The sequence below is a fragment of the Parabacteroides goldsteinii DSM 19448 = WAL 12034 genome, from assembly GCF_000969835.1.
Taxonomy (GTDB): domain Bacteria; phylum Bacteroidota; class Bacteroidia; order Bacteroidales; family Tannerellaceae; genus Parabacteroides; species Parabacteroides goldsteinii.
Map to the genome: position 1 here is coordinate 311,252 of NZ_KQ033914.1, position 57,671 is coordinate 368,922.

Sequence of the window (57,671 nt, forward strand, 5' to 3'; positions counted from 1 at the left end):
GCGGAAAGGAGTGTTATAGTTCAAGGGTGAAAAGTATATTTCGTCCATGCGTGTGAGTGATGAACCCCATGCAAAGGTGTTCGTGCTGTTGTCTTCTTTCCAATAATTCCAATAACTTTTATAGCTGTCGAGCAGTTTTCGGGAGACGGTGCCGGGTGTAGCCCTTTCCGCCAATGTGACGAACGTTTGGGTTGAACCGAAGTTATCCATCCAGGAATAAGTCTTTTCCACCAATTTGATAGGGACCAGGAGGTCAACCGGCTTCAACAGTTCTGTCGGATCGAAAGTCGGGAGAATCCCGACGACCCGTAGCGGTGTCTGGTTCAGGTACATGATTGTGCGTCCGATAGGATCTTCATTGCCGAATACTTTACGGGCGAACGGTTCGGAGATGATGGCCTCGTCTGTTCCGTTCAGCACCTTGTCGCGTTCACATCCGATGAGCGGATAGTCCATCAGTCGGAAGAAGTTGGAATCGACGGCAAGGCTGTTCACCTGGTAGTAGTTGTTGTCTATGGTCAAGTCTGTCAGCTCGTTGTTGATGAGGCGTGTCCATTCTTTTATTTCCGGAATGGAAGGGAATAATTCCGGGGCGGTACCGACCGTCATACCGATGCCATCGCCGTAGCCGATGGCATACAATTGGTGGGAGTATGGCTGTCTGTTACCGATATTGAATTCGGTTTTAGCGTATAACGTTAAGAGGAGTACGACTCCCAATGCGATGGCCAGTCCGAAGAACTGGATAGCCGTGTAGAGCTTGTTGCGGCTGAGAAAAGTGAAGTACGATTTCATCTTTGTTCATTGTTTTATTTGTTGCAAATGTATAAGGTTGCCGGCATTCGGCAATGGATGTAAAGCGCGGTTAGAGCAGTTTGTATGAAAATCATACACCTGTTTGTATGATATTCATACAGCCTTTTTCCGTACCTTTGCCTCTGATAAATGAAGGTAATCTAAACGAATCGGATATGGCGAATTACAGGACGATATTGGTGGTGGATGATAATCCGGCGATTCTTACGGCAGTCAGGATCTGTTTGGCCGGTGAGTTTGATAAAGTATTGACGCTTGTTTCTCCCGACACGCTTCTTACGGTATTGGCACAAGAGGAGGTGGATGTGATTTTGCTCGACATGAACTTCACGCAAGGGGGAAACTCCGGACAAGACGGCTTGCTTTGGCTTCGGGCAATCCATAAGAAACATCCGGCCATTCCGGTGGTGCTGGTGACGGCATACGCTGATATCAAATTGGCGGTGCGCGGGTTGAAGATGGGAGCGGCAGACTTTGTTACCAAGCCTTGGGACAACCAGGAGTTGATCCGTGTCCTGAAAGATGCGATTGATGCCGGCCGGAAAGTGGTTTCGTTGGAACAAGTCGAGGCGGAACATGTGCATAAGGTCGTGGAGCGTTGCCACGGCAACATCAGCCGGGCTGCCGAACTGTTGGGGATTACCCGGCAGACGTTGTATGCTAAAATGAAAAAACTATGATTCTGATAGTCTCTTTTTTGGTGGTCGTTGTTGTCTTCTTCGGATGGTTTTATCGTCATCAGGTGTTGCTGAGAGACCGGGCACATCTGATGCGTGAGGCGATTCGCAACGAAGAGTTCACGTTCCGTCTTCCTGTAAAAGGTCTGTTCTTCGGAGAACGGGCGTTGCAGGAAGCCCTTAACGAAACAGGTAAGGATATAGGCGTGCTGCTTGCCCGCAACGAAGTGGAATCGTGGCAGCGTCTGACTCGTGTGCTTACCCATGAAATCATGAATGCTACGACACCGATTGCCAGCATCAGCCAGGCCTATTTGGATAATCCTGCGATTGCGGGGACAGTTTACGAGGAGGGAGTCCGTGCCATTCATGAGACCAGCCGGGGGCTTGCCTTGTTTGTGGACAGTTACCGGAAACTGGCAGAGTTGCAGGAGCCGGTTCTTGTGGAGATCCCATTGGCCGCTTTCGTGGAAAGAATTCGGACGCTTTATCCGGATTTGGAGTGGCATATTTCCATCCCTTTGGCTGTCACGATGTTTACGGATGAGAATATGTTGCGCCAGGTGTTGATCAATCTGGTCAAGAATGCCTGCGAAGCCGGGGCGACGACTATGGATGTGCGTTGGTATAAGGAGTTGTGGATCAGCAATAACGGTGCGCCTATTCCGGCAGATGTCGAGCGGGAGATTTTTGTTCCGTTCTTTACAACCAAAAAGAATGGTTCGGGTATCGGCTTGTCACTTTCCCGGCAGATGATGGTTCGGCAAGGCCGGGACCTTTGTTTGGCTGAACGGCCTGTGCCCGGTTTCCAGGTGACGTTTATTGTGTCTTAGTTTGAAAAATCGAAGTGTTGTTATTAACATAAACGGCAATAGAAGATAAAAATATAGGATAAACTATTGTATGTCTCCTTATATTTTATACCTTTAGTCCTGACTTAGTAATATCATCCTGTACACCCTGGCTGATTATCCTGTACACCCTGGTCGGCCAGCCTGTACACCTTATTCGATTATCCTGTACAGCCTGGTATTACTGACTAGTAATCAGTGATATAAAAGGTAGTAACCTTTGAAGTAACTAGTAGTAATATTAAATCTAAAAGAAAGGGAACCGCATGGCAGTAAGGTACAAACTCACAAAAATCAATGATAATATTACCGGCAAAGAGCAGGTAAAGTATTCGGTTACCACCGTAAGTTATGGTAATGTCAACCTCGATACGCTGGCAGAACAAATGGCCGATGCCAGCACCTTCACATATGGGGATGTTAAAGGGATGATCGAAAATCTGACTCTTTTGATATCGGAAGCCTTGAAAGAAGGCAATACGGTGACGATCGACGGTCTGGGTACCTTCTCGGTGACCGCCCAGCCGAATCGCGATGTGGAAGAACCGTCTAAAATCCGCGCTGAATCCATTAAACTGAAGGGGATAGGCTTCAAACCTAGTCCGAAGCTGAAAGACCGGCTGAGCGATATTGAGTTTACGAGGCTGAAATAAGGTTGTACATAAAGTTTCAGGAAAGTATTTGCCATTTGCAATATTGTCCTGCAATATATTGTATAATAGAAATTTAAACCATTGCAAATACCTTTTTTATTTGCAATGGCGTTTGCCATTTGTCATATCATAAGAGGGGTGAAAATAAAATATACTATGTACATTACACAAACAAAGAATGGGGGTAAAACCTTTAAAAATATGGCGTTGCACGTTGTTTTATGCGGTATGCGTAGCGGCGAGTACCGGAAGGTGGTGAATGAATACAGGGAGCTCCTGGCTTGTTCGATGCCTGGTGATAAAAGTATACATGCAACAAATCTTCCGGCGTTGTGTTTTTCCGCATTATTCGGAAAAAGAGATAAAAAGGTCGAGTTCCGGTCGTATAACGGACTGGTTCTGGTGGAGGTCAGAAATCTGGCGAATAAGGAAGAGGTGGCGAGAATAAGAGAATTGGCATCGCAAGCCCCTCAAACACTGGCTGCTTTTACCGGTTCCAGCGGAAAAAGTGTAAAAATATTGGTACCGTTTGTTTTGCCAGACAGAACATTGCCACGGGACAGGGAGCAGGCGGAATTGTTTCATGCGGTAGCCTACCGGCGCGCTGTTGCCTATTATCAGGCTCAGCTGCAATGTGATATAGAGATAAAGACTCCCTCTTTGGAGCGGGGATGCCGCCATTCCTTCGATCCTGATTTATATTATAATTTTTCGGCTGTTGCGTTGGTTCAGGAACAACCGACACAGATGCCGGACGAACCGATATACCGGGAAATCGTATCGAAAGAAGAAGATCCGCTTTTACGTATGATGCCCGGATTCGACCGCAGTCGTATCATTTCCCGTTTTTATAATGCCTGTATGCTGGATGCATTGGAGAAAACGGGAGGTTTGGATGACGGAAAAGAGGTCAGACCTTTCCTGACAAAGCTGGCTGAAAATTGTTTCCAGTCCGGGATACCGGAGGAGGATGCGGTTCGCTGGACAAGGATATACCAGCATCTGGAACTGTTTGAAGAGGAGATCCGGGAGACCATTCATACGGTGTACCAGCTTTCGAAGAATTTTGGAAAGAAACCGGTGATGCCTCCCGAGCAATTATTGTCTGTAAAGACGGATGAGTTTATGAAACGGCGTTATGAGTTCAGGCGGAATATGCTGGCCGGCGAAGTGGAGTTTCGGGCAAGAGGTTCATATTATATCCGTTTTGCTCCTGTGACGGAGACGGTTCTGAACAGTATCGGACTGAATGCACAGGCTGAAGGATTGGCACTTTGGGATCGTGATGTGAAGCGGTATGTGTATTCCGACAGGGTACCGGTTTTCTATCCGTTGGAAGATTATCTGGAACATTTGCCGGCATGGGATGGGAGAGACCATATCCGTACGTTGGCCGATACGTTGCCGACAGATAATACTGCCTGGCGCGACTTGTTTTATATCTGGTTCCTGAGCATGGTCGCTCATTGGTACCGGCGGGATCATTTGCATGCCAATAGTTCGCTACCTTTACTGGTCGGCCCTCAGGGATGCGGTAAATCGACCTGGTGTCGGAATCTGTTGCCCCCTTCGCTACGTATGTATTATACGGATAGTATCGATTTCAGCAATAAGCGGGATGCAGAGTTGTTGCTTACCCGTTTTGCATTGATCAATATCGATGAGTTCGATTCGGTAAGTGCTGCGTATCAGAGTTTTTTGAAGAATGTTCTTCAAAAGCCGGTGGTCAATGCCCGGCAACCCTATAAAAGAAGTATCCGGGCGTTGCATCGGTATGCTTCTTTCATTGCCACTTGTAATAATTATGATTTGCTGACCGATCCGACCGGTAGCCGCCGTTTTATATGTATTGGGATAACCGGGACAGCATATAATTCCGTATCGGTTAATTATGAACAGCTTTATGCGCAGGCAGTCTCGGCTTTAAAGGCTGGCGAACGCTATTGGTTTACGTCCGAAGAAGAATCTTCTACCACCCGCAACAATGATGTGTTCCAGCAGATACCGATAGAGGAACAATTGTTCCTGCAAAACTTCCGCGCACCCTTGCCGGGTGAGGAATATGAGGAACTTTTTGCTCTCGAAATACTTCAATACCTGCAAGATAAAAGTGGTATAAAGTTGGGAACTAAACGGTTGACATACTTCGGACGCTTGCTTCAAAAGAATAAGATCCCGTCGCGCCGTACGATGAGAGGTACGTGTTATTTGGTTGTTAGGAATAAATGATGTATGGCAAATGGCAAACGGCATTGCAAATGAAATCGGTATTTGCAATAGTTTAATTGGTTGTTATACAATGTGCTGTGTGGAAATATTGCAAATGGCAAATAAATTAGTGAAAACTTTTATGTAAGATGAAAAATGAGCAGGATTTTATAGCGCATGTCAAGGTGGAGGATGACGCTTTTCAGATACAAACAGTTAAGGAACATGCTGTCGGTACAGCTGGTTTAAGCGAATCGTTCGCATCTGTTTTCGGTGCTGCGGCCTGGGGAAAGCAGAATGGCTGGTGGCATGATATGGGAAAATATACGAAGGATAGTTTTCAACCTTATATCCGTAGTGCATCCGGTATGACGGCAGAGCAGAAAGTGGTGAATAAACCCGATCATTCCTCAGCCGGAGCTATGCTGGCGAAAGAGAAATTACCGGGTTATTATCAGCCGTTGGCCTATTGTATAGCCGGACATCATTCGGGATTGCTGGACTGGACTTCTTCTGGGGAGGCTAATTTGAGTAAACGTTTGTCTAAAACAGACTGTTACCAGGAGATGTTGAATGATGCGCCGGAAGAGATGCGGGAAGCGGTCGTTTTGCTGAATGCGCCTATGATTAGTGATTTTCAGAAAGAAATGCACCAATGGATTCGCATGTTGTTTTCATGTCTGGTAGATGCCGACTATCTGGATACGGAGCGGTTTATGCAGCCGGAGCAGGCTGCTCGTCGCGGGCAATATGATGCTATGGAATTATTGAAAGAGCGGTTCGATACACATATGGAATCGCTCACGGCAGGTGCTCCTGCCTCTTTCATCAATGAGAAGCGCGCTGCTATCTTATCCCGTTGCTGTGAGATGGCGGAAAAGCTTCCCGGCTTTTTCAGCCTGACAGTGCCGACGGGCGGGGGAAAGACATTGGCTTCGATGGCCTGGGCGCTCCTCCATGCTGTTCGTTATAAAAAAGATCGGATTATCATTGTGATTCCCTATACGAGTATTATTGTACAGACGGCTGCCGTGCTCCGGGATATTTTCGGTGCGGAGAATGTGGTGGAGCATCATAGTAATTTGCAGCCGGATAGTAATGACGAACGGTCTCCTTCCCAGTTGGCAACGGAAAACTGGGATGCTCCGATTATTGTGACTACGAATGTACAGTTCTTCGAGTCGCTGTATGCTTGCCGGACTTCACGGTGCCGGAAGTTACATAATATCTGTAATTCGGTTGTTATTCTGGATGAGGCGCAAATGTTGCCGGTTGAATTTTTGCAGCCGATATTGGATATCTTGCAGAGCCTGCAATCGTCTTTTAAAACCAGTATTTTGTTTACCACAGCTACATTGCCTGTTTTTGCCGGTCGTATCGGAACGGGGCAGAAGGCTTTTAGTGGGCTGAAGAGTCCCGTCACAGAAATTACTTCCATGCATGATCATTTGTTTGAGGCTTTTAAACGGGTAGAATTGCATTGGCTGGAATCGACCACGACTTTCGATGACCTTGCCGACGAACTGTCCGGATATGATTGTGTATTATGTATTGTAAATACCCGAAAAGAGGCGCGGGAGCTTTATCAGCGGATGCCTGAAGGAACTTTGCATCTATCGCGTATGATGTGTTCCGTACATATCATGGAAGTGATAAAATTGATCAAGCAGAAATTGAAGGACAATGAACCGGTTCGTGTGATAAGCACGCAGTTGGTTGAAGCCGGGGTAGATATTGATTTCCCGGTAGTGTACCGTGCATTTGCCGGTCTGGATTCAATCATACAGGCTGCCGGAAGATGTAACCGGGAAGGCAAGTTAAATAAGAAGGGTGAGTTGGGGCAGGTCTTTGTCTTCAAACCGGAGAATAGTACTTTACGTGGTTTGATGGGAAAGGGGGCGGCTGCTTTACGGGAGATGTTGTCTATTTCCGATGGAAGTGACTTGTTTTCCCCGGATTGTATGGCTCAATATTTCCGGTTATTCTATAGCAATTGTAACACCTTTGATAAGGCAGAGATCAAAGACTCTTTATATAAAGGTGCCGGAGAAATGAATTTCCTTTTTGCTACGGCGGCCGATCAATTCCGGTTGATAGACGATAAAGACTCGGTATCCATCTTAGTCGGCTATGGTGATGGCGCAACCTTGTTGGAAGAACTGAAGCGGATTGGTCCGGAATTCTGGTTATTGCGTAAGCTGCAACAGTATAGCGTATCCGTCAGAAAATGGGATTTCGAACAGTTCCGTAAACAGGGCACTGTGGGAGAGTATGCCGGAATATTTATATTGGAGGATGGAAGGTGTTATGATGAACATGCCGGGTTGGTTTTGGATGGCGCTTGGGTGGAGGAGTTGCTGTTGGTGTGATAGGTGTTACAGATTGAGTTGGTTATAATAAGTGCGTGGATTGAAACGTGTCTGAATTGAAATTGCAACAATAACACTACCGTCGCATCCTTTACGGGTGCGACGGTTATGTCCGTGTATCAACTCCCGATCAATGTTTGTTTCAATCCACGTATCTCTGTAAGATACGACCTACGCTTGCTCATAATTATCTAAGTTTAGTTCGTTTCAATCCACGCACCCGTAAAGGATGCGACTCCATGTTTATGGAAAGCTTTATTGATAACATTTTCAGCATATAATTTTGCGAATAATAAAGTGTACAAATAATAGGTATTTGTATAGTTATTAATAATATTGTAAATATCAGAATAACAGGGAGTGCGAACATCCTGTGTTTTTACAACCACTTTGGGTTCGCGTTTTATCTGTTATTGAAACATTGTTGCGTTATAATGTTATATATAAAGTAATCCGTAACTTTGCTTACAAATTTAAGAATAAGCTTTTGGTATATACAATAACATGAACAAAAAAATTCTTCAATTAGCAATACCTTCTATTGTTTCAAATATAACCGTTCCGTTATTGGGACTGATTGATGTCGCTATTGTCGGTCATTTAGGATCGGCGGCTTATATCGGGGCGATCGCCGTAGGAGGGATGCTGTTCAATATTATTTACTGGCTGTTTGGTTTTCTGCGGATGGGGACGAGTGGTATGACTTCGCAGGCTTTTGGGCAGCGTGACCTGAAAGAGGTGACACGTGTTTTGTTACGGGCAGTGGGAGTGGGGCTGTTTATTGCTTTATGTCTGTTGCTGCTTCAATATCCGATCCGGAAAATAGCTTTTCTTTTGATAGATGCTACTCCGGAGGTGCGCGAACTGGCTACGGTTTATTTCAATATTTGTGTATGGGGGGCACCTGCCGTATTGGGACTTTATGGCTTTGCTGGGTGGTTTATCGGCATGCAAAATTCACGTTTCCCGATGTTTATAGCGATTACACAGAATGTGGTGAATATTGTTGCCAGCCTTTCTTTCGTGTATTTGCTGGATATGAAGATAGAAGGAGTGGCGTTGGGAACGTTGATTGCTCAGTATGCCGGACTTTTTATGGCTTCGTTGCTTTGGCTTCGTTATTACGGGCGGTTGAAAATTGCTTTTCGTTGGCGGGAGATAATCGGCAAGACAGCTATGAAGCGTTTCTTTCAGGTGAATAGCGATATCTTTTTCCGTACATTATGTTTGGTGGCCGTCACTACCTTTTTTACATCGACAGGTGCACGGCAGGGAGATGTCGTATTGGCTGTTAATACGTTGTTGATGCAGCTGTTTACACTATTTTCCTATATAATGGACGGCTTTGCCTATGCCGGCGAAGCGATGACCGGACGTTATATCGGCGCACGAAACAATACTGGATTACAAAGGATGATTCGTCTGCTATTCCGTTGGGGATGGGGATTGTCGTTGTCTTTTACGATTCTATATATGATAGGTGGACAAGATTTTCTGGGATTGTTGACGAATGATACAACAGTCATTAATGCTGCCGGAAGTTATTGTTATTGGGTTTTGGCTATTCCTTTGGCCGGCTTTGCCGCTTTCCTTTGGGACGGTATCCTGATTGGTGCAACAGCTACCCGGTTGATGCTTTATTCGATGCTGGTGGCTTCGGGAATGTTCTTCCTGATCTATTATATCTTTTATGCCTTAATGGGAAACCATGCCTTATGGATGGCATTCCTGATCTATTTATCATTAAGAGGGATTATGCAATGGATATTATGGCATTCTTCTCATCGGTAATATCTGAAAAAAGCCGGATATCATCTTTATTCTGATATCCGGCTTTTTTATGGAGAGACAATATTATTATTGTCTGTAGTTTACTAATTCGTCAGCGTTGAACTTTTCGATGAAGCTGTTGTGTTTTTCTACTTCAGCTTCTGCATAGTTCAAGTATACAATGGCTGATTTGTTGAATAATTCGGGTGCTTTGGTTGCATCCTGGATCAACAGGTGAGCCATGACGCAGTCGGCAGCCATTTCATAAAGGCGGCGGGCAACGAAGTCCAGTAATTCCTGATTTTGTGCTTCCTTCACTTTGTTCATGCATGCTTCGAGCCTGTTGGCCATTTCTACCAGTCGTGCTTTCAGCGGTTCCATTTCCGCAGAACATGGGATGGCTTCGAATTCGCGGATGGTTGCCAGATAAGAACCGTTTGTTACATAACGGATAGCGGCAACTGTCTGCAACTGGGTCGTACCTTCGTAGATTGAAGTGATACGGGCATCACGATAAATACGCTGGCAAGCATATTCCAACATGAAACCTGATCCGCCGTGAATCTGGATACAGTCGTACGCATTCTGGTTGGCGTATTCAGAGTTCATACCTTTTGCCAACGGGGTGAATGAATCAGCCAGTTTTGCATATTTCTTCTGTTCCTGACGTTCTTCCGGAGTCAGTTTGCGTTCGTGTGAAATATCATCCAGCGCTTTGTAGATATCCACATAGCGTGAAGTCTGATACAACAGTGCACGACCGGCATCCAGCTTCGCTTTCATAATAGACAGCATATCGTAAACTGCCGGGAAGTCAATGATTGCTTTGCCGAACTGTTTACGTTCTTTGGCATAAGCCATTCCTTCATTGTAGGCAGCCTGGCTCAAACCGACAGACTGTGCTGCGATACCCAGGCGGGCACCGTTCATCAACGCCATAACATATTTGATCAAACCTAATTTGCGGTCGCCGCAAAGTTCGGCTTTTGCATTCTTGTAAACCAATTCGCAAGTAGGAGAGCCGTGGATACCTAACTTGTTTTCAATGCGGCGAACGTCTACACCACCCTGCTTCTTGTCGTAGATGAACATAGACAAACCACGTCCGTCTTTCGTTCCTTCTTCCGAACGGGCCAGTACCAGGTGAAGGTCTGCATCACCATTGGTGATAAATCGTTTTACACCATTCAGGCGCCAGCAGTTTTCTTTTTCGTCGAAGGTAGCTTTCAGCATGACGGATTGTAAATCAGAACCGGCATCCGGCTCGGTCAGGTCCATAGACATGGTTTCTCCGGCGCAGATACGCGGGATGAAACGGTTATGCTGGTCTTCGTTTCCGAATTCATATAATGTTTCGATACAATCCTGTAGAGACCAGATGTTTCCGAATCCGGCATCGGCGGCGGCAACGATTTCGGCACACATGGTGTACGGAGTGATCGGGAAGTTCAAACCACCGAAACGACGCGGCATGGTCATTCCGTTCAGGCCGGCTTTCACCATGGCATCCAGGTTCTGTTTTGTTCCGGAAGCATATTCCACACGTCCGTTAGCGCAGTGAGGACCTTCTTCGTCAACACCTTCGGCGTTGGGAGCAATGATCTCTCCGGTGATTTCCCCGGTGATTTCAAGCACTTTATCGAATGAATCCATTGCATCGGCATAATCCTGCGGTGCGTAATCGAACTCTTCTTTATCTCTGTAATTGCGTTCTTTCAGTTCGCAAATACGTTCCATCATCGGATTGTTCAAGTGATACTTGAGTTCCGGTATGTCTGTATAATAATTTGCCATCTCTTTACTTGCTGTTCTGTTTGTAATATTTAATCATCTTCGGGATCACTTCTTCGACTGTGCCGTTGATAACATAGTCGGCGATCGTGTTGATCGGAGCGTTCTCGTCGTTGTTGATAGAGATGATGATACCTGCATCCTGCATACCTGCAATGTGCTGTATCTGTCCGGAGATACCGCAAGCGATATATAATTTCGGACGAACTGTTACACCTGTCTGGCCGATCTGACGGTCATGATCGCAGAAACCGGCATCGACGGCTGCACGGCTGGCACCTACTTCGGCGTGAAGTTCTTTAGCCAGTTCGAACAATTTGTCGAATCCTTCCCTCGAACCCATTCCGTAACCGCCGGCTATGACGATCGGAGAGCCTTTCAGGTTGTGTTTTGCCTTTTCTACGTGGCGGTCGATCACCTTTACTACATAATCCGTTTCCGGAACGAATTTAGCTACGTCGTGCCGGATCACTTCGCCTTTATAATTTGCGTCCAGGATTTCTTTCTTCATCACACCTTCGCGAACGGTAGCCATCTGGGGACGGTGTTCGGGGTTGATGATGGTGGCAACGATATTACCGCCAAATGCCGGACGGATCTGGTACAGCAGATTTTCGTAAGTGATACCTGCTCTTTTATCTTCGTGAGGACCGATTTCCAATGAAGTACAGTCGGCAGTCAGACCACTGGTCAGTGCGGATGATACACGCGGACCGAGGTCGCGGCCAATAACAGTAGCGCCCATCAGGCAGATCTGGGGTTTTTCTTCCTTGAACAGGTTGATCAGTACGGAAGAGTGGGGCAGGGATGTGTAAGGGAACAAGCCCGGTGCATCGAACACATGCAGTTTGTCGACACCGTAAGGCAACACCTGGCTTTCTACGCCTTCGAGGCCGCTACCGGCAACAATTGCTTCCAGCTGGCAACCTAACTGATTCGCTAACTTGCGACCTTTGGTCAGAAGTTCGAGACTTACATCGGCAACGGTTGTGCCTTCAATCTCACAATATACAAATACGTTATTCATAATCTTATCCGATGGTATGGTTAGCTAACAGTTCAACAATCATATCTTCTATATCTTTGTCCGAGCCGGTCAGTGTTTTACTTTCCTTTGCCTGGAACACGATATTTTGTATAGTCTTTACTTTTGTCGGCGAGCCGGATAATCCGCATTGAGACAGGTCGCCGTTCACATCAGCCACACTCCATTCGGGGATGTTCAGATACGGGCGTGTTTCGTATAGTTCAGGATACTGAATAGCTTGCGGGCCATTGGGGTGGCAGGCTGTCGGTTGAGCCGCTTTTTCCTGTGCTCCCATGGCACGTTTGTATTTCTGTACCAGTTTGGCGTTACGCGGACGACAGGGAGCTGCCGAGCCGTTTACTGTGATTACGATAGGCAGCGGGCCTTCTACGGTTTCCACGCCTCCGTCGATATGACGTTTTACGGTGATACGGCGTGCTGCTTCATCCACGTTCAGGATTTCTTCAGCATAGGTGATTTGTGTCAATCCCAGCTTTTCAGCTACCTGGGGACCTACCTGTGCAGTATCTCCGTCGATAGCCTGACGGCCACCGATGATAATATCGTACTCGTTAATTTTTTTGATAGCCGTAGCCAGGGCGTATGATGTTGCCAGTGTATCGGCTCCTGCAAAGGCACGGTCGGTTAACAAAAAGCCGCCGTCTGCTCCGCGGTATAAACCTTCACGGATGATTTCGGCGGCACGTCCCGGTCCCATAGTCAGTAATGTAACAGTCGATCCGGGGTAGGCATCTTTCAGGCGCAGTGCCTGCTCCAATGCGTTCAGGTCTTCCGGGTTAAAGATGGCGGGAAGGGCGGCACGGTTTACCGTTCCGTCTTCTTTCATCGCATCCTTTCCCACGTTGCGTGTGTCCGGAACCTGTTTCGCTAAAACAATAATTCTTAAACTCATATTAATAGGAATATTAGATTTCTATTGTCTGAAAATTAATTGGTAATTAGTAAAAAAATTACCGATTGCAAAAGTAGTCAAACATTCTTTATCTCAAAGAACTTTAACCTGAAATCTGCACACTTTAGGGTTTTTTGAGCACCCAGACTGCACCTTTGTTGTTTTTGACATAAGCTGTTCATTCGCTATTTTAAGGGAAAAGTTCAATAGTTATGTAATATCCGATTTTTACAAATATTTAAAATGTAAGTTTAAAGAATGCTGAGGTATGGCAAATCGAAAGATTGTACATCTAATCGAAAGATTGTGCAAATAATTAAAAGCTGGTTACATATATAATATATGATGAAATAACTTGATGTTTAGTTGATTTTTTTGATGTGTGCTAAAGTTTTAGTTTTTTATATTTAGATAATTTCGGGAGAAACTATCATACCTGTATGGAAGATTATATAACCATATTTTTTCATCTGAGTTACTGTAGTCTTAGCAGAACTATGGTATTGTTTTAGGTTATTTAATTAACAATGCAAAAATACAGAGCTTTCTAAGAAGAGAAAATAGACTTTCATTCTTTGATGATGGATTATCTTTCGAAACAGCTGATAAAGTACAAATAAATATAAACTTTCAAAATCTGTATTTCAAAATATTTAATTTGAGATTGTAATGTTTATTCAGTTGTTTGATGTGTTTATTTTCAAAGAATGAGTTGAGATATCCAATCTGAGTTTTATTGTCATAATATACGACTTCTATTGAATAAACTTCCAGAATATGTAGATGGATACCATAGTTCTGCTAAGACTATTGCTTTTTTTAGGTTGTAGGATTTACAATATTTAATACAAACCAGAAAGATTAGTCTTTCACAATTTGAGCTATTATGCAAAACAAATTAAAAGGATGGATCGTACCCAATAGTGTGACGAAAGATCCCAATGACAAGATTCTGATTCTTGATGCTGCCGGAAATGTTGGTCTTGAACAGGTGTACAAAGAAATGCGGGAAGAGGATACCGGTTTAAGACAAGAAACACTGGTACACGTTGTTAGCCTTTACGAACGTATCATAGCCCGTTTTCTGATGAATGGTTACAATGTTAATACCGGATTGTTTTATGCGGTTCCACGTTTTACCGGTCTGATAGAAGGAGGACGTTGGAATCCTGAAAAGAACAGTATTTATGTATCCTTCAATCAGGATAAAGTATTGCGGGAAGAAATGGCCAAAACCCAGGTGGTTATACAAGGTGAGAAAAATGATGTCATGTATATCCTGGAAACAGAAGACAAGAAAACCAAATTGAAAGATGGTAGTATGACTCCCGGACGGAATTTTGTGATTCGCGGTGCATATTTGAAGGTTGTAGGTGATGATGCTTCCGTGGGTATCGTTATTCGTAATAAGGAGAACGATACTGTGACAAAAGTGACTGAGGATATGTTTGCTACTAATAACCCTTCGGAGCTGATCTTTTTAGTCCCTACTGAACTGACCGACGGCGAATATGAACTGACCGTAACCACACAATATACAAAAGGTACAGGAATAACCTTGAAAACCCCTCGTTCTGTCTCGATTCCGGTACATGTAGGAACGGGAGGAGGAAGCGACCGTCCGGAGATTGAATAATTTTATCGCAATAGAATATTTTACTGTCTTTTATCTGGAGATACCGTTATCGCCATGCCGGAGACAGTATTGCCTCCATACAGGAGATAGTACTGTCTCTTCACGGAAGTAAGACTTAGAGAAAGAGAAGATAACCTAATTTATATTTATCCTAAAAATTATACATTATGAAGCAAAAAGTACTCTTAGGACTTTTTGTCTCCCTGCCATTTGTTTGTACAATTCCGGTATTTGCTGCCGGAAATATACCTGCAACAGAGAAGAGAGACATTCAAATTAGTCGCTATGATGAGGAAAAAAACAGGATGGAACCGTTAGTCGGCCTTGTTTTACAGAACTCGAAAAAAGTAAAAGGTAAGATTTCTGACACCGGTGGTGATCCGCTACCTGGTGCTACTGTGCAAATCAAAGGAAGTACGAAAGGTGTGATTGCTGACGTAGATGGAAATTTCGAGTTCGATGGAGTTAATACCAATGCGGTACTGGTTGTTTCCTTCATTGGTATGGAAACGAAAGAATTGACTTATAAGGGAGAGGGGTTCCTGAATATCGTGATGGAGCCGAAAGCAGATGAGTTGGAAGAAGTAACGGTTGTTGCTTTTGCCAAGCAGAAAAAAGAAAGCGTGGTTTCTGCCATCACAACGGTAAAACCGGCAGAACTGAAAATTCCGAGTAGTAACTTGACCACAGCCTTTGCCGGTCGTGTAGCAGGTTTGATTTCTTATCAGACAAGTGGTGAACCAGGGCAGGATAATGCCAACTTCTTTATTCGCGGTATCACGACTTTTGGAGCAGATGCGAAAAAAGATCCTTTGATTCTGATTGACGGAATCGAATTGAGTACCGATGACCTGGCTCGTTTGAACACCGATGACATCGCCAGCTTTACAATCATGAAAGATGCAACGGCTACAGCATTGTATGGTGCGCGTGGTGCAAATGGTGTTATCTCCGTAACAACAAAAGAAGGACGTGAAGGTAAGGTCGCAGTGAATGTCCGTATTGAAAATTCATTTTCTACTCCTACCAGCCGGGTCGATCAAGCGGATCCGGTTACCTACATGCGGATGCAGAATGAGGCAATTAAAACACGTGATCCGTTGGGGTTAGCTTTATATTCTCAGGAAAAGATAACCATGACTGAACGTGGGTTATATCCGGATATTTTCCCTTCGACAGACTGGTATAGCACCATGTTCAAAGATTTGACTATGAATCAGCGTGCAAATATCAGTGTGAGTGGTGGCGGTACGGTTGCTCGTTATTATGTGGCGGCCAATATGACACGGGATAATGGAAATGTGAAGGTTGATAAACGTAATAATTTCAACTCGAATATCAATTTGATGAAATATACGATTCGTTCGAATGTGAATGTGAACCTGACTAAAACGACGGAGCTGGTTTTGCGAATGAGTGCTGCGTTTGATGATTATTCAGGGCCTATTGGCGGTGGTAGTGGTATGTATACTCATGTGATGCAGGCTAATCCTGTTTTGTTTAAACCATATTATGAACCGGATGAAAAATATGCCCATGCTAATCATATTTTATTTGGTAATTATGGAAGTGCTAACTATGTTAATCCTTATGCGCAGGCTTTAAGAGGTTATAATGAGTACAGTAAGAATACGATGCTGACACAATTTGTGTTGAATCAGGATTTGAAAATGATAACAGAGGGTTTGACGGCTAGTGTGCTTGTCAATATGGATCGTTATTCAGAATATTCTGTAAATCGTGCATATAAACCATTTTATTATAGCATAGGATCTTATGATTTGCAGGCAAATTCTTATAAGTTGAATCGTTTAAATCCTAACGATGGTACGGAATGGATTAATTACGAACCAGGGCAGCGCTATATAAACAGTAGTATCTATTTGGAAGGAAAAGCAGAATATACCCGTTTATTTAATGATAAACATAATGTGAATGCTCTGTTGGTTTATACGATGCGCAATCAGAAATCCGGTATTGCGGATAATCTTCAATTGTCATTACCTTATAGAAATATAGGTTTAGCCGGTCGTTTGGCTTATAACTTCGATTCTCGTTATTTCGGAGAGTTTACTTTTGGTTATAATGGATCGGAACGTTTTTCGAAGAATAACCGTTGGGGATTCTTCCCATCAGGGGCATTGGGATGGATGGTCTCTAATGAAGCGTTTTTTGAACCGTTAAAGGATGTATTTTCTCAATTTAAATTTAAGGGTTCTTATGGTATGTCCGGTCAGGACCAGATAGGAAGTGGAAATGATCGTTTTTATTACTTGTCGGATGTAAATATGAATGCAGACCGTAAAGTTAACTGGGGTACACAGATGAATTATAATCCCGGTGCTATTAGCTTCAATCGTTATGCCAATGATCAGATCGGTTGGGAGACTTCTTATAAAATGAATGTCGGATTAGAGGCTACGACAACTTTCGGTTTATCTGCTAATGTGGAGTATTTTACGGAACGTCGTGAGAATATATTGTTGGATCGTGTGATTCCTGCTACAATGGGTATCCTTCCGGCTGTAAAGGCTAACCTGGGAAAGGCAAAAGGGCATGGTGTCGATATGGAATTGAATTATGAGAAGAGTTTCAACAAAGACTGGTGGATGACAGGACGCGGTACTTTTACCTATGCCACGAGTGAAGCGGTAGAGTGGGAAGAACCGGATTATAGCTCTACTCCCTGGTTGTCAAAGATCGGAAAGTCTTTAGGACAGGAATGGGGATATATTGCAGAACGATTGTTTATTGACGATGAGGAAGTAAAAAACTCTCCGACACAGTTCGGTAACTATATGGCGGGAGATATCAAATATCGTGATGTGAATGGAGATGGTAAAATTTCAGAGTTGGATAAGGTTCCCATCGGTTATCCTACGACACCGGAGATCAATTATGGCTTTGGACTTTCTGTCGGCTATAAAGGACTGGATGCCTCTTTCTTTTTTCAAGGATCAGCCCGTCAGTCTTTCTGGCTTGACCAAAAGAAAATCACTCCGTTTATGGACGCTAATTCCGGTCAAAGTGATGACGATGGTTTGAAAGGTGAAAACCAGGTTTTGCAAGTAATTGCCGATAGTTATTGGTCGGAGAACAACCGTAATCCGTATGCATTCTGGCCCAGATTGTCGAATCAGTCTGTTGAAAACAACAACCAAAAGAGTACGTGGTTCATGCAGGATGCGACGTTCCTTCGTTTGAAATCTGTAGAAGTAGGTTATACTGTACCACAGATGTTAACAAAGAAAGTTAAGGTACAAAACTTACGTGTGTACGTAAGTGGAACAAACTTATTATGCTGGAGTAAATTCAAACTGTGGGATCCGGAAATGGCAGGAAACGGTTTGGGATATCCGATACAACGCGTCATTAATGTAGGTATTAATTTAGGATTCTAAAACAAGAAAAATAGTACAATATGAAATCAATTTATAAATATATCGTATGTGTTTGTACTGCATTGGCTGCAACATCCTGTGATTTTCTGGATGTGGTTCCTGACAATGTGGCTACCGAAGAGCATGCTTTTGCTGATCGCTACACTGTAGAAAAATATCTGGCTTCTTGTTATTGGAGAGTACCAAAGGCTGCGAGTATGAGCGAGAATCCGGGGATTCATGGAGCTATGGAGATGATTTTAAATACTGAGTATAGTGGTGATACTGGTATGAAATTAGGGTTAGGACAAGACAGTCCGACCAGTGCACTTATGAATTATTGGGCAAGTAGTTATTCGCTGTATGCCGGTATTCGTGATTGTAATACTTTTATGATGGGGATAGGTGATGTAAAGGATTTAGATGAATATGAAAAAAAGCGTATGATAGCTGAAGTCAAAATGCTTAAAGCTTATTTTCATTTTTATTTATTGTCTTATTACGGACCTATCTGTCCGTTACGTGAAAGTCCGGCTGTAAACGAATCTACTCAAGCTGTACGTGTTTACCGCGAAAAAGTGGATGATTGTTTTTCGTATGTTCTTGATCTGATGGATGAAGTGATAGAAAGTGAAGCTTTACCGTTGATTCTTTCAAATCCGACAACAGAGTTAGGACGTTTTACGCAGCCGGCAGCTTATATGTTGAAGGCTAAGATACTTTTGTATTGGGCCAGCCCTTTGTTTAATGGAAATACTGACTATAATAGTTTCAGGGATCATAACGGAGAACCATTTTTTAATCAGACTTATGATGCTTCACGTTGGACAACTGCGGCAGAAGCATGTAAAAAAGCTGTAGATATTTGTGAAACTGCAGGAATTCGTTTGTACCGAACTTCTGATTATATATCGGCAAAGAAATTATCAGATCAAATTTTGCAGGTTCAAACACTGAGAGGTGTTATTAGTCACAGATGGAATGCTGAACTAATTTGGAGTAACACGTCTTATCCTGTTGATGGAGGGTTCCAGTCAGACTGTTTTACTTATTTTGAGTCTGCTTTAACTTTGGGTACTAAACAAAGGTTGAGCGTTCCTTTGTCGACTGTTGAATGGTTTTATTCGAAAAATGGGGTTCCCATTGAAGAAGATATAATGTATGATTATACGAACCGTTATAGTCTGCGTACAGGGGATGAAGGAAATCGTTATTATATTCAGAAAGGGGAACAAACTGCAGGATTGAACTTTGACCGTGAACCACGTTTTTATTCAACATTAGGTTTCGATCGTGGTAAATGGTATGGAAATTCTTACAAAAATATACCGGATGATGATGCAGAGTGTCTGTACCCTAAAAATCGTTTTGGAGAATATTCTTCTGCGGCAGATCCTGGAAATTATAATGCAACTGGTTATTGGCCTAAAAAATTAGTTTCAATAAATTCGTCTTATCGTGATGCTAACAGTGTGACCTGGGAGTCATATCCTTTTCCGGATATGCGTTTTGCAGATTTATTGCTGATGTGTGCCGAGGCATTGAACGAATCGAAAAATGTACCTGATGCAGAGGTTTATAAATATATAGATATGGTACGTGAGCGTGCCGGATTGGACGGTGTATTGCAAAGCTGGCGTAAATATTCGAATCATCCGGAAAAACCGACAACAAAAGAAGGTATGCGCGAAATCATTCAGCGTGAACGTAAGATTGAATTAGCCTGCGAAGGAAGTTATTATTGGGATAGTCGCCGTTGGAAAACTGCATTGCAAGAACAAAATCGTTTGATTCAAGGGTGGAACATAAATGCTTCTGATGCGGAAAATTATTATACGGTGACTCCTGTTTATGAACAGTCTTTCTCATTTAAAAAATATTTAGCCCCTATACCTGAATCGGATATTGTAAAGAATCCGCAATTGATTCAGAATCCGGGGTGGTAATTGTTTATTTTTAATAATAGTATAAGTGTATGAAAACGAAATATTTGAGTTTTTTATTGTTACTGTTGGTCTTTTCTTCTTGTTCGGAGAAAGAACTGGCTCCTATTAGTGGCAGTTTAGGTAAGCCGGGAATTGTTACAGATGTTACGGTGGAGCCGTCTGCCGGTGGAGCTACAATTTCTTATAAGATTCCCAATTCGGAAGATTTATTGGCAGTGAAGTGTGTATATACTCTATCAGATGGTAAAGAAAATGAAGTAATGGCATCGTATTATGAAAACAAACTATTACTTCAAGGATACAATGATACTTTAGAACATACTGCAGTGCTTTATGCTGTAAATCGTGCTCAAGAACTGTCTGATCCTGTGGAAGTAAAGTTTTATCCTTTAGAGTCCCCTTTAAGTAAAGCTATAAAAACAGTAAGAATTAAAGCAGATTTTGGAGGTGCTAATTTTAGTTGGGGAAATTCGGACAAGGTTCCTCTAAATGTTGAATTGTTAGGACCTGATTCTTTAGGTCGGATGTCTACATTAAATATTTTGACTAGTGATATTGATAAAAATACGTATAGCGTACGTGGATATGCTCCAGAGTTATCCAAATTCTCAATGATTTTAGGAGATAATTTCAACAATTACTCAGATACGATTTCAGCTGAAGTTACGCCTTTGTTTGAAGAAAAGTTGGATAAGAAAAAAATGCGAGTTATGCGTTTGGATAACGATGCTTCTTTTGCAGAATGGGGATGTTTGGATGCTTATATGATTGATGATGATCCTTTAACTTTTGGACATACCCCTAATAATGCTTTACCGGCAGCTTTGACAATAGATCTGGGTTGTATGGCTAAACTTAGTCGTTTTGTTATGCATCAACGAAAGTTAAATGGTTCTACAAATATTTATTATGATCATGGTAACCCTCAAAGAATGGAAGTGTATACTTGTGATCACGAGCCTGGTAAAGATGGAGATTGGAGTGAATGGGTTAAAATTATGGATTGTGAAATTGTTAAGCCTTCTGGTTCTCCAGGTAATACTGTTACTGATCTTGATAAGGAAATGGCAGATAAAGGACATGAGTTTTCATTTGATTTATCGCAGCCTCCGATGAGATATGTGCGTATACTTCTTACTTCAGCTTGGAAGGGTACTTCTTATGTTTCTCCAGCAGAAATATCTTTTTATGGAGAAAATGAAGAGTAATGATTGGTTCAATGAATTAATAAAGAATGATTATGAAAAGAATATATGGTATAGTTGCATTTGTAGTATCTGTTTTATCTTTCGTTTCTTGCGATGATTTTATGGACGTACATAAAGAATATATTGAAGATGGTGAGATCATTTATGCTCCTAAACCGGATACGATAGGTTTTATTGCAGGTAAAAATCGGATTTTGTTTAACTGTCGTACTTATAATGCTCCAAATGTCCGGTCTATTGATGTATATTGGAATGACGGACTTGATTCTCTGATTGTTCCTGTTGAATTGAAGACTGGTTATGATAGTATTTCCATTATATTGGAAAATATGGAAGAAAAGTCTTATACATTTGATGTTCGCACTACAGATAATTTTGGACATAAATCTTTATATCTGACGGATTTTGGAACTTCTTATGGTGAAATTTACCAATCAAGATTGAGTGATCGTCGCATTAAAACTGTATCACTGTCGGATAAGGGAGGTATAGTTACTTGGTATTTTGCCCCGAGTGACCTTGTTTGTAGTGAAATACGGTATACGAAGAATGACGGTTCGCTGTCAGTTACTGAAACTTCTTCAATAAAGGATGTTACTGAGCTTCCGGATATAAAGCCTGGTTCTACTATTGAGTACAGATCTTTGTTTATTCCGGAAGTAGAAGCTATCGATACGTTTGCAACTGCATGGAAAACATTTGCAACTGTTATTCCTGAAGAATATAAGTATGATAGCAGTTCATGGACAGTGTTGTCTGCTTCGGACGAGTCCTCAGATCATGGAGGAAGAATCGCTTTGCTTGATGGAAATTTAAACACTTTCTGGCATTCTGCCTGGGAGGATGAAAGTGCGCCTCTGCCGCACTGGGCAGTAATCGATATGCAATCTCAGAAAAAAATCTCAAGGATCGAAATCTATCGCAGAGCCGGTAATACGGATACGAAGAGCGTGGAATTATATGTTTCTGATCAATCGAACGGAAATGTCGATGGATGGAAAAAAATAGGAAATGCAGTGTTTGTTGATGGTGATAGTCTTTCTATATCAATACCTGAATCGGCAGAACAGGGACGTTATTTGAAATTGTTGCTTCCGGATAGTAATAATGAACCGTCTACAAGTGTTGCCGAGATTTATGTGTATGGAAAATAGATAATAGGTAAAGTTTTTTAGAGTGTTAAGGTTAAGTATCAGGTATGGATTTTAGCTTCGATTTAGCTTAAATCTATACCTGATTTCTTAAGATAGTCCATCTCGGTTAAATATAGTCTATTTTTTATTGAGAGGATTTGATATTTCTTTGTTGCGTGATAATTAAAAACAAGATGAGAAAAACTGTAGTATTATTGTTGTTATGCTTTGTGGCATATTTAATGCAGGCGAAAACAGATTCGCTAAAGATTGATTTGTCCGGTATGTGGCGTTTTCAATTGGATCCTATGGGATTTGGTAAAACCCCCGGATCGGAACTCTATCTGGATAAATTAGTAGAGACTATTGTATTACCCGGATCTACGGATCAGGGAGGGAAAGGTATTAAAAATAATGCTCGTTATGTGGACCGTCTCAGTCGTAAATTCGAGTATCAGGGAGCTGCCTGGTACCAACGTGAAGTTGTTATTCCTGAAGAATGGAAGAATAAAGATATAGTTTTGAATCTGGAACGTTGTCATTGGGAGACGACAGTTTTTGTAGATGAGCAATTGGTTGGTATGGATGAACGTTTGAGTACACCCAATATTTTCCACTTAACAAAATATTTAACACCGGGAGTGCATACCCTGACCCTTTGTGTGGACAATCGTTTGAAATATCCAATGGATCAATGGAACCACGGAACTACCGAATACACACAAACAAATTGGAATGGAATAATAGGTGATATATCTATACAGGTCAAAGAAAAGGTTCATATTCGCCGTGTAAATGTGTATCCTGATATAGAGAATAAGTCTGTTTTAGCGAAAGTCGAGTTATCTTCTTTAACTACATTTCAAAAAGGATCATTAGAGTTGCATGTTCGTGAAAAAGGAGGTAAACTTGTTGCAACCCATCAAATTGGGATAGATAGTCTCGTTGCACAAGAGGGCATTGAGCAAACGATCAACTTAGGTAAACAGATAAAGTTATGGGATGAGTTCAATCCTTTTTTGTATGAACTTGAAACAACATTGCATGTAGACGGAAAGCAGGACACCCGGACGATTACGTTTGGTATGCGAAATGTAGAACAAGGTAAGCATCATGTCCGTTTGAACGGTCACGATATCCATTTGCGTGGGGTACTCGACTGTGCAGTGTTTCCTCTGACCGGTTATCCTTCTACCTGTGTGGAAGATTGGAAACGTATATTTTCTACAGTTAAGGAATATGGTATGAATCATGTCCGTTTTCATTCATGGTGTCCTCCCGAAGCGGCATTTATGGCAGGAGATGAATTGGGAATGTATCTGCAAGCCGAACTACCCATGTGGATTAAGGATGTTGGCAAATATCCTGCCAGGCGCGATTTTTTTGAAAAAGAGATGTATGCTATTCTGGATGCCTACGGTAATCATCCTTCTTTTATTTTAATGTGTAATGGTAATGAAAATGAAGGTGATTTTGCTGTTTTGGAAGATTTGGTCAAGAAAGCGCAGACTTATGATAACCGTCGTCTTTATTCTGCATCTACGGCTCGTACTCATACCGCTTCCGATCAATACTATGTGTCACATGTTACTTCCAAAGGATGGATCACTGTTTATGAAGGGACTCCGTCTACCGATTGGGATCGCAACAAAGAGTCAGACATTGATGTACCTGTTATAGCACATGAAACCGGGCAGCGTTGTATGTATCCCAATTTTGATGAGATCAGGAAATATACGGGTGTACTCGAAGCGCGTAATTTTGAAGTGTTTAGAGAAAGGTTAACCAAAAATGGAATGTTACATCAGGCAAATGATTTCTTCAAAGCTACAGGTGCACATACCGTATTACAGTATAAAGAAGTGAATGAATCTTTACTTCGTACCCGTACTTCGGGAGGTTTTCAATTGTTAGGTCTTGCTGATTTTCCGGGGCAAGGGAGTGCTTTTGTAGGAATCCTGGATGCTTTTTGGGAAAGTAAAGGTTTAGTTTCTCCCGAGAAATTTCGTGAGTCATGTGCACCGACTGTTTTGCTGGCCCGTTTACAGAAACGAACTTTTCTTTCAGGTGAACAATTGAAAGTAAAAATGGATATATATCATTTTGGTAAAGATGTTCTTAAAAAGGAAAAGCTAAACTGGAGCCTGATAGATGAAGATGGGAAAATAATAAGCAAAGGCACTTTGGACAATAAAAATATCCAGCCTTATACGGTTGACTCTTTAGGTACGATTGATATTGATTTGGATGGAATAACTCATGCTTGTCAACTAACATTGAAAGCAGGAATGGGAGGAGTAAAAAATGAATGGAATATTTGGGTATATCCGCAACAAACGGAAAAACAAACGAATTTTGTCTATACACGTAAATGGAATGAAGAAACTTTGAAGATGCTTGAAGATGGAAATAATGTATTACTGATTCCGGAAAAGTGCGAAGGTCGTAAAACTCATTTTGCCAGTCATTTTTGGAACCCGATCATGTTTAATTGGAATCCGATGATTGTGGGTACTTTGATTAATGCCCAACATCCGGTTTTTAGGTGTTTTCCCACAAAATCATATGCCGACTGGCAATGGTGGGATATTCTGAATCATGCAACGGCTATGGATTTGACTGCTTTGAATAATATAACTCCTATCATTCAAAGTATAGATTCGTATGAAACAAATCAGAAACTGGGTATTGCTTTCGAGGCAAGGGTTAGGAAGGGTAAGCTGTTCGTTCTTTGTGTAGATCCGGAAAAGGATATAGATAATCGTTTAGCGACGAAGCAATTAATAACTTCGGTTGAAAAATATGTGGCTTCAGATCGTTTTGATCCGAGAGATACTTTGCAATCATATGAAATAGAAGCACTTTTTCCTACAATCCCTATATCAACAAAGCAGAAAGGATCTCAAACAGCAATTCAGCAATTACTGAATAAATAGAAAGTAGATAACCTAATAAAAAAGAAGGAAATTATTCTCTGAAAATGAGAAAATCTCCTTCTTTTTTGCTCTATACTAGGTTTTTAACAGCGGGTTGCATTCAGTTTCTTTACTACCAGCCCATATATAATCAGGGCAACGGCCGAAACTAGCGCGATCGCCCCGAAATAATACCATATATAATGGGCATGTGCACTGGCGGCTACCCACTCTTCATGTGTGGCGAACAGTGTTGGTTCCGGACAGTATTTGCTTAATAGGAAGCCTGATAAGCCGAATCCGAGTATAGATGACAGGAAGGAGTGAAGGTGGCTGAAACCGAGGTATAATCCTTCTTCGCCTTTGGGGGCCTGCAATGAGAAATATTCAAGAAAACGGGGAGAGATAAATGTTTCCGCTAGTCCCTGGAAGACAATCCCGACTACCATCATGAAAGCTACCGGATGCATACCGAGGATAGTTGTGTTGCTATCCAGCATATTTCCCGATGCCATGCAAAGAGCGGAGATCGGCATGATGAACATACCGAATGTCATAGAGGTAAGTGCGGTTTTCTTACGCATTAACTGGGTAACTAAGTTTACGGTCAATACTACAACCAGCGGATTCACGTTGGCATACCAGGAAGGAGAAGCTCCTTCGCCAGCCAAACGTAAAACATATTTAGGCATGGTTGCATACAGCTGGTGCTGAACCATCCAGAAACCGGAAATAATAAAAATCAATATGATCAGGCGACCGTTTGTACAGACTTTGATCAGTGCCGTCCATATTTGTCCGAAAGTTTTTCCTTCACTGGAATGTTGGCTGCTTTTATAGAAAAACCAGATCGCAATAAGAGCCAGGAATGTCATTGAAGCGGAAAAATAGTTGAGAGTGATCAACCCCTCGTTCCCTAATGCTTCGCGCAACGGTTTTACAATAGTTTTGCCGGAGAAGGCTCCTATATTTACCATTGCATAGAAAATGGAGAAACCTTTGGCACGGGTTTCGGGAGTTGTTTCTTTGGCTACAGTTCCGGAAATTACACTTTTGATGAATGATCCTCCGATAACGATCAGTATCATGATCGGGATAATTCCATAACGGAGATTACTTTCGAGCAATCCGGTAAATGTTGTTGTTGTCCCGTATTCAACCAGTCCGGCTGACTGGAGCCAGGTAGGATAAAGCCCCAACCCGGCATAACCGATGGTCAGCAAAGAGAAGGCCAATAGCATGGAATTGCGGAATCCGATCTTATCGGCCAGTGCACCGGCAAAAGTCGGGAGGAAGTAGAGGAATGCGGAGAATGTTCCGGCGATAGTTGCCGCTTGTATGTCGTTGAATCCGAGGATGCGGCTGAGGTAGAGTGTTATTACGATAAATACGCCATAGTAGGCGGCACGTTCAAATAGTTCGACGGTATTGGCTACCCAAAACGCTTTACTGAATTTGATTTTCTCTTTCTTTGTCGTTGTGTTCATGCGATAGTTATTTGTTTTTAGAATTAGAATATGAAATGTAAAAACGCAGGTATATGCAGATGAGAAAATTAGAGCTGCGTATACCTGCGTTTATTTACATCTTGTGTAAGTCTTTTATTTCTTTACAGTGTAAGTTTGATGAATCGCTTTGTCGAAAGCTTTCCAATGTTCGTCGGTCATGTTACCGGGGGTGAACAGGGCAACACCGGCTGCACCGCTTTCCATCGATCCGCGTACTGCTTCTTCTATTTCAGAAGGGATCAGACCGTGTCCTTCCGGATCTTTGATGTTAGCTTTGTTTTGCCAATCGTGGCAGATGAATAAACCACTGAAAACGGGTTTTTCTCCGTTCACAGAGTTTACTTCTTCCTTCGTCACCTCGCCTACCCAGGCAGCGTCTTCCAGGTAGAAGTCGTTGTAGTTCATCGGGAAGAATGCGTCGATATTCCATTTATTCCATTCCTGGCGAACCATCCATTTGGCGTGTGAGTCAGGACCGGGGAATACGGCTGCACTGATCTTTTTACCTTTAGCATGGACTGTATCTGCAATGCGATCTACCAGCTTAGTGATCAGGTCACAACGGAACTGAGCCCATTCTTTGCATTTGGAAGGATCTTCAACAGATTTAATATCGATACCGGTAGCAGCCTTGAAATCGGCTACACATTTGTCGCAATAGCAATAATCGGCAGTCGGATATTCTTCGTTCATAACCAGACCGTATTTTTCCCAAAGACCTTTGGCGAGGATAACGTCTACATAACGGATATAATCCAGATGAACGTAATCTACTTCAGGAATATCGGCTACTTTGCCGTATAGATCGGTCAGGAATTCGGCAGTCCCTTCATGGTTTGGGCAAAGGCATTTGTAATAAGGAACATACGCTTGTACTTCGTAAGCCGGTTCGCCTTTGCGGTTTACAGCATACAGGGTGGAGTCCATGCCTCCCTGTAACATGGCCGGTATCCAGGCATGGTATTCCATACCGTTTGCGTGAGCCACTTTAGCGGCACGCTGGATTTTTTGCAAATCATGTCCGGCGTTGTAGCACATACCATCCAGCCCATGCGATTTCCATTTACTAAAATCGGCTTGTAAGGTCTCTTCGGTTGTATTACCGCCTTCACCTTGCCAGCCGTACACTTTGATTTTTGCTTCCGGTGCTTTGTTGCAAGCCGTTGCCAGAAGGACAACGGCTGCTAAAGCTAAAAATACTTTTTTCATTCAGATAGTTTGTTGTTATTAAATTTCACAAGCACAGAGTGTCGGGATCAGATTGCGGTCGCCGTAAGCATTATCTACGCGGGCCACATTGATCCAGAATTTACTGTCATGCAACCATTCCAGTGGGAAGGCTGCTTTACTACGAGGATATTCATGCTTCCATTCATCGGCGGTTACTTCATATTCCGGATGAGGAGCATTTTTGAGCACGTTATCTTCTTTAGAGGCTTTGCCTTCTTCCACTTCCTTGATTTCTTTCCAGATGCAGTCCATCACTTCGGCAAAACGGTCGAGTTCGGCTTTGCTTTCGCTTTCGGTCGGTTCAACCATTAAAGTTCCGTGTACCGGGAATGAAAGCGTAGGTGCATGATACCCGAAGTCCATCAGACGCTTAGCGATATCACCTTCGTCGATGCCTGAACGTTCTTTTACACCGCGGCATTCCAGAATCAATTCGTGGCCAACCCGTCCTGTGGCTCCGGTATAGACGATTCCGTAAGTGTCTTTAAATTTAGAAGCCAGATAGTTTGCATTCAGGATGGCAGTTTTAGTAACAGTTTCCAGTCCTTCCGTACCAAGCATGCGGATATAAGCATAAGTGATCGGAAGGATACCTGCACTACCATAGGGAGCAGCAGAAACCGTATTCAAATCGCTTCCCCAGGCTACCGGATGAGAGGGTAGGAACGGTACCAGATGTTCGGCAACACAGATCGGACCAACGCCCGGACCACCACCACCGTGAGGTGAAGCAAATGTCTTGTGCAGGTTCAGGTGACAAACATCAGCTCCGATAGTTCCCGGATTGGTCAATCCTACCTGAGCGTTCATATTGGCACCGTCCATATATAACTGTCCGCCACAAGCATGAACAATATCACACATTTCTTTGATGTCTACTTCAAAAATACCGTGGGTAGACGGATAAGTGATCATGCTGGCAGCCAGGTTGTCTTTGTTGGCTTCTGCCTTGGCGCGGAAGTCTTCCAGGTCGATATTACCGTTTTCGTCGCATTTAACAGTAACAGTCGTATAACCGCACTGGATAGCACTGGCCGGATTAGTTCCGTGGGCCGATGCCGGAAGCAATACGATATTTCGATGTCCCTGTCCGATGCTTTCGAGATAAGCGCGGATGACACGAAGTCCGGTATATTCGCCGGCGGCACCTGAGTTCGGTTGTAATGTAACACCTTTGAATCCGGTGATCTCTGCCAGGTAGCAGCACAGGTTTTCAATCAACTCCGTATAGCCTTCTACCTGTTCTTCCGGTGCGTACGGGTGAATATTCATAAATTCAGCACGGCTGAGCGGAAGCATTTCAGATGCAGCGTTCAGTTTCATCGTACATGAACCCAGGGAGATCATCGACTGTGCCAATGATACGTCTTTGCGTCCCAGACGGGTGATATAACGCATCAGCTCGGTTTCCGTATGATATTTTTTGAATACATCTTCCTGAAGGAAGTCAGAAGTACGGGCGAATTTCTGATCGAAATAAGTTTTTTCCGGGATGGCTTCTTCCAGCATATAGTCTTTTCCGGCAGCACCGGCGAAGATATACAACAATACGCCTATATCGGTAGGCTGTGTTGTTTCGTCAATACTGATGCCTACCTGGCCACCTTCGAAGTAGCGAAGGTTCACTTTGCATTCCAAAGCGATTTCACGCAGTGCATTTACAGAAACATGAGCCGGCAATTCGATCTTCAACGTATCGAAGTAATCCTTGTTCAGTTGTCTGTAACCTAATTTTTCAAGTTCGGCTGCCAGGAATCCGGCCGAAGCGTGGATGCGTCCGGCAATGTTGCGCAGACCTTCTGCTCCGTGATATACGGCATAGAAACCGGCCATTGTTGCCAGTAAAGCCTGTGCGGTACAGATATTTGAAGTTGCTTTTTCACGTTTGATATGCTGTTCGCGTGTCTGCAAAGCCAAGCGGTAAGCCGGATGTCCATAAGCATCTTTCGAGATACCGATGATACGTCCCGGAATAGCACGTTTGTATTCGTCTTTTGTTGCAAAATAAGCAGCAGAAGGACCACCGTAGAACATCGGAATACCGAAGCGCTGGCTGCTGCCGAACACTACGTCGGCTCCCCATTCGCCCGGAGGTGTCAGTAATACCAAACTCATCAGGTCGGCTGCTACGGCTACACGGGTTTCGTTGGCGTTCGCTTTTGCAATGAATTCTTTATAATCTTCAATCGAACCATCCGCATTCGGGAATTGTACGATAGCTCCGAATACATCCGGTGTAAAGGTGAATGTCTTATAATTTCCGATTACCACGTTGATACCTTGTGGAATCATGCGTGTTTTGATTACGGCCAAAGTTGATTCAAATACATTTTCATCAACAAATAGCGTATTGGCTCCGGCTTTTGCTTGTGCACGGCTCCGGCTTCCGTAGAACATGGTTGCAGCTTCGGCAGCAGCAGTCGCTTCATCCAACAAAGAACAGTTGGTTAGCGGTAGAGCAGTCAGCTCACTGATTACAGTCTGGAAGTTCAACAGTGCTTCCAGGCGTCCCTGCGATACCTCAGCCTGATACGGTGTGTATGAGGTGTACCAAACCGGATTTTCGAAGACATTACGCTGGATAGGAGCAGGACAGATAGTATCATACCATCCCATTCCAATGTAAGACGTAAAAACTTCGTTCTTGGATGCCAGTTCGGCGATATGTTCTGCAAACTCCCGCTCAGTCATTGGCTCTGGAAGATTCAGAGGTTCTTTCAGACGAATATTGGCCGGGATTGTCTGGTCAATCAGTTCGTCAACCGATTTAACACCGATAGCTTCAAGCATAGCCGGGATATCTTCCTCTGCAATGCCGACGTGGCGGTTTACAAATTTATTTGTGTCCATAGTATTTAATGTGTTTATAAATAAGGATTGTTTAATTTTTCGTCGATAACTCTTGTTTCCGGTCCGTGTCCGGGATAAATAACCGTTTCATCCGGCAATGACAGCAATTTGTCGTTGATGGCGGCGATCAGTACTTCCTGATTACCACCCCATAAATCCGTACGGCCGATGCTTCCTGCAAACAACGCGTCTCCAACAATGGCAAAACCGTTCTTTTTATTGTAGAAAGCCACACTGCCGGGAGAATGTCCGGGAACTGTCAGGACCAATAATTCCGAATGTCCGAATTTGACCACTTCATTGCCGACCAGCTGTTTCTGTACCGGGATTTCTTGGAAATGTCCCGGTAGTCCGAATGCCTGTGCCTGTTTGTCGGGTGCAGGGAGTTGTTCCACATCGAGCCGGTGTGCCTGCGGGGATAAACCATACGTTTTATATATAAACGGATTCCCGAAGATATGGTCCAGGTGTAAATGCGTACAAAGCAGATGTTTCACTGTCAGTTTATTCTCTGTAATGAAATCGCTCAGCTCTTTTTCTTCCGACGGGCGAAGACAACCGCAGTCGATGATGACAGCTTCTTTGGTGTCATCATACAACACGAATGTGTTTTCCTGGAAATAATTGAATTCAAAAGCCTTTATTGTAATCATAACGGTACGTATACTACTTTTTTAGTTTGAAAAAATTCTTCTTTGAAGTGATCGCCCAGTTCAACAACGATTGCCTGTTTCTGAAAAGCTTGTATTTCGTGTTGCAACTCACCGCCTTTCAGACATATCAATCCGTTGGGCAATGCGTTCTGCTGTTCTTTCTTTACATTTTTGCGGGATATTTTGACCAGGTCTCCCAATGGCATGACTGCCCGGCTGACAACAAAATCGAAAAGCTGTTTTTCCTCTTCTGCCCGGCAGTGACGGAATGTTACGTTCTTCAAACCGATAGCTTCCGCCACGGCTTGTCCGACCTTGATCTTTTTTCCGATACTGTCAACCAGATGGAATTGTACTTCCGGAAAGAATATAGCCAACGGAATACCGGGAAATCCTCCGCCGGTACCGATATCCATAACAGATGAACCATCCTTAAACTTCATCATTTTTGTTAACCCCAGCGAATGAAGGACATGATGAGGATAAAGATTCTCGATATCTTTGCGTGATATCACGTTGATCTTTGAATTCCAGTCAGTATATAAATCGTACAGAGCTTCGTATTGTGCAAGTTGCGTTTCGTTCAGCTCCGGAAAATAAGTTTTTATCAGTTCCATAGATTATGTTTAAAATGCCAGATGTGCAATCGGACTTTCTTTTTTGAGCAGATATTGTATTTCTTCGTAAGGAAGATGTACATTCGTTGCACCGACTACATAGGCGGCTATCTCATATTCGTTAAATGTATAGGTAATGCCATTGTCGTCAATCAGGAAATTGCCGTTCGGGAAAATCTCGTCGATACTGAAGAACCCTATATTCTCCAGTTCTTTCGGATTTTCCACGGTATTTTGTTTGGCAATCCGGTCTATAAGGATTTGTGCCAGGTCTTCCTGAAAACCTTCGATAAAGATGTCGTCTTCCTTGATCAGGTTACCTGTTTTCATATCTATGACATGATTCGTAAAAGAATGGGCGCCATGAGCACCACCTGTGTAATTTTCAAAGTTGACAGTGTAACTTAGGATGTCATTTTTATTGTAGGCTATATCATCGGACGACATTTCAAAATAGGAGAACCATGCTCCGACCGGAGTTTCGTCGGCTTTTGCTACTTCTGCTTTATATTCGTCTTCCAAATCTTTGTAGTTGTTCAGGTAATCTTCGGTATATTTGGCAGTCGCTTCTTCGGGGGATAAGTTTTCGTAACCATCTCCGAAGTAAGAATACACAAATTGCTGTTGTATCTTTTTCAGGATATCTTTATTGTCGTATTTTGCCGGATAGGTGAAGTTTATCTGAAGATTACAATTCGGATTTTCCGGATTTTCCAGGAGGTGATATGTTTTGTCCACACTGATCGAATCGAATGTCACATCGTTATCCGTCGTCTTTTTTGTCCCGATGTTACAACCGCTGACAAATACACTTATGAGAAAGAGAACTACAAGCTTTTGGCATAATTGCGTCTTCATTGTGATACAGATTTAATTTTATACTTTAAAATGCAAATGTACATGTTTCTCTCCGAATTACCGAATTAGTTTACCGGTTGTTTTAGGTAATCCTATTCTTTTTACCGGTAGTAATCTGTTTTTGGCGTCCTCAAAAACATTTATGAGGCCCTCGAAAACAAAATACTTACTGATCAAATAACAATGGTTACATGTATTTCTATTGCATACATGTATATTTTTAGATGAAAAATTGATTATTTAAATCTTCTGTGTATCTTTGTTCCGCACATGAAATGCAAGGTGTTGCTTCATGAGCATTTTATAAGTTAGACATAAGCGTTTTTTAATATTATTTGACATCGAAATCTCGACAATTTCACCCAACAAGTAATAGTACTGTAAATGCAAATGTTCTTTTCTGTTTATACACAATGAGATAATTGTAAAGTTGTTCGTGTATATAGATAAGAGCGTGGTACTGTTATACATATTGTTGGGGGGCCTGTCGAGAGCCTCAATGTCTATATATTGACAGTATCCACGCTTCTTTGATTTTTCCAGGCTACAGTTTATAAACTTTTTTTCTCCGGTATTCTGCGGAGCGGCATTTGACGGAAGTTTCTTCTTACAAAAATATATGATATTTTTCAGATGTAATTCATCTTATTGATTTTCACTGAACTTTAGAAGTTTTTTAGAGAAATGGCGAAAGCCGTTTTATTGTCCGGTAATATTTGTCCGACACGAGATGTTTTTAGCCTTAAATGAACTAAATCAAGGTTTACTTGTTATAATAATGTAACGGTACTGATTCCGTTTACCACCAGGGTGTAAAAATTAGCATATAAAGTTTATTGTCAAAAAGTTATTCCGGATTCATTATGTGCGTCCGGGTACCAGATTGTACTTGTCTGAAAAAGCAGATCCGGACTATAACCACCGGGCATGAAATCAAAATAATTAGATATATGACGAAGATAGAAATAAAAAACTTATCTATCCTTTTCGGTTCTGAGAAGAACAGGGCGAAAAAGATGATACTGAAAGGTAAAAGTAAACAGGAGATTTTGAAAGAAACCGGATGTACAGTCGCAGTCCGTAACGCAAACCTGGAAATTGAAGAAGGGGAGATGTTTGTTATCATGGGATTGTCCGGTAGTGGAAAGTCTACTTTGTTGCGTTGCATAAACCGGCTGAATGAACCGACAATGGGAGAGATCCGTGTGAACGGGATCGACATAACACGTTCGTCTGATAAGGAATTATTACAGATACGCCGGAAAGAACTGGCAATGGTTTTTCAGCATTTCGGGTTATTACCTCACCGTACGGTATTAAGTAATGTTTCGTTCGGTCTGGAATTGCAAAGTGTTCCTAAAGAAGAGCGGGAGAAGAAAGCACAGGAGAGTATCGAACTGGTCGGTCTGAAAGGTTACGAAAATCAGCGGGTCGATGAACTGTCCGGTGGTATGCAGCAACGTGTCGGCCTGGCCCGTGCACTGGCTAATAATCCGGAAGTCCTTTTGATGGATGAGGCTTTTTCTGCATTGGATCCGTTGATCCGTGAACAGATGCAGGATGAATTACTTCTTTTGCAGGAGAAGATGAAGAGGACGATCGTTTTTATTACGCATGACCTGGACGAGGCGATTAAGCTGGGCGACCGTATTGCCATCATGAAAGATGGCGAAGTCGTGCAGGTCGGTACTCCGGAAGAGATACTGACTGATCCGGCGAATGCTTACGTAACACGTTTTACAGAAAGTGTGGATCGGGGACGCATCGTAACAGCTTCATCGATAATGCTTAAACAACCGATCGTTGTAAGGATTAAAAGAGACGGTCCGGAAGCGATCTTTCGTAAAATGCGTGAAAGACGATTGTATGCACTGCCTGTTATCGGGAATGACGATCAGTTTATCGGTGAGATACAATATAAAGATGTATTGAAATTGCGGAAAGAGGGAAGCAAGGATGTCAGTTCTATCGTACAGACAGAAGTACCTTCTGTCCTTGAAAATACTACGGTGGAAGATATGCTTCCTTTACTTCCGAAAGTGCGGCAGGCTTTACCTGTTGTCAATGAGGAAAATCGGTTGGTGGGTGTTGTCTCTCCTTCCGCTATCATCATTGAGATGACCGGGAAAGATCAGAAAGAAATAGAAGAAATAATTCAAAACGCAATAGATTTATGATTAATATCGGGAAATATATAGAAATCGTCATCAACTGGATGACGGAACACTGGGCACATTTTTTTGATGTCATCAATAATATTATCGGTGGTTTCATCGAGACCTTTCAGCATGGATTGTTATGGATACCTTTTTACATTATGATTCCGGCTTTAGCGGTACTGGCCTGGTATAAAGCCGGTAAAGGGACAGCTGTGCTTACGTTGCTGGGACTTTTCCTGATCTACGGGATGGGATTCTGGGAACAAACGATGCAGACCGTAGCATTGGTTTTATCGTCTACCGTAATTGCCCTCATCCTGGGTGTCCCGCTTGGGATATGGACGGCTCAAAACCGCATTGCCGCCAAAATAATTCGTCCGGTTATGGACCTGATGCAGACAATGCCGGCTTTTGTTTACCTGATCCCGGCTGTCTTGTTCTTCGGGCTGGGACCTGTGCCGGGTGCTTTTGCCACGGTGATATTTGCCATGCCGCCGGTTGTCCGTTTGACGGATTTAGGAATACGGCAGGTTCCGGAGGATATCGTTGAGGCGACACGCTCATTCGGAGCGACTTCCCGCCAGCTACTTTTCAAAGTACAGCTGCCGTTGGCGTTGCCGACGATTATGACGGGAGTGAATCAAACGATTATGATGGCATTGTCTATGGTGGTGATTGCCGCAATGATCTCTGCCGGAGGTTTGGGGGAGATCGTATTGAAAGGTATTACCCAGATGAAGATCGGTCTCGGATTTGAAGGCGGTATTGCCGTTGTGATTCTGGCCATTGTACTGGATCGTATAACTCAGGGGTTTGTTCGTAAGAAATAAACCTGCGTGATTAACTGTAAAAAGAAAAATTGTATGAGAAGATTATTTATACTTATCAACCTGATCCTGCTCCTGGCTGTGCTCATGTTCCTTGCCGGTTGCAGTCGTGCCAAAGACCCGAAGGAGATTTCGATCGGCTATGTGAACTGGTCGGAAGGCATCGCCATGAGTTACCTGGCAAAGGCAATGCTGGAGGAACAGGGATATAGAGTGACTTTGAAGAATGCCGATATCGCTCCGATCTTTACCTCCGTCGCTGCCGGTAAAGTCGATCTGTTTCTGGATGCGTGGCTTCCGGATACGCATGTCGACTATATGAAAAAATATGGCGACCGTCTGGAAACGATTGGTGTTCCGTTTGAAAATGCCCGTTTAGGACTGGCTGTTCCGTCTTATGTAACGATCAATACGATAGAAGAACTGAATGCGCACAAAGAACGTTTTAAAAATGAAATTATCGGAATCGATATCGGTGCCAGTCTGATGAACCTGACGGAAAAGGCTGTTGATGAATACGGATTACAACTGGCTTTGATGCCTTCCAGCGGGCCTACCATGACGGCGTTCCTGCAAAAATCGGTTGAACATAATGACTGGATTGTCGTGACAGGCTGGACGCCTCACTGGATGTTTTCCCGTTATGACCTGAAATTTCTGGAAGACAGTAAAGGTGTGTTCGGTAATGCAGAACATATCGAAGCCGTTGCTACTAAAGGCTTTTCCGAAACTCACCCTTACGTTGCGGCTTTCTTTAAAAACTTCAGGTTTACCAATGAGCAGCTGAGCGAACTGATGGATATAATGGAAGAGTATCCTTTACGTGAATCGGAGGGAGCAAAAGTTTGGCTGCAAAAACATCCCGAAATAGTTGATTTATTTTTACCTTCGCAAACGAATAAATTAACTCAGCTAAACGAATATGAAACAGATCGCGAAAATAGCCTGCCTGTTGTTGGGACTGGTGATGAGCAGTCCTTTTTTGAAGGCGGAAAGTAAAAAGAATATGAACATCGTATTTATAGGAAACAGTATTACCCAGGGAGCGTTAATCGCTACTCCGTCGCATGACGCTCCTCCTGTAAAAGCCGCTTTATACCTGACAAAGCAACCGTCGGTCACTTCTGTCAAATACTCCAATCAGGGAGTAAGCGGCTGTACGACTACCGATTATCTGCCGACAACGGAAACACTTTTCCCGAAGGCAAAGGAGGCTGCCGATAAGTTTGCGGACGAGACTTGGGCGACCCTTGTCTTTTCCATTATGTTGGGGACGAACGATAGCGCGATTACAGGTCCGAACGGTGCACCGGCCTCTCCTGAAAAATATGAAGAAAACATGAAAGCTATTATCAACCAGTTACTAGCGTTGTATCCCAGTTGTAAAATCGTTTTACATCGTCCGGTATGGTACAGTCCGAATACATATAACGGCGCCATGTATCTGAAAGAAGGTTTAAACCGTCTACAAAGTTATTATCCGGTATTGCAATCGTTGGTCGAAGAGTATGCCAAACGTTTTCCCGGCCAGGTGTTTATGGGAGATACGGAGGCATTCGACTATTTCAAGGCCAATTATCTCACGGATTTAATACCGGAAGAAGGTAATGCCGGTACGTTCTATCTCCATCCGAACGAAAAAGGGGCAGCCGTATTGGGGGAATATTGGGGAAAGGCGATAATGAAGGTAGTAGAGTAAATATAGAAATAATTGAACCTACTTTTCCCTTGATGGAAAAGTAGTCAAAAGATCAAGGCTTAACCGGCTTCACTGCTTCGGTGAAAGACTCCGCTGAAAAATCCGAAACTCGCTTCGCTCAGACAACGGATTTTTTTAACCGCTTCGTCTTCCCCCTTCGCGGACGTTCATCCGCTTAGGCCTTTCCTAGGAAGCTGTGCTTCCTCTTAAGATGGCCGATACCGGTACTTATAGAACAAAAACTTTTGGATTTAACAGGTAGTATCGGCAATCTTAGGAGAACGCAAAGCGTTCTATGAAAGGCCTCATCTGGTGAGCGTTAAACGAAGCATCCGCAGTGAGCGCCCGGAGGCTGTGCTGTTTGAGCGCAGCGAGTTCACAGACGACAGCGAACGTAGGAGGCTGAGTAGCGAGGCGGATGCAGCCTTGAACTTTTGGTTACTTTTCTTTCAAGAGAAAAGTAACATTCAAACCTGATAATATCTGAACCAATTATCTCTTACCCAAATGATGATCCATGATTGCCACATGATGTTCACCGTAGAGTTTTAGTTTTTCAACGATGTTTTTGGCGGTTGCCTCTTCTTCTACCTGTTCACGTACAAAACCCCAAAGGAAATCTTGTGTCGCCTTGTCGTTTTCTGCATGTGCAATGTCTACCAGTTTGTCGATCAACTCGGAAACGTGAACCTCATGCTGGTATACATGTTCGAATACTTCCAGCGGTGTGCCGAAAGCTGTCGGAACAACATTGATCTGTTCCAGTTTCACCTGTCCGCCACGTTTTACAGAATAATCAATCATTTTATAGGCATGCTCGAGTTCCTCTTCCGATTGTTTTTTCATCCAATGGGCGCAACCGTCCAAACCTATTTGAGCAAAATGAATGTACATGGACAGATAGAGATTGGAAGACCACATCTCTGCCAGTATCTGTTCGTTCAGAGCATCGGATAATTTTCTACTTAAAGTCATAGCTGTATGTTTTATATTACGTTTATTGATTTTATTAATAAAACAAACAGTTATGGGATTTGTTCTAATATGTGTTTATTTATTTCGTCTCTCATCGCTTTTATGTAATAAGAAGTTCTTATCTTCGTTTCTATCTAATAAACGTTGAATCAATATGAAAAAGAAAATAGAGGTTCTCATAAACAGGTTGAAACTGGCTGTCAGGAAACATCCGGTGGAAGTTGTGTTGTCAGTCGTTTTCAGTCTGGCAGGATGTGTCTATTTCGAGTATGCATTCGGATATTCTTTTTTGGCGGCGCCGCTGGCTTATTTTCCGGTCCTGTTCCTGATAACCTATATGTTGAACGGACTGACCGTACAACACAAACTACGGCCGCTGTATTTCTTATCGGCTTTCTTTTTTATTCCTTTTCTGTGGCTGGACAAGGATGAGATATGGCAACCGACCTATCTGGTTTCATTGATTGTAGTGCAACTTCTCTATCTGGTTAGCGGCTGGAAACGTGATAATGATGAGTTTGTGCGTGTCGGGTTGCGTTATGTGAAGTCTTTGTTGTCTGCCGGATTACTGGCGGGGATTGCTTATTTGCTGGCAATTTCGATCTATACATCCATACAATACATCTTTGAGATATGGGAAAACAGTTACAGGAGTTTCTATACCGACTCGGCTTACCTTCTGTTTATGTGTGGGATGCCTTTGTTGTTCCTCATGTTCAATCAAGAAAGGGAAGAAAAGGAGGAGAGCCGTAACCGGCTGTTTGAAGTGCTGCTGAATTATGTGCTTTCGCCGGCTTTGCTGATCTATGCGGTCATTCTGTATCTTTATTTTATTAAGGTAGCGGTTCTCTGGTCGTTGCCGAAAGGGGCGGTGGCTTATATCGTTGTCAGTTTTGTTTCTGTCACTTTTATTCTGAAAGGTTGCCAGGTCTTTCTGACGAAGAGGTATTATGATTGGTTTTATAAACAGGCCAGTTTTGCCGTATTGCCCGCTTTGGTGATGTATTGGGTGGGTGCTTGTTATCGTATCAACGAGTACGGATTTACAGAGCCGCGTGTGTATCTGGTGGTAGTCGGGTTGATACTGACTTGTCTGGCCGTTTTATTCTTTACCAAACGGTACGGCCGTTATCTGTATGCTTCCTGCCTGGCGATCGTCTTCTTGTCGGTGGTTACTTATATACCCGGAATCACGGCAAAAGATATTGAACGGATTTCGCAAACCGGACGGGATAACTACCCTCCGGAAGATAAGAGATATGACTATCAGGCTTATCTTGAGATTGATAACGGGGAGCCGGTGGATATTTCGGGTTATCAGTTTTTAATGCCGGTTGCCGGATATAAAAATCCCGATAAAATGTGGACAACGACAGAGCGGGATACTTTTTATCTATTCAACCATAAAGGAGATACTATCTACCAGGAGAGCTTGACGACATTCTGGAACAACCAGCTGGCAAAAGCCGGGTTGACTCCTTATGATTCTGTTCCTGAAAAGATGTTCCCTGTTTTACTTGAGTTCGATATGGATTCGGCAAAGTTGGTTTTTAATACGATCAATTTATACCGTAACGCTCCGGACTCTGCTTACCGGATTTCCTACTTTAATCCGAATTATTATCTGAAAAAGAAATAACCGGTCAAGACCTCCAATATCTGCGAGGTCCTGATTATACATAGTTTATTGGCAGAAAAGAATTACCTTTGCAATCTGTTAAGTCATTTCCGGCGCCATATCCGCGGAGAAATGGCAATTGATGGACATATTTCAATTACCCGAATCAAAAGAATCTGATGGAAAAGAAAAACAAACAAAGCTTATTTGCTGCCCCCAATGGAAAATCATATCTCGTTCCATTCATACTTATCACCAGCCTGTTCCTGTTGTGGGGATTTGCGCATGGTTTACTGGACGTACTGAACAAACATTTCCAGGGCGCTTTCACGATGACGAAGGCAGAGAGCGGCCTGGTGCAGTTTTCCACTTATATCGCTTATTTCCTGATGGCGTTGCCTGCCGGAATGTTTATGAAACGTTACGGTTATAAGAAAGGTATTATTCTGGGATTGTTACTTTTTGCTGCCGGGGCTTTCGCTTTTATCCCTGCTGCCTTTTTACATTCTGCGACTCCTTTTCTGGTCGCTTTATTTATCATTGCCTGCGGGTTGTGTATTCTTGAGACGGCAGCCAATCCTTATTCGACTATTCTGGGACCGACGGAGTCGGGTGCGCAGCGTCTGAATTTGTCGCAATCGTTTAACGGGTTGGGCTGGATACTTGGTCCGCTGGTTGGTGGGGCTTTAATCTTCGGAGGTGCGCAGGATGACCCGTTTACCCTGACGAAACCTTATATTCTTGTGGGCGGTATCGTTTTATTGGTAGCTATCCTTTTCTTTTTCACTCGTTTGCCGGAGATAAAGGTAGAGGAACAGGAGGAAAATAGACTTGATACAAAACTCCCCGCCACTTCGATGTGGAGGCATGGGCAGTTTGTACGGGCGGTGATTGCCCAGTTCTGTTATTGTGCGGCGCAAACCGGTATCTTTAGTTTCTTTATTAATTATGTCACGGAACTCGACCCGCAGATGACGAATATCGAAGCCTCGCGGATACTTGCGTTTGGCGGGATGGCTTTATTCATGATTGGCCGCCTTTCCGGAAGTTTTACGATGAAATGGATGGCTCCGGGAAAATTGCTGACCTGGTTTGCTTTGGCTGATGCCATCTGCATGGCGTTGGTAATTGTTTCTGCCGGAACGATATCTTTGTATGCGTTGTATATTTCATTCTTCTTTATGTCCATCATGTTTCCGACAATCTTTGCGTTAGGTCTGGAAGGGATGGGCGCTTATACCAAAAAGGCATCTTCCTATATCGTGATGGGAGTGGCTGGTGGCGCTTTCAGTCCGATGCTGATGGGATATATCGGGGAAAACAATATGGCAATCGGATTCTTTGTGCCGTTGATTGCATTTCTGTATATTCTGTATTTTGCAATAAGATGTAAGAAGTAGAATTATCTTTAATTCTACTATCATACTATCACTGGTTGATATAAATATCTGATTATAAGCATTCTAATCTATGATAGTAGGTGCTTTTAACTATCATTTATCTATCATGCAACCATCATTTTAACTCTATTTTAACTAAGCAGCCATCTTTTTGACCTTAAAAAGATGACTGCCCGGTTACATGCTGTCTCTCATAATTCGTTAGTCTACTACTTTTTTATCCCAAAACAATGACTTAATTTCACCCGAATACAGACTTTTTGTTGCCGGGATGCCCATCTTACCCTGTTTTACACCCCCATCTTGACGATGCGAACACCCGGGTGTCGAAGGTGTCAAGACCCGGGTGTCAAGCAATATATGTTACTATGTTGTTGATTTTTAGCTATATATTTATCCAAAAGAAGACGTTTCCTATCTTACTTTTTAAGCGGGTATGATAGTTGCATGATAGATATATGATAGTTAAAAGCACTTACTGTCATAAGATAGGGTGTTGATAATTATGTATTTATATCAAATAATGATAGTATGATAGTAGATGATAAATATTTAATGATAAATAATATTAGGGGGGAGTCTTTTTTATATTTTATTATCACTGCCTCATACAATAATTTATTGATTATCACTCACGCAATATGAAACAAAGGCTGGCGTTTAATGGATAGAAGTATTTAAAATGTGAGAATGATATGAGAAATCGAATGTTTGTGTTTTATCTATTATTGATGTTGACCTTGATGTCGTGTTCTAAGACTGAGATTGGTTTTAACGGTCAGGTTTATTTGTATTTGTCGGAGCCGGAAGTGAACCGGTATCCTGTAGAGAAAGGGGACAGTATCGTAGTGAAGGGATTTAATAGCTGAACTATCGGGGATGAACATAAAGGTATGCTGCCTGATAGTGTTGTGAAGGATTCGGGATACGATAAATCTTATGTTTATTATATCTGCGCGGTTACTGCTGAATTTAAGATGAATGAGGAGGATTTTATTATTATGTATGCTGATCAAAATACTAAATTGGGATATTCTTTTCCGGATATGGGTTATATTGGGGTTTCCAATACTGTAAAAGATTATGACAGTCTTGATGATTCATTTGTCATGAACACTTATCTAATCTATATTTCCCAGGAAAAGGATGGTAAAAAGATGGATATCTGGTATCCGTGTTCCCCTTTCGATTTGGAGTGGCATTGTTTTTCCTTTAAAGATATAGATGTAAAATCAAAAGAGGATAAATAGTTTGTTTTACGAATGAAAAGACTGGTATTTAATATTAAATTAAGGAATTATGAAGAATCTGTCATTTATTTATAGTCTGTTAGTTGTCTTTGCTTTACTCTCTTGTTCAAAGACAAAGTTCCAGTATGATAAAAAAATCTATTTATCGGAACCGGAGATAACCTGGTTTACATTTGATGATTATGACAGTGTGGCTGTCAAAGGATTTACGCGTTGTGAAGCTCTTGACGTGTGCAAAGGTGCACTTCCAGGAAATGTAGCAAAGGAATCAGGGTTTGATAAATCTTATTTGTATTATATATATGAAGCATCGGTAGAAGTGAAGGATAACGAAGAAAGTTTGGCTTCTTTCAGGGAATATACGAATTTGGGATATTCGACCAGAGAGTTTGAAAACAAAGGGATTGGTCAAGTAAGCGTATTGAAAGAAAATGGAGATAAATACCTAAAAACATCTACCTGTCTCATCCATATTTTTCAGGAAGTAGGGGGAGAGAAACAAGATATCTGGTACCCATGTTCTCCCTTTGATTTGGAGTGGAGCTTTTTTTCGATTAAAAATCCACTATAGGTCAATAGAATAGCAGGACTGCTGCAAAAGTCCGTTTTGTCATGGCGGACTTGATCCGCCAACTTATACTAAATGGTGCATATCAACGTAGTATACGATCCCGGGTTAAGCCCGGGATGACAGACAGGATAGCGACTTTTGACACATTCCCGCTATTATAGGTTATTGTAACATCTGATATAATTTATCCAGCTTCGGTGCCATAATAATCTCTGTCCGGCGGTTCTTGCTGCGGCCTTCAGCCGATTCGTTGTCTGCTACCGGCATATATTCTCCACGTCCGGAAGGCTGTATCTGTAACGGATTCACGCCGTAATCTTTTGTCAGGATGCGGACAACCGAAGTTGCACGGATTACACTCAGATCCCAGTTGTCTTTGAACTGTGCCGTGTTAATCGGTTTGCTGTCGGTATGGCCTTCGATATATACATCTATATCCGACTGCTTGTTGAGGACTTCCGCCAGTTTAGCCAATGCCTCTTTTCCACGTTTATCCACCCGGGCGCTTCCTGATTCGAACAATAACTTATCCGACATGGCGACATATACTTTGCCGTCTTTCTCCGTAACAGTCAGTTCCTCGCTGCTGAAACCTAATAAGGCATCCTTTACGCTGCTTAGCAGCTTTTGAACTTTTTCGTTCTGGGCATTAATCATGTCCTGCAATTCGTTAATTGTCCGTTCCCGCTCGTTCAATTCTTCCATCTTCTGGCTGAGGAGGGAGTTTAACTTTTCCTGTTGTGTCATGTTCGAATTCAGCATCGTCTGATAGTTGCGGATGTTGCTGCCCATCTTTGCCGTGTCTCGCTGGAGGGCGGCGAGGCGCTCGTTCAGTTTGTCACCGGCATCTTTGCAATCGACCAGTTGTTCTTGTAAAGCATTGCCGCGGCCGATGGCTTCGAGCCGCCCATTTTCGGCTTCCAGGTATTTTTTCTTCGTTACACACGAGGTGCAGATCAGCAGTGCGGAGACTGCCATGAATAAAACTTTTCTCATTTGTTGGATAATTTTCGCGCAATGTAATATTTATTACACTTTACCTGTACTCGATTTAAGATATTTGTCAAGAATTAAACTTTAATTAAGGCTGTATGAAGATAAAAGAGATAATAAACGCGATTCTTCCTTCCAGACGATGGAAATTATTTGCCATTGTCGCGAGCGGAGCGATTTGTGGTTTAGGCTTTTATACATTTTATGTATCGAGGGCCTGGAGTTACTTGTCTGATGAGCCGTCGACCTGTGTGAACTGTCATATCATGGGGCCTTATTATGCTACCTGGAGTCACAGTTCGCATAGCCGGAACGCTACTTGTAACGATTGCCATGTGCCGCACGAAAACGCCGCAAAGAAATGGTTTTTCAAAGGAATGGACGGTATGCGACATGCCGCTGTCTTTATGATGCGTGGCGAACCGCAGGTAATACAGGCTATCGACGAAAGCGCTGAAGTAATCATGAACAACTGTGTCCGTTGCCACACGCAACTGAATACCGAATTTGTAAACACCGGACGTATCGACCACAATATGGCGATGGCGGGTGAAGGAAAAGCCTGTTGGGACTGTCACCGCGATGTTCCGCACGGAGGTTCCAACAGCCTCTCGTCCACTCCTTCGGCCATTGTGCCTTATCCGAAAACCAATACGCCGCAATGGCTGAAAGATATGCTTAAATAAAACGAATAAATAAAAATCAACGAATATGGAAAAGAAACTTAAATCATGGCAAGGCTGGTTGTTGTTCGGCGGAACAATGGCCGTTGTTTTCGTATTGGGCGTACTCGCTGCCTCGATCAATGAACGGAGGGCCGAGATTGCCAGTGTGATGAATAACAAGAAAGTCGAGATTACCGGCATTGAGTCGGTAAACGAAAAGTTTGCCCCGAACTATCCGCGGGAATATGAAACCTGGATGCAGACGATGGATACCAGTTTTCAAAGCAAGTATAACGGAAACCAGATGGTCGATGTGCTGGCAGCCCGTCCCGAAATGGTTATTCTTTGGGCCGGATATGCTTTTTCTAAAGATTATTCAACTCCACGCGGTCATATGCATGCGATTGACGATATGCGTCATACCCTGCGTGTCGGCGCTCCGATGACGCCCGATGAAGGTCCGCAGCCGGCAACTTGCTGGACTTGTAAGAGTCCGGACGTTCCCCGTATGATGCAGGCGATAGGAGTAGATAATTTCTATAAGAGCAAATGGGCGGCAATGGGAACGGAGATTGTGAATCCTATCGGTTGTGCCGATTGCCATGAACCGGAGAATATGAATCTGCATATCAGTCGTCCGGCCTTGATTGAAGCATTCCAGCGCCAGGGACGCGACATCACCAAGGCGACCCAGCAGGAAATGCGTTCACTGGTTTGTGCGCAGTGCCATGTGGAATATTATTTCAAGGGTGACGGCAAGTATCTGACTTTCCCCTGGGATAAAGGCTTTACTGTTGAAGACATGGAGGCTTATTATGACGAAGAAGGTTTCGCAGACTATACCCATAAACTGAGCCGTACACCGATTCTGAAAGCGCAGCATCCGGATTATGAATTGTCGATGATGGGTATCCATGCACAGCGTGGCGTATCCTGTGCCGACTGCCATATGCCTTATAAAAGCGAAGGCGGCGTGAAATACAGTGACCACCATATCATGAGCCCGCTGGCTATGATTGACCGTACCTGCCAGGTTTGCCATCGTGAAAGCGAAGAAACTTTGCGTAATAATGTTTACGAACGTCAGAACAAGGCAAACGAAATGCGTAACCGCCTGGAAGCCGAACTGGCAAAAGCACATATCGAAGCAAAGTTTGCCTGGGATAAAGGCGCAACGGAAGACCAGATGGCTCCGGTATTGAAACTGCTCCGTCAGGCACAATGGCGTTGGGATTTCGGTGTTGCTTCCCACGGTGGAGCATTCCATGCACCGCAGGAGATACAGCGTATCCTGGGTAACGGCCTCGACAGGACCATGCAGGCACGTCTGGCTGTATCCAAAGTATTAGCTAAATTGGGTTATACCGATGATGTCCCGATGCCGGATATCTCGACAAAAGAAAAAGCACAGCAATATATCGGTCTGGATATGGCTGTCGAACGTCAGGCAAAGGAGAAATTCCTGAACACTGTCGTTCCGGAATGGATTAAGGAAGCGAAAGCAAACAAACGTTTGGCTGAAAAGATTTGATTATGTGGAAGCAACCCTGGGGATATGCAGAAGGATGGGCGATAAGTATCGGCCTGTTCATTACCGGAGTCATTCTGCAAATGACAACCGGGAAGGTGGACGCGACTCTTTTCCGGTATCCCCTGAACGCTATAGCAGGAGGAGTGTTCCTGTTTTTCTTGATAATGATATATGCCGCGAGCCGTAAAGCTGCTGTCTTGCAGTGGTTTTACAGCCTGACGGCGAGTATTACGTCTTTGACGGCCTGGATGGTTTCGGTTATCATCATGGGACTGACCCGACAAGTGGCTCCCTCCGCAACGGTTACTCACGGAGGACTACTGTCCGGGTTAGGTTTCATGCAAATGACGGTCTCGTGGCCTTTTATGCTGCTGTTCCTTTATTTTCTCTCCGTATTGGGGTTGGTGACGATTCGGAAGATAAGCTGTTTTAAATGGAAAGATGTTCCTTTTATCCTGAATCATGCCGGATTATTCATTACGTTGCTGGCAGCCATTTTAGGAAATGGTGACTTGCAACGTCTGCGGATGACGGTTCCGCAAGGCGAACCGGAATGGCGGGCAACCGACGAAGCCGGAGAAATGCAGGAACTGCCTTTAGCCATCGAACTGAAATCATTTACAATCGACGAATATCCTCCGAAGTTGTTGATTATCGACAATGCGGACGGTAAAGCGTTGCCCGAAAAGAATCCTGAAAACATCTTGGTCGAATCCACTCCTTTGTCCGGCAACCTGCTGGATTGGGAGATAGAAGTAACCGACCTGTTGCCGATGGCCGCCTGCGTCCCCGGAAAGGACACGGTCAACTTTGTCGCCTTTCATTCCGAAGGGGCGACAACCGCCTTATACGTAACTGCCCGCAATAAGGCAAGCGGTGTCGAAAAAAGCGGTTGGGTGAGTTGCGGCAGTTTCATGTTCCCGTACGTATCACTGCAACTGAATGAGGAGGTGAGCCTGGTCATGCCGGAACGCGAACCGAAACGCTTCGCCTCCGAGGTCTTGGTGTATACGAAGGAAAAGGAGCAGGCCGAAGCATTGATTGAAGTGAATAAGCCTTTCAGTATGTCCGGCTGGAAGATTTACCAGCTAAGTTATGACGAAACAAAAGGGAAATGGAGCCGCCTGAGCATCTTCGAGTTGGTGAAAGACCCGTGGCTTCCGTTGGTATATACCGGCATTCTGATGATGTTGCTCGGCTCCGTCTGCCTTTTCATTCTGGCACCCGGGAATAAGCCGGAACAGACGGTGGTTAATGACATAAAAACTGTATAACGTATGGAATGGAATCATTTGATATATTTTGCTTTGCCGGCCGTATTCTGCTGGGGCATGGGAGCAATGGCGGCTTACCGGCCCGGCAAGTCGTTGCAGGTGGTTTTGTGGACGGTTGCCGGCCTGGCTATCTTTATGGCTTTCATCGTCGGGATGTGGGTGTCGTTGGAACGACCGCCGTTGCGGACGATGGGGGAGACGCGCCTGTGGTACTCCTTCTTCCTGCCGGTTGCCGGAATCATTACTTATATCCGCTGGCGCTATAAATGGATCTTGTCTTTCAGTACGGTCATGTCGCTGGTGTTTATTTGTATCAACCTGTTTAAGCCGGAGATACATAATAAGACACTGATGCCTGCCTTGCAAAGTCCCTGGTTTGCACCGCATGTGATTGTTTATATGTTTGCCTATGCGATGCTGGGAGCGGGGGCCGTGGTGGCCGTCTATCTACTGGTCCGGTCGCGAAAGAGGGCGATTGAGCCGGGCGTAATGAATCTCTGCGATAACCTGGTCTATGTGGGAACTGCTTTCCTGACTATCGGGATGCTTTTCGGGGCGCTCTGGGCGAAAGAAGCCTGGGGGCATTACTGGAGCTGGGACCCGAAAGAGACCTGGGCAGCAGCGACCTGGCTGGGCAATCTGCTGTATATACACTTCCGGTTTCAGAAGAACAAACAGTACAGGTCAGCCCTTGGAATACTGGTGTTCGCTTTTATCTTGCTGCAAGTTTGCTGGTTCGGCGTGAATTATCTGCCTTCGGCACAAGGCAACAGCGTACACGTTTACAATATGGAATAACAAATAAAAAGAAATATCAACTTAAAACATAAACGATATGAAGAAACGGGTGATTGTTTTTTCCGGGCTTCTGTTGGTAAGCTCGATGTGGATGAAAGCAGACGAAAATGAAACATCCAAGGATAAAGAGAATACATTCTCGATGAGTGCGCAGATACGTCCGCGTGCAGAGTACAGGAACGGAGTTTTAAATCCCCGTAGCGAAGGGCAGGAGCCGGCCGGCTTCATCAATAACCGTGCCCGCCTCTCCATGAATTACGAGCGGCAGAACCTCTCGATCGGCCTTTCCGCACAGCACGTAGGCGTCTGGGGACAGGACCCGCAGATCGACAAGAACGGCCGTTTCATCCTGAACGAGGCCTGGGCACAACTCGACTTCGGATACGGCCTCTTTGCTAAGCTCGGACGCCAGTCGCTCATCTACGACGACGAACGCATCCTCGGCGGACTGGACTGGAACATCGCCGGCCGTTATCACGACGCCCTGAAACTGGGGTATGAGAACAAACAGAACAAACTTCATCTCATCCTCGCCTTTAACCAGAACGACGAAACTAAAATAGGCGGCACCTTCTACGCCGAGGGCGCGCAGCCTTACAAGAACATGCAAACCCTTTGGTACCAGCATATCGGCAGCAAAGAATTTAAAGCCTCTTTCCTTTTCATGAACCTCGGACTGGAAGGCGGCGACCCGAAAGAAAAGGTTTCCGACACCCAGTTCATGCAAACGATGGGAGCAAACCTGTATTACCAGCCGGGCGACTGGACCTTTGGCGGTACCTTTTATTACCAGTCCGGCAAGAATGCGAAGAAACGTGACGTCTCCGCTTTCCTCTGGGCTTTGAATGCCGCTTATAAAATCAATTCGCAATGGAGCGCTGCCCTCGGCAGCGATTACCTGAGCGGTGCAGACAATACGGACGGCCCGGATGCCAAATACACGGCCTTCGACCCGCTGTACGGAACCCATCACAAGTTCTACGGTGCGATGGATTATTATTATGCCACCCCGTTTTTGCCGGGTTTCAATCCGGGACTTTGGGACAATCAGGTGAAGCTCGCCTTCAAACCGTCGAAAAAAGTCGACCTGTCGCTCGCCTACCATTATTTCTCCACCACAAGCGATGTAACGGTTAAAGGAAAAGACCTCGACCGCGGACTGGGTTCCGAACTCGACCTCCAGGTGGACTGGCAGATTATGAAAGACGTGAAACTCTCCGCCGGTTACTCCACGATGCTCGGAACATCTACGATGGAAGCCGTCAAGGGAGGCAGTAAAGATAGTTGGCAAGACTGGGGATGGTTGTCGATCAACATCAACCCGAGAATATTTATTGCCAAGTGGTAACTTGCAGGTGTCGGAAATGTTCTTATCTTTGTAAGAAACATTTCCGACACTAAATCGATGCTGAATGAATATAACCGATATCTTTCAAATACCGTTGTTCCGGAATTTCACGCAGAAGATGCAGGAAGACTTCCTGGAAAATCTGGAATACACACTAGAGAACCATCCGAAAGGGAAAACGATTATCCATCAGGGTTCGCCGTGCCAGGCCATACACGTTCTGCTCGAAGGCAAACTGAACGTAGACGTAGTCGATGTCTCGGGAGGCGAAGTCAGGGTAGAGGTCATCAAAGCCCCGCGCACCTTTGCCACCCCGCATGTTTTTGCCGAAAAGAACCAGTTCCCCGCCACCTTCTCGGTCGAGGAAGATGTCGTCCTGATGAAGATTTCCAAAGATTCATTCTTTAAGATGATGCATTCGATGCCCGTGCTCCTTCATAACTTCCTTTGCGTCAGCACCAGTTGCAACAAATGCACCATGACCCGCCTGCGTGTCCTCTCTTTCCGCGGCATCCGCAGCCGTTACATTTATTATCTGATAGACCATCTGAAAGAGGGAGAAGACACGGTCGATATGGAGCACAACCAGGTGCAGCTTGCCGAGTATTTCGGCGTCACGCGGCCCGCCCTTTCCAAAGAAATTAATAAGCTCGTAGACAGCGGTTTCATCCGCATCTCGCGTAACAAGGTGAAGATACTGAACAAGCAAGCCCTTATCAGCATGCTATAAAATTCAGCATATTGTCCCGCATCCCCTTGCCGGAAAAAATAATCATCGTACATTTGCCTGCGTTACAGAATTGTTGAAAGTATGGGAAAAGTACTGATTATTGACGACGAAAAGCAGATTTTAGGTTTACTCTCACGTATCATCGGACTTGAAGGTTACGATGTATTCCAGGCGTCCACCTGCCGGGCAGGTCTTAAACAACTGGAACAACACACCCCCGAAGTCATCCTGTGCGACGTCTGCCTGCCCGACGGCAGCGGCGTTGAACTTGTACGCGAACTAAAGAAGCTGCGTCCCCATTCCGAAATCATCCTGCTGACCGCCCACGGTAACATCCCCGACGGCGTGCAAGCCATCAAGAACGGTGCTTTCGATTATATCACCAAAGGCGACGACAACAATAAAATCCTCCCCCTGATCGCCAAAGCTATGGAGAAAGCCTCCGCCGCCTACCGTCAGGAGAAAGCTGCCGTTTCGCCGGTCGGCCGGCAATATTCGTTCGACACCATCGTCGGCAAATCGCCTGCCATACAGGAGGCGATCGCCCTGGCCCGCAAGGTGGCGCAAACCGATGTACCCGTGCTGCTGACAGGCGAGACAGGCACCGGAAAGGAAGTCTTCGCCCAGTCCATCCACCAACACAGTTCGCGCAGCGGAAAAGCCTTTGTGGCTATCAACTGCTCTTCTTTCAGCCGCGACCTGCTGGAGAGCGAGATGTTCGGTCATAAAGCAGGCGCTTTCACGGGTGCTTTGAAGGAGACGAAAGGACTTTTCGAGGAGGCCGACAACGGCACTATCTTCCTTGATGAAATCGGTGAAATGGCTTTCGACCTGCAAGCCAAGCTGTTGCGTATCTTGGAAACCGGCGAGTTCATCAAGATTGGCGATACACGTCCGGTAAAGGTCAACGTCCGTGTCATTGCCGCCACCAACCGCGATCTTTCCAAAGAGATTGCCGAGGGACATTTCCGCGAAGATTTGTTTTACCGCCTTTCCGTTTTCCAGATACATCTGCCGCCGTTACGGGAACGGTCGGAGGATATTCCGTTGCATGTGAAGGCGTTCGTTGCGGCTTTGTCGGCAAAGATGGGCAAGGAAATCCAGACGATTTCGCCTGATTATATCAACCTGCTGAAAAAATACGCCTGGAAAGGAAATGTCCGCGAACTCCGGAATGTGGTGGAACGCAGCCTGATTATTGCGGATGGCGATGTGCTGACACCGGATTCCTTGCCCCTGAACATTCAGCAACCCAATGCCTCGGCAAACGAAGCCTATGCCGGGTTCGACCTGAGCGGCGTTGAAAAAATGCATATACAGAAAGTCCTGAAATATACGAACGGGAATAAAACCGAAACTTCCCGCCTGCTGGGTATCGGGTTGACTACGCTGTATAGGAAGATTGAGGAATACGGGTTGTAGTTAACTATAACCCCCCCTGCCCCCTTCTCGAGAGGGGAGGGGATACTATCCCAAATATTTTTCCACCTTCTGATAGAACGTCGCCAGATGCGCCCCATCCACAAACCCGTGATGCACGTTGATCGCGACGGGGATAACCAGTTTTCCTTCCCTCGTCACCGCCTTCCCCACGTTCAGTAACGGGTAGCTGCTACCGCTTTCGCGCTCCTGCGTATGAGTCATCGATGTAAAATAAAGGTCGGGCGTCGCGCTCACCAGGATAACACTGTACCGGTTTTCTTCGGACGACAGGTTTTCGGCATTATACGGGTCTCCGTCCTCCGGGATAGAGGCGATGATACGTCGCGCCTCCCGATGGAAGTCCTCAAATCCGGTTATCCATGGAATCCTGACCGTAAAGAATTTCCCGTTCTCCTTCATCCGGATGGGGCATAAGACATCGACAGTCTCGAAATATATTATCTGCCCTTCGTCATCTACTCTGAAGCGCAACTCCTTAATCTCGTTTGCCGCCCGCAAGATGGCGTATAAATAATGTATGAAGAAGGACTGCCCGTTCTTTTTCGCTTTCTCTTTTGCCGCAGTACATTCCACTTCGGAGGTAATAGTGATACACGGATTCAGGAAATTCCGGAAGAAATTAAAGTTATCTTTCCGTTCCCACGTTTCAATATCGACGATTTGTCTTTTCGGAAAGGCCGTTTGCTTATCCATTCTCTACTAAGTTTTATTGATTAGATGCAAAGATAGCTATTTCGTTTTGAAGGAATCTATTTTTTGAAAAGGAAGACTGAAAACTTATTGTAAAATCAATCAATACCGAAATCCTCATAAGATTGATTTTTTATTAATAAAAAAATATATATACTAATAGGGGATTTTCACAATTGAAACATGTTAAATCCTAAATGAATAACCTACTTGTATCCATTGAAAAACAATCGTGAAAAGTGTTAAGTGCGAATGACTAAATTAATCGTTCCTTTTTTCCTGTCATTGCAAAGGAAGGAAAAATAATTAAATAAACAAATATTATTTCAAAAAAAATCAAAGAGAATGATTGATTTTCTTATCATAATGAGCGTTATTTAATCGGATATGATTATTTCTAAAGAAAAACTTAAACGTGACTAGAAAAAAGGAACGTTTTTTCTAGTCATTTTGCTGTTAATAAATATAAACGTAAATATAATTTGACCCCTTGACGGGCCATAACTTAAATCTAATAAAAATGAAACAAAGACAATCTGAACATCCTCCGGATGTTGATAAACAAAAGGAGGAAGCGAGAATAAAAATTAGAGATAACGATAAAATTGTTTTCAAGCAAATCATTTAATACTAGATATGCCGATTTTTTGTCGTGAGACACATACGGCAGCCAAAGCTTTCGATACGAGTATCGAAAGCTTTCTACACAACGAAGGCGCCCCCGATATAAGTATCGAACCAGTTTAAAGGGTTTTTTGTTTCATCGATATAAGTATCGGGGGATTGTGTCTAGAGTGTAATGTTATTGTAAAATATTGAAAATATTTTTACCAGGTACTAAAAGAATAGAAACACATACTTATGACTAAAATACAAACATTTGGAACAAAAACACGGTTGAAGAATAACGAAAGTCTGACGTTCGGTCGTGAAATAGAAACAGCTATCGAAGCCAAAGGCGACGATACACTGGAGATAACCGATATATTTCCCGATTATAAGGCAAAATTGCAGGCGTTCGATGATAGCATTGTCAACGTTGCCAAAAGTTCTATTACCGAACAGATGACTACGGGTAACAAACAGCGTGGTAACCTGCATGTTGCCATACTTATAGAAATAAGAAACGGATTGAGACACTTCGATCAGGATAAGCGAGACGGTGCTTTGCGTCTGAGCGTATTGGCTGATACTTTTACCGGTGCCCAACGGCGCTCGTTCGACGACCAGACAAGTTTCATCAATAACTTTTTGCAGGAACTGGCGTCCGATAAATACAAGGCGGACGCTACTCTCTTAGGTTTGGACGGCTGGATAGCCGAACTTAAAAAAGCGAACGACCTTTGTGCTGAACTGACATCGAAGCGCTCGAAAGAACACTCCGAAAAGAGCGGAAAAGGAAGTACCGAAATGACACGTCCCATTTACGAGAAGGCTTATAACGCATTGGTGGAAAAACTAAATGCCCTGGCACTCGTCAAAGGAGATGATAAATACGCCGAACTGTTCGCATGGTGGAACGCGCGTATCGATCATTACCGTGTCGTCATCTCCGACAGCCTCGGAGCAGGCAAGGGAGGAAAGACAAGCACCGGAACTACCCGCCCGCCATCATCGGGAGGAAGTAGCGGTGGCGACCGTCCTGAAATTGAATAGGAGGTTAGGATTGATAAGGGGGGTAGGCGGAGGCCGCGAGGTTTCCGCCTGCATTTTTGATACGAATTTGATATTCCATATTATGTTTTTTATGTGCTATTTTTGTGATAGTCAATAAAAATCAATGGTTTTCATGGATTTAATTACAAATTATCTTTGAAGAATAGATTTATTACAATAACTTTGCAGATAATATAAAAGCAATGTTTTTCAACTATTCTTCATATGTAGGTAAGATGAAACAGAAAATACAATGAATTTATTAAAAGGGTATAACTTGGGTCTAAAATAAAATTATGAAGCGCAACATCGGTATATTTATTTTACTGGAATATTTTACCGGAAAGATATATGCAGGGTGCATCTCTGCGATAAATATTTCTCCGGCAATAGGAAGGAATGTGTTTCGTGCTGAAAATTCTTCCATGCTGGAAAAGCCATTGAATTTTATCGAACATTATGACCTGCTGATATTCAGTCTCTATTTCCTTGCTTCCATCATTGTTGCACTACTTACAATCATCTATATCAGGCATATAAAATCGAAGATGCGGACCCGCGAATATAAATTGCTTCTTAAATACCGTGATTTATTCGACAACATGCCTATCCCATATTTGCGGTGTAAAATCCGGAGCGACAGGGAGGCGCCCGACCTTTTGGTGCTCGATGTTAATAAAGCTTTTAATGAAAAGGTACTGCCGAAAATAGATGTCCTGCATAAAAATAGAGAACAACTGGAACGGACTTCATTGGGATCAATGGAGCGGTTTCTGGATATTTCTCAAGAAATATTGATTACGAAAGAAACGCATAGGGGTGAATATTTGATAAACGGATCTTATTATACAGTTATAATCCGTCTATCGGAAGAAGAAGATGTAGTGGATGTGTTCTTTGTCGATGTGACGAAGCTGAAAAATTACCGCGAAAATCTCGAACTGGTGAATTATAAACTGTCGATAGCGATAGAGGCTGCCAATATGGTCTGCTGGTATTATGATATAAAGAATGATATATTCTCCGTAAAAAAGATGGTGGCCGAATATGATTCGTTGACCGGAAAGACACACCGGAGGCTGGTTGAAGATAAAAAAGTCCCGCTGGAAACGGCTTTGATGCTGGTGCATACCGATTTCCGTGAGCAGGCGAGGGAGTTGTTCAGGCAATTAATCAGCGGAGAGATATGCAGGGGACATCTCGAATACCAGTTGAGCGATCTGAATATATATAACGACAAGGAAGTCTCATGGGAAGAGATGCTGGTTGAGGTCGAGTACGACAGCAAAGGGAATGTTATTGCTCTCGACGGTATTTTCATGCCTATCACGGAACAAAAACTGCTGGAACAGAGCCTACGTGACGCCCTGGGTGCCGCCGAAGAGGCCAACCGGTTGAAATCCGCCTTCCTGGCGAATATGAGCCATGAGATACGGACGCCGCTGAATGCGATTATCGGTTTTTCCAATTTGTTGATTAACGTTGAGACAGAAGAGGAAAAGCAGGAGTATATCGGGATTATCGAAAGTAACAACGCGCTGCTGCTGAAACTGATTAATGATATTTTCGACCTGGCAATGATTGATGCGGAAACGCTCGACTTTAACGAATCGAGGACTTGTATAAACCATATTATCGACGAGATTGCGACGTCTGCCCGGATGACGAACAGAAATAAGGATGTGCAGATTATCTCCAGCAAAGGTTTGATGGAATGTTATGCTGTCATTGCCAAACACCGTTTGATGCAGGTGCTGACCAATCTGATGAACAACTCCATGAAGTTTACGGAGAAGGGAACTATAACGGTTGGTTATGAATATAACCAAAGGGAGAGCCTGTTGAAGTTTTTTGTCAGGGATACGGGTATCGGCATTCCTAAAAATAAGGTGAAAGATATATTCCATCGTTTCACAAAGCTGAATACATTTATTCAGGGAAGCGGTTTAGGCCTGAGTATATGTGAAATGATTGTTCATAAGCTAGGTGGTAGGATATGGGTGGATTCGGAAATAGACAGAGGTACCTGTTTCTGGTTCACCGTACCTTATCAATTTACCGAATAATATTTTTTTTTGATTTTAAGTTATTAGGTCGTGAGACCTGCTGTAGCCAGATATGTCGTGAGATATAGGCTACCTTTACTTTTATTAAAGCCCCGGGCCCTATACAAGCCGGGGCTTTTTTTTATTCTCTCACTCTCTTTTTCATCTTTCCGTTTTAGTATACTTTACCGTTTTGACAGGCCGACCTTTTCAAAATGGAAGGGTTACCTCTTCCGACGTTATGCTGCGTTTTTCTGATAAGTATTTGTGATACAGGTTTTAACATGTTGTTGTCTCCGCTTTGGCACGGCTTTGGCATATAGAAGGGCAAAATGATTTGTATAAACGATTAAAAGACAAAGCTATGTTAGAGAATGAAATTGTATCATTTATTTTTTTATGTGCGGTAGGTAGCCTTTGCTACTGGTTTTTTTTCAAGTGTGTAGATTGGTTCGAAAAGATTTAAAGGAAGGAGGAGAGATATGTTCGTAGCACTGTTTATACTCTGCCTGGTTATCTTCGGGTATCTGATGTATGTGTTGATTAAGCCCGAAAAGTTTTAAACAAATAATGATGGTAAAAAGATGAATACGGAATTATTAGGTAGCATCGCGCAAATAGTACTCATGGTCGTGCTGGCCTACCCGCTGGGGAAGTACATTGCAAAAGTTTATAAAGGGGAGAAGACCTGCCTGGACTTCATCGCCCCGGTGGAAAGATGGATTTTTAAACTGTGCGGCATCGACCCGAACGTGGAAATGAGTTGGAAGAGCTTCCTCAAAGCATTGCTGACCATTAACCTGTTTTGGTTTTTCTGGGGAATGTTCCTGCTGTATTTCCAGCAATACCTGCCGTTGAACCCCGACGGCAATGCGAGCCAGTCGTCGCACCTGTCGTTTAATACCTGTATCAGTTTCATGGTGAACTGTAACTTGCAGCATTACAGCGGCGAGAGCGGGTTGACTTATTTTACACAGTTGTTTGTCATCA

Annotated in this window: 45 protein-coding genes (2 of these 45 running past the window's edge); 32 read left to right on the forward strand and 13 right to left on the reverse strand. The window is 43.6% G+C overall.

Annotated features, from left to right (window positions below; all coding sequences use genetic code 11):
* On the reverse strand, window positions 1–795 hold the beginning of the coding sequence (locus HMPREF1535_RS23825) for an ABC transporter permease (protein WP_046147822.1). The gene continues 1,548 nt to the left of window position 1, outside the view; only the first 795 of its 2,343 coding nucleotides appear in the window; its start codon is at window positions 793–795; its stop codon lies beyond the left edge, outside the window.
* A gap of 176 nt (window positions 796–971) precedes the next feature.
* Here HMPREF1535_RS23825 and HMPREF1535_RS23830 point away from each other — a divergent pair, with 176 nt between their 5' ends.
* From HMPREF1535_RS23830 to HMPREF1535_RS23860, 6 genes are all read left to right on the forward strand, one after another.
* Window positions 972–1,496: a response regulator gene (locus tag HMPREF1535_RS23830; protein WP_007653607.1), complete on the forward strand. Its 525-nt coding sequence runs from the start codon at window positions 972–974 to the stop codon at window positions 1,494–1,496.
* Window positions 1,493–2,326: a sensor histidine kinase gene (locus tag HMPREF1535_RS23835; protein WP_007653606.1), complete on the forward strand. Its 834-nt coding sequence runs from the start codon at window positions 1,493–1,495 to the stop codon at window positions 2,324–2,326. Before HMPREF1535_RS23830 ends, HMPREF1535_RS23835 begins: the two co-directional genes overlap by 4 nt.
* Before the next feature lie 284 nt (window positions 2,327–2,610).
* Window positions 2,611–2,997 carry an HU family DNA-binding protein gene (locus tag HMPREF1535_RS23840; RefSeq protein ID WP_046147823.1) on the forward strand — a complete coding sequence of 129 codons (387 nt, stop codon included), beginning with the start codon at window positions 2,611–2,613 and terminating at the stop codon, window positions 2,995–2,997.
* 156 nt (window positions 2,998–3,153) lie between these two features.
* Window positions 3,154–5,226, forward strand: coding sequence for a BT4734/BF3469 family protein (locus tag HMPREF1535_RS23845; protein WP_052716784.1), 2,073 nt, complete (start codon window positions 3,154–3,156; stop codon window positions 5,224–5,226).
* 128 nt (window positions 5,227–5,354) lie between these two features.
* Window positions 5,355–7,574: a CRISPR-associated helicase/endonuclease Cas3 gene (locus HMPREF1535_RS23850; protein ID WP_046147824.1), complete on the forward strand. Its 2,220-nt coding sequence runs from the start codon at window positions 5,355–5,357 to the stop codon at window positions 7,572–7,574.
* 504 nt (window positions 7,575–8,078) lie between these two features.
* Complete coding sequence (locus HMPREF1535_RS23860) at window positions 8,079–9,365, forward strand: MATE family efflux transporter (RefSeq protein ID WP_046147826.1); 1,287 nt, start codon at window positions 8,079–8,081, stop codon at window positions 9,363–9,365.
* Between the two features lie 66 nt (window positions 9,366–9,431).
* On the opposite strand, the gene HMPREF1535_RS23865 is transcribed toward HMPREF1535_RS23860, so the two are convergent.
* The 3 genes from HMPREF1535_RS23865 to HMPREF1535_RS23875 are packed head-to-tail and all read right to left on the reverse strand — an operon-like array spanning window position 9,432 to window position 13,075.
* Window positions 9,432–11,138: an acyl-CoA dehydrogenase family protein gene (locus HMPREF1535_RS23865; protein WP_046147827.1), complete on the reverse strand. Its 1,707-nt coding sequence runs from the start codon at window positions 11,136–11,138 to the stop codon at window positions 9,432–9,434.
* Between the two features lie 4 nt (window positions 11,139–11,142).
* Window positions 11,143–12,162, reverse strand: coding sequence for an electron transfer flavoprotein subunit alpha/FixB family protein (locus HMPREF1535_RS23870; protein WP_046147828.1), 1,020 nt, complete (start codon window positions 12,160–12,162; stop codon window positions 11,143–11,145).
* Window positions 12,163–12,166: 4 nt separating this feature from the next.
* Window positions 12,167–13,075, reverse strand: coding sequence for an electron transfer flavoprotein subunit beta/FixA family protein (locus HMPREF1535_RS23875; protein ID WP_007653585.1), 909 nt, complete (start codon window positions 13,073–13,075; stop codon window positions 12,167–12,169).
* 886 nt (window positions 13,076–13,961) lie between these two features.
* Between HMPREF1535_RS23875 and HMPREF1535_RS23880 the strand changes: the two genes are divergently transcribed.
* The 6 genes from HMPREF1535_RS23880 (at window position 13,962) to HMPREF1535_RS23905 (ending at window position 25,314) form a co-directional block, all read left to right on the forward strand.
* Entirely contained in the window at window positions 13,962–14,711 is a 750-nt protein-coding gene (locus tag HMPREF1535_RS23880; protein ID WP_046147829.1) for a DUF4469 domain-containing protein, read from the forward strand.
* A 167-nt stretch (window positions 14,712–14,878) separates the two neighbouring features.
* Window positions 14,879–18,112 carry a SusC/RagA family TonB-linked outer membrane protein gene (locus HMPREF1535_RS23885; protein WP_046147830.1) on the forward strand — a complete coding sequence of 1,078 codons (3,234 nt, stop codon included), beginning with the start codon at window positions 14,879–14,881 and terminating at the stop codon, window positions 18,110–18,112.
* A gap of 20 nt (window positions 18,113–18,132) precedes the next feature.
* Complete coding sequence (locus HMPREF1535_RS23890) at window positions 18,133–20,037, forward strand: RagB/SusD family nutrient uptake outer membrane protein (protein ID WP_046147831.1); 1,905 nt, start codon at window positions 18,133–18,135, stop codon at window positions 20,035–20,037.
* Between the two features lie 29 nt (window positions 20,038–20,066).
* Entirely contained in the window at window positions 20,067–21,245 is a 1,179-nt protein-coding gene (locus tag HMPREF1535_RS23895) for a DUF5000 domain-containing lipoprotein (protein ID WP_046147832.1), read from the forward strand.
* Between the two features lie 32 nt (window positions 21,246–21,277).
* A complete protein-coding gene (locus HMPREF1535_RS23900; protein WP_046147833.1) occupies window positions 21,278–22,399 on the forward strand; it encodes a DUF4998 domain-containing protein in 1,122 nt (373 codons plus the stop codon).
* Window positions 22,400–22,620: 221 nt separating this feature from the next.
* On the forward strand, window positions 22,621–25,314 hold the full coding sequence (locus HMPREF1535_RS23905) for a glycoside hydrolase family 2 protein (RefSeq protein WP_244275724.1): 2,694 nt from the start codon (window positions 22,621–22,623) through the stop codon (window positions 25,312–25,314).
* A gap of 83 nt (window positions 25,315–25,397) precedes the next feature.
* Here the strand turns inward: HMPREF1535_RS23905 and HMPREF1535_RS23910 are convergent, their stop codons facing one another.
* The 6 genes from HMPREF1535_RS23910 to HMPREF1535_RS23935 form a co-directional block, all read right to left on the reverse strand.
* Window positions 25,398–26,780, reverse strand: coding sequence for an MFS transporter (locus HMPREF1535_RS23910; RefSeq protein ID WP_046147835.1), 1,383 nt, complete (start codon window positions 26,778–26,780; stop codon window positions 25,398–25,400).
* Between the two features lie 114 nt (window positions 26,781–26,894).
* Complete coding sequence (locus tag HMPREF1535_RS23915) at window positions 26,895–28,010, reverse strand: glycoside hydrolase family protein (protein WP_046147836.1); 1,116 nt, start codon at window positions 28,008–28,010, stop codon at window positions 26,895–26,897.
* Window positions 28,011–28,028: 18 nt separating this feature from the next.
* Window positions 28,029–30,881, reverse strand: coding sequence for an aminomethyl-transferring glycine dehydrogenase (gene gcvP, locus HMPREF1535_RS23920; protein WP_046147837.1), 2,853 nt, complete (start codon window positions 30,879–30,881; stop codon window positions 28,029–28,031).
* A 14-nt stretch (window positions 30,882–30,895) separates the two neighbouring features.
* Window positions 30,896–31,534, reverse strand: coding sequence for an MBL fold metallo-hydrolase (locus HMPREF1535_RS23925; protein WP_007659412.1), 639 nt, complete (start codon window positions 31,532–31,534; stop codon window positions 30,896–30,898).
* Window positions 31,531–32,151 (reverse strand): 16S rRNA (guanine(527)-N(7))-methyltransferase RsmG, encoded by a 621-nt coding sequence (gene rsmG / locus HMPREF1535_RS23930; RefSeq protein WP_007659413.1) that lies wholly within the window; start codon window positions 32,149–32,151, stop codon window positions 31,531–31,533. The genes HMPREF1535_RS23925 and rsmG overlap by 4 nt, the downstream gene beginning before the upstream one ends.
* A gap of 9 nt (window positions 32,152–32,160) precedes the next feature.
* Window positions 32,161–33,009: a DUF3298 and DUF4163 domain-containing protein gene (locus HMPREF1535_RS23935; protein ID WP_010800224.1), complete on the reverse strand. Its 849-nt coding sequence runs from the start codon at window positions 33,007–33,009 to the stop codon at window positions 32,161–32,163.
* A 950-nt stretch (window positions 33,010–33,959) separates the two neighbouring features.
* Between HMPREF1535_RS23935 and HMPREF1535_RS23940 the strand changes: the two genes are divergently transcribed.
* From HMPREF1535_RS23940 to HMPREF1535_RS23955, 4 genes are read left to right on the forward strand one after another with little or no spacing between them, the layout of a single operon-like run.
* Window positions 33,960–35,186, forward strand: a complete 1,227-nt coding sequence (locus tag HMPREF1535_RS23940) for a quaternary amine ABC transporter ATP-binding protein (RefSeq protein ID WP_046147838.1) — start codon at window positions 33,960–33,962, stop codon at window positions 35,184–35,186.
* Window positions 35,183–35,998: an ABC transporter permease gene (locus tag HMPREF1535_RS23945; RefSeq protein ID WP_010800222.1), complete on the forward strand. Its 816-nt coding sequence runs from the start codon at window positions 35,183–35,185 to the stop codon at window positions 35,996–35,998. Before HMPREF1535_RS23940 ends, HMPREF1535_RS23945 begins: the two co-directional genes overlap by 4 nt.
* 33 nt (window positions 35,999–36,031) lie before the next feature.
* On the forward strand, window positions 36,032–36,994 hold the full coding sequence (locus HMPREF1535_RS23950; RefSeq protein WP_046147839.1) for a glycine betaine ABC transporter substrate-binding protein: 963 nt from the start codon (window positions 36,032–36,034) through the stop codon (window positions 36,992–36,994).
* Window positions 36,918–37,694 (forward strand): GDSL-type esterase/lipase family protein, encoded by a 777-nt coding sequence (locus HMPREF1535_RS23955; RefSeq protein ID WP_046147840.1) that lies wholly within the window; start codon window positions 36,918–36,920, stop codon window positions 37,692–37,694. The genes HMPREF1535_RS23950 and HMPREF1535_RS23955 overlap by 77 nt, the downstream gene beginning before the upstream one ends.
* A 492-nt stretch (window positions 37,695–38,186) precedes the next feature.
* Here HMPREF1535_RS23955 and HMPREF1535_RS23960 read toward each other — a convergent pair whose 3' ends face one another.
* Window positions 38,187–38,669: a ferritin gene (locus tag HMPREF1535_RS23960; RefSeq protein ID WP_007659422.1), complete on the reverse strand. Its 483-nt coding sequence runs from the start codon at window positions 38,667–38,669 to the stop codon at window positions 38,187–38,189.
* 154 nt (window positions 38,670–38,823) lie between these two features.
* Here HMPREF1535_RS23960 and HMPREF1535_RS23965 point away from each other — a divergent pair, with 154 nt between their 5' ends.
* The 5 genes from HMPREF1535_RS23965 (at window position 38,824) to HMPREF1535_RS23980 (ending at window position 43,508) form a co-directional block, all read left to right on the forward strand.
* Window positions 38,824–40,308 carry a DUF4153 domain-containing protein gene (locus HMPREF1535_RS23965; RefSeq protein WP_046147841.1) on the forward strand — a complete coding sequence of 495 codons (1,485 nt, stop codon included), beginning with the start codon at window positions 38,824–38,826 and terminating at the stop codon, window positions 40,306–40,308.
* Between the two features lie 158 nt (window positions 40,309–40,466).
* Window positions 40,467–41,687, forward strand: coding sequence for a sugar MFS transporter (locus HMPREF1535_RS23970; protein WP_007659426.1), 1,221 nt, complete (start codon window positions 40,467–40,469; stop codon window positions 41,685–41,687).
* A 695-nt stretch (window positions 41,688–42,382) separates the two neighbouring features.
* Window positions 42,383–42,556 (forward strand): hypothetical protein, encoded by a 174-nt coding sequence (locus HMPREF1535_RS26395; protein ID WP_244275716.1) that lies wholly within the window; start codon window positions 42,383–42,385, stop codon window positions 42,554–42,556.
* Between the two features lie 24 nt (window positions 42,557–42,580).
* The gene (locus HMPREF1535_RS26400; protein WP_244275718.1) at window positions 42,581–42,937 is read left to right on the forward strand and encodes a hypothetical protein; all 357 of its coding nucleotides are present in this window, start codon (window positions 42,581–42,583) and stop codon (window positions 42,935–42,937) included.
* Between the two features lie 49 nt (window positions 42,938–42,986).
* Complete coding sequence (locus HMPREF1535_RS23980) at window positions 42,987–43,508, forward strand: hypothetical protein (protein ID WP_046147842.1); 522 nt, start codon at window positions 42,987–42,989, stop codon at window positions 43,506–43,508.
* A gap of 162 nt (window positions 43,509–43,670) precedes the next feature.
* Here HMPREF1535_RS23980 and HMPREF1535_RS23985 read toward each other — a convergent pair whose 3' ends face one another.
* Window positions 43,671–44,504 (reverse strand): OmpA family protein, encoded by an 834-nt coding sequence (locus HMPREF1535_RS23985; RefSeq protein WP_007659432.1) that lies wholly within the window; start codon window positions 44,502–44,504, stop codon window positions 43,671–43,673.
* Between the two features lie 95 nt (window positions 44,505–44,599).
* Between HMPREF1535_RS23985 and nrfH the strand changes: the two genes are divergently transcribed.
* From nrfH to HMPREF1535_RS24020, 7 genes are all read left to right on the forward strand, one after another.
* Window positions 44,600–45,187 (forward strand): cytochrome c nitrite reductase small subunit, encoded by a 588-nt coding sequence (gene nrfH, locus HMPREF1535_RS23990; RefSeq protein ID WP_010800218.1) that lies wholly within the window; start codon window positions 44,600–44,602, stop codon window positions 45,185–45,187.
* 25 nt (window positions 45,188–45,212) lie between these two features.
* Window positions 45,213–46,697, forward strand: coding sequence for an ammonia-forming cytochrome c nitrite reductase (gene nrfA, locus HMPREF1535_RS23995; protein ID WP_046147843.1), 1,485 nt, complete (start codon window positions 45,213–45,215; stop codon window positions 46,695–46,697).
* 2 nt (window positions 46,698–46,699) lie between these two features.
* Window positions 46,700–47,971, forward strand: coding sequence for a cytochrome c biogenesis ResB family protein (locus tag HMPREF1535_RS24000; protein WP_046147844.1), 1,272 nt, complete (start codon window positions 46,700–46,702; stop codon window positions 47,969–47,971).
* Between the two features lie 3 nt (window positions 47,972–47,974).
* Window positions 47,975–48,769 carry a cytochrome c biogenesis protein CcsA gene (gene ccsA, locus HMPREF1535_RS24005; RefSeq protein WP_046147845.1) on the forward strand — a complete coding sequence of 265 codons (795 nt, stop codon included), beginning with the start codon at window positions 47,975–47,977 and terminating at the stop codon, window positions 48,767–48,769.
* 37 nt (window positions 48,770–48,806) lie between these two features.
* Entirely contained in the window at window positions 48,807–50,117 is a 1,311-nt protein-coding gene (locus tag HMPREF1535_RS24010; RefSeq protein ID WP_046147846.1) for an alginate export family protein, read from the forward strand.
* A gap of 64 nt (window positions 50,118–50,181) precedes the next feature.
* Window positions 50,182–50,847, forward strand: coding sequence for a Crp/Fnr family transcriptional regulator (locus tag HMPREF1535_RS24015; protein ID WP_010800213.1), 666 nt, complete (start codon window positions 50,182–50,184; stop codon window positions 50,845–50,847).
* Window positions 50,848–50,928: 81 nt separating this feature from the next.
* On the forward strand, window positions 50,929–52,269 hold the full coding sequence (locus tag HMPREF1535_RS24020; protein WP_046147847.1) for a sigma-54-dependent transcriptional regulator: 1,341 nt from the start codon (window positions 50,929–50,931) through the stop codon (window positions 52,267–52,269).
* Window positions 52,270–52,314: 45 nt separating this feature from the next.
* Here the strand turns inward: HMPREF1535_RS24020 and HMPREF1535_RS24025 are convergent, their stop codons facing one another.
* Window positions 52,315–52,983: a chloramphenicol acetyltransferase gene (locus tag HMPREF1535_RS24025; protein ID WP_046147848.1), complete on the reverse strand. Its 669-nt coding sequence runs from the start codon at window positions 52,981–52,983 to the stop codon at window positions 52,315–52,317.
* Between the two features lie 858 nt (window positions 52,984–53,841).
* On the opposite strand from HMPREF1535_RS24025, the gene HMPREF1535_RS24030 reads away from it, so the two are divergent.
* From HMPREF1535_RS24030 to kdpA, 4 genes are all read left to right on the forward strand, one after another.
* Complete coding sequence (locus tag HMPREF1535_RS24030; protein ID WP_046147849.1) at window positions 53,842–54,636, forward strand: DUF6261 family protein; 795 nt, start codon at window positions 53,842–53,844, stop codon at window positions 54,634–54,636.
* Between the two features lie 296 nt (window positions 54,637–54,932).
* On the forward strand, window positions 54,933–56,702 hold the full coding sequence (locus tag HMPREF1535_RS24035; protein ID WP_046147850.1) for a sensor histidine kinase: 1,770 nt from the start codon (window positions 54,933–54,935) through the stop codon (window positions 56,700–56,702).
* Between the two features lie 461 nt (window positions 56,703–57,163).
* Entirely contained in the window at window positions 57,164–57,244 is an 81-nt protein-coding gene (locus tag HMPREF1535_RS26520) for a potassium-transporting ATPase subunit F (RefSeq protein WP_081615916.1), read from the forward strand.
* A 21-nt stretch (window positions 57,245–57,265) separates the two neighbouring features.
* Window positions 57,266–57,671, forward strand: the start of a protein-coding gene (kdpA, locus tag HMPREF1535_RS24040) for a potassium-transporting ATPase subunit KdpA (RefSeq protein WP_010800208.1). 1,304 nt of this gene lie beyond the right edge of the window; only the first 406 of its 1,710 coding nucleotides appear in the window; the start codon lies at window positions 57,266–57,268; its stop codon lies beyond the right edge, outside the window.

Excerpts from the sequence above, each read along its gene's own strand:
- HMPREF1535_RS23985 (WP_007659432.1), bottom strand. The coding sequence starts at position 44,504 with ATGAGAAAAGTTTTATTCATGGCAGTCTCCGCACTGCTGATCTGCACC.
- HMPREF1535_RS23840 (WP_046147823.1), top strand. The coding sequence starts at position 2,611 with ATGGCAGTAAGGTACAAACTCACAAAAATCAATGATAATATTACCGGC.
- HMPREF1535_RS24030 (WP_046147849.1), top strand. The coding sequence starts at position 53,842 with ATGACTAAAATACAAACATTTGGAACAAAAACACGGTTGAAGAATAAC.
- HMPREF1535_RS24000 (WP_046147844.1), top strand. The coding sequence starts at position 46,700 with ATGTGGAAGCAACCCTGGGGATATGCAGAAGGATGGGCGATAAGTATC.
- HMPREF1535_RS24035 (WP_046147850.1), top strand. The coding sequence starts at position 54,933 with ATGAAGCGCAACATCGGTATATTTATTTTACTGGAATATTTTACCGGA.
- HMPREF1535_RS23970 (WP_007659426.1), top strand. The coding sequence starts at position 40,467 with ATGGAAAAGAAAAACAAACAAAGCTTATTTGCTGCCCCCAATGGAAAA.
- HMPREF1535_RS23965 (WP_046147841.1), top strand. The coding sequence starts at position 38,824 with ATGAAAAAGAAAATAGAGGTTCTCATAAACAGGTTGAAACTGGCTGTC.
- HMPREF1535_RS23925 (WP_007659412.1), bottom strand. The coding sequence starts at position 31,534 with ATGATTACAATAAAGGCTTTTGAATTCAATTATTTCCAGGAAAACACA.
- ccsA (WP_046147845.1), top strand. The coding sequence starts at position 47,975 with ATGGAATGGAATCATTTGATATATTTTGCTTTGCCGGCCGTATTCTGC.
- HMPREF1535_RS26395 (WP_244275716.1), top strand. The coding sequence starts at position 42,383 with ATGAGAAATCGAATGTTTGTGTTTTATCTATTATTGATGTTGACCTTG.
- HMPREF1535_RS23845 (WP_052716784.1), top strand. The coding sequence starts at position 3,154 with ATGTACATTACACAAACAAAGAATGGGGGTAAAACCTTTAAAAATATG.
- HMPREF1535_RS24025 (WP_046147848.1), bottom strand. The coding sequence starts at position 52,983 with ATGGATAAGCAAACGGCCTTTCCGAAAAGACAAATCGTCGATATTGAA.
- gcvP (WP_046147837.1), bottom strand. The coding sequence starts at position 30,881 with ATGGACACAAATAAATTTGTAAACCGCCACGTCGGCATTGCAGAGGAA.
- HMPREF1535_RS26520 (WP_081615916.1), top strand. The coding sequence starts at position 57,164 with ATGTTCGTAGCACTGTTTATACTCTGCCTGGTTATCTTCGGGTATCTG.
- HMPREF1535_RS23940 (WP_046147838.1), top strand. The coding sequence starts at position 33,960 with ATGACGAAGATAGAAATAAAAAACTTATCTATCCTTTTCGGTTCTGAG.
- HMPREF1535_RS23900 (WP_046147833.1), top strand. The coding sequence starts at position 21,278 with ATGAAAAGAATATATGGTATAGTTGCATTTGTAGTATCTGTTTTATCT.
- HMPREF1535_RS23915 (WP_046147836.1), bottom strand. The coding sequence starts at position 28,010 with ATGAAAAAAGTATTTTTAGCTTTAGCAGCCGTTGTCCTTCTGGCAACG.
- HMPREF1535_RS23955 (WP_046147840.1), top strand. The coding sequence starts at position 36,918 with ATGAAACAGATCGCGAAAATAGCCTGCCTGTTGTTGGGACTGGTGATG.
- HMPREF1535_RS23870 (WP_046147828.1), bottom strand. The coding sequence starts at position 12,162 with ATGAATAACGTATTTGTATATTGTGAGATTGAAGGCACAACCGTTGCC.
- HMPREF1535_RS23835 (WP_007653606.1), top strand. The coding sequence starts at position 1,493 with ATGATTCTGATAGTCTCTTTTTTGGTGGTCGTTGTTGTCTTCTTCGGA.
- HMPREF1535_RS23945 (WP_010800222.1), top strand. The coding sequence starts at position 35,183 with ATGATTAATATCGGGAAATATATAGAAATCGTCATCAACTGGATGACG.
- HMPREF1535_RS23830 (WP_007653607.1), top strand. The coding sequence starts at position 972 with ATGGCGAATTACAGGACGATATTGGTGGTGGATGATAATCCGGCGATT.
- nrfH (WP_010800218.1), top strand. The coding sequence starts at position 44,600 with ATGAAGATAAAAGAGATAATAAACGCGATTCTTCCTTCCAGACGATGG.
- HMPREF1535_RS23875 (WP_007653585.1), bottom strand. The coding sequence starts at position 13,075 with ATGAGTTTAAGAATTATTGTTTTAGCGAAACAGGTTCCGGACACACGC.
- HMPREF1535_RS23880 (WP_046147829.1), top strand. The coding sequence starts at position 13,962 with ATGCAAAACAAATTAAAAGGATGGATCGTACCCAATAGTGTGACGAAA.
- HMPREF1535_RS23960 (WP_007659422.1), bottom strand. The coding sequence starts at position 38,669 with ATGACTTTAAGTAGAAAATTATCCGATGCTCTGAACGAACAGATACTG.
- HMPREF1535_RS23910 (WP_046147835.1), bottom strand. The coding sequence starts at position 26,780 with ATGAACACAACGACAAAGAAAGAGAAAATCAAATTCAGTAAAGCGTTT.
- HMPREF1535_RS24020 (WP_046147847.1), top strand. The coding sequence starts at position 50,929 with ATGGGAAAAGTACTGATTATTGACGACGAAAAGCAGATTTTAGGTTTA.
- HMPREF1535_RS23950 (WP_046147839.1), top strand. The coding sequence starts at position 36,032 with ATGAGAAGATTATTTATACTTATCAACCTGATCCTGCTCCTGGCTGTG.
- HMPREF1535_RS26400 (WP_244275718.1), top strand. The coding sequence starts at position 42,581 with ATGCTGCCTGATAGTGTTGTGAAGGATTCGGGATACGATAAATCTTAT.
- HMPREF1535_RS23885 (WP_046147830.1), top strand. The coding sequence starts at position 14,879 with ATGAAGCAAAAAGTACTCTTAGGACTTTTTGTCTCCCTGCCATTTGTT.
- HMPREF1535_RS23865 (WP_046147827.1), bottom strand. The coding sequence starts at position 11,138 with ATGGCAAATTATTATACAGACATACCGGAACTCAAGTATCACTTGAAC.
- HMPREF1535_RS23860 (WP_046147826.1), top strand. The coding sequence starts at position 8,079 with ATGAACAAAAAAATTCTTCAATTAGCAATACCTTCTATTGTTTCAAAT.
- HMPREF1535_RS23895 (WP_046147832.1), top strand. The coding sequence starts at position 20,067 with ATGAAAACGAAATATTTGAGTTTTTTATTGTTACTGTTGGTCTTTTCT.
- HMPREF1535_RS23890 (WP_046147831.1), top strand. The coding sequence starts at position 18,133 with ATGAAATCAATTTATAAATATATCGTATGTGTTTGTACTGCATTGGCT.
- HMPREF1535_RS24015 (WP_010800213.1), top strand. The coding sequence starts at position 50,182 with ATGAATATAACCGATATCTTTCAAATACCGTTGTTCCGGAATTTCACG.
- HMPREF1535_RS23850 (WP_046147824.1), top strand. The coding sequence starts at position 5,355 with ATGAAAAATGAGCAGGATTTTATAGCGCATGTCAAGGTGGAGGATGAC.
- HMPREF1535_RS23935 (WP_010800224.1), bottom strand. The coding sequence starts at position 33,009 with ATGAAGACGCAATTATGCCAAAAGCTTGTAGTTCTCTTTCTCATAAGT.
- HMPREF1535_RS23980 (WP_046147842.1), top strand. The coding sequence starts at position 42,987 with ATGAAGAATCTGTCATTTATTTATAGTCTGTTAGTTGTCTTTGCTTTA.
- nrfA (WP_046147843.1), top strand. The coding sequence starts at position 45,213 with ATGGAAAAGAAACTTAAATCATGGCAAGGCTGGTTGTTGTTCGGCGGA.
- HMPREF1535_RS23905 (WP_244275724.1), top strand. The coding sequence starts at position 22,621 with ATGCAGGCGAAAACAGATTCGCTAAAGATTGATTTGTCCGGTATGTGG.
- HMPREF1535_RS24010 (WP_046147846.1), top strand. The coding sequence starts at position 48,807 with ATGAAGAAACGGGTGATTGTTTTTTCCGGGCTTCTGTTGGTAAGCTCG.
- rsmG (WP_007659413.1), bottom strand. The coding sequence starts at position 32,151 with ATGGAACTGATAAAAACTTATTTTCCGGAGCTGAACGAAACGCAACTT.